The sequence below is a fragment of the Mesorhizobium sp. M0037 genome, assembly GCF_040323635.1.
GTDB lineage: Bacteria > Pseudomonadota > Alphaproteobacteria > Rhizobiales > Rhizobiaceae > Mesorhizobium.
Window position 1 is genome coordinate 1 of the sequence record NZ_JAMYVB010000024.1, and the last position, 54389, is coordinate 54389.

Here is a 54389-nt window from a genome sequence, read left to right on the forward strand (position 1 = left end):
CCTTCGCGGGAATCAGGTGACGTGAACAATCACCAGCCTGCCATGACCGCCCCCTCTCAGCGAATTTGCAGAACTCTCAGCACACTACCAAATGCGCAGACGGTCGGGGATCTGCGGCATGGCGAGGCTGTGGAACAGCGCGGTGGCGCCCTGCAGGGCGGCGCGCAGGTTCGGCGCGTCCAGCGATACCTTGTCGAGCGTGGCTTCGTCGACGTCGCGCGAGCGGCTCGACGAAGAACGTCAAGCAAGCCTCCGTTGCAGAGTTTTGCGCGAGATCGTCAGTCCGAGATCGTCAGTCCATTGCCGGCAGGTGCGCCAGGCGCGCCCTGCCTGGTCAGCCCTTCGACTTCGGCTTCAGGCTGCTCTCTGCCTGCTTGACCGAGGAACCGAACGGGGAGGCGGCCTTGGCCACCACCTTGTCTTTTTTGGGCTTGCGCGTTTCGCGATTGCTGCGCTGCTGACCCTTGGCCATCTGTCTGCTCCTTCGTACGTGCTGGGTGGGTGCGGTGTCAGACGGCCTGGTTGTCGGGGACAGCCGGGGCGTCCGCTACTTCGAGGTTGTCTTCCGTGGTGACCCGCTCATAGGTCTCCTCCTCGCTGCGGATGCGATATTGCGGCGAGCCATCCTTGACCGGCAATCTGCTCTTGATCTGAAACAGCTCGGCGGTCTGCTGGGCGAGCCCGCTGCGGCTCTTCATGCGCACGGTCTGGCCGATGGCGAAGAGGTGCGAGGGCGTATCGGTGCGCGGACGCGCATTCTGCTGGAAGCGGATCATGCTGCGTTCTCCTGGTCGCGCCTCAGCGCTGTTTCGAGTTCGAGGTAGTCGATGGCGACAAGCTGGCTGGTGGCCGGGTTCTTCACCGCCCTTGCCGGCAAATGGATGAAGGTGGCGACGCGACGCCAGGCAAGCCGCGACATGCCCTCGATCAGCTCTTCGTCGTGATCGATGTCATAGTCGCCGGCCGGCAGTTGCCCTTCCAGCCCGCTAAGCACGAAGGGTGCCGCGAAATGGGCGATGGAACGGGTGGTGCGATCCGGCATTGGCTTGGCTCTGGTTCGTCGATGCTTTCCGGCATCAACCGGGAACTCAACCATCGGCGATTGGAATGAGTTTGGCGGGTCGAGTATCTCCGACGCCGCTATATGCCAAGCTTGACCCAAAAAACGATCTCAGATCAATAATCCGAAATTGTTGGTTATTCAAGCTGATTTCCGCCGCGGCTCGACCGGTATAAAAAATTTCTCGTATAAACCCCTAATAAATCTGCTATTGTGGAACAATATCAGCCAATTCCTTATTTAGAGAGCATCGGAATAATTATTCCGGTGCCCCTAAGATTATTTTTTACGAAAGGCAAAAATATATGAGATTCATGAAAACGCCGGATCGTCCGACCGCAACAATCGAGCCAATCGTCCTCTTCCCCAAGGCAATATCAGTGCGCCTGACGATAAGAAGCGACGAAGCGGCACGGCGCAAGATTGCCGACACCGACGGCACGCTACGGCGGGAGCGCCGGCTCGCCGAGAGCCACCGGCTGATTTGAACGCTACATTTTCCTGGAATTCCTCTAGAGTTTCGAAGAGGTCCGCGCCCTTGGCGAGCCCACTCTTCCCTTGAACCTGCAGCGCCGATGGCCTAGATCGCGGCAAGCGGACAAAACACGGCAGGTTTCCCATCAACAGAGATCAGAGAAGAGCGGCGGGTGCTGGAGCTGGCGGACAGGCGCCGCTGGGCCTCGACCAATATGTGCAGCAGGCGCTGCAGCTGCATCAGGCCGGGCGCCGGCAGGAGGCCGAGACACTGTACCGGCAGGTGCTGGCGCGCAAGGCCAATCACCCGGCAGCGGCGCATTTCCTGGGCCTGTTGCTGCACCAGACCGGGCGCAGCCCCGAAGGGCTGGAGCTGATCGAGCAGTCTGTGCGTCTGCAGCCGAAGAATCCCGATTTCCTCAACAATCTCGGCACGGTGATGCGCGATCTCGGCCGCCTTGCCGCGTCCGCCGATTTCTTCCGCGGCGCGGTCGATCTCAAGCCCGACCAGCTCGCGGCACGCGACAATCTGGGTTCGGCGTTGAAACAGCTCGGCCAGTTCGAGGCTGCGGAGGACATCTATCGCGGCACAATCGGGCGCAATCCCTTCCATGTCCGCGCCCGCATCGGGCTTGCCGAAACGTTGCAGGAAGCCGGTCGTCTGGATGAGGCGCTGGCGACCTTTCGCGAGGCGCTGACGATCCGGCCCAAGGATGCCGACCTGTTGCATGGGCTCGGCGTCGGGCTGATGGAAAAAGGCAAGCTCGATGAAGCGGCAGACCTGTTTCGGCAGGCGTTGGCGATCACGCCAGGCATGGCAAAGGCCTGGCTGATGCTGACGCAGGTCAAGCGCCAGAAGGAGCGCGACGCCGAACTCGCCGGCATGGAGGCCCAGCATGCCAAGGCGCCGGCCGACAGCCTGGCACGCATGCAGCTGTCCTTCGGTCTCGGCAAGGCCAATGACGATTTGAAGGACTATAACAGGGCCTTCGACTATTTCGCTGAAGGCAATGCGATCCGCCGCAAGGGCATCGATTATGATCCGGTCAGGACGCGGGCCGAATTCGAGGCGATGAAGACGGTGTTCAACGCCGGCTTTTTCGAAAAGCACAAGCCAAGTGCAATCTCCGACGACACGCCGATTTTCGTCGTCGGCATGCCGCGCTCCGGCACCACGCTGGTCGAACAGATCATCGCCAGCCATCCACAAGTCTATGGCGCGGGCGAGCTCAGCATGTTGAAAACCGCGGTCGGCAAGCAATTTCCGCTGACCATGCCGGGAGGTTTCCCCTGGGGACTGGTCGATGTATCCGACGCGGAGTTTGCGGAGGCGGGCCAAGCCTATCTCGACATGCTGCATGAGCGCTATCCCAACTTCAGGCATGTCACCGACAAGATGCCCGGCAACTTCCTGCTCATCGGCTTCATCCATATGATGCTGCCGAAAGCCAAGATCATCCATTGCGCGCGCGATGCGGCGGCGACCTGCCTTTCGATCTACAAGGTGCATTTCCGCGGCGACAACCACCGCTACGGCTATGATCTGGGCGAGCTCGCCGATTTCCACAACATCTACACCGACATCATGGCGCATTGGCACGATGTTCTGCCGGGCGTCGTCCATGACGTGCGTTACGAGGATTTCGTGGCCGACCAGGAGGGACAGACGCGGGCGCTGATCGGGCATCTCGGCCTGTCCTGGGACGACAAGGCGCTGTCGTTCCACGAGACCGACCGCCCGGTGCGCACGGCCTCGGCCGCGCAGGTGCGCCAGCCGATGTATCAGGGCTCGGTCGATCTCTGGAAGCGCTATGGCGACAGGTTGAAGCCGCTGCTGGACAAGCTGGACTGAGCAGCGGCTAAAGCTCGATGAAGGGCTGGAAGCCGCCGAAGATCATGCGCTTCATATCGAAGGGCATGGGCCCCAAATCGGGTGTCAAACGGGGATCGGCCATCACCTTGGCCATTACCGCGTCGCGGCTTTGCCTGGACGAATAGACGGCCCAAGCAAAGACGACGATCTCGTCGTCTTTTGCCTGAACGGCACGCGGAAACGAGGTCAACTCACCATAGGGCACGTCGTCGGCGATACATTCGACATAGGCGAGCGCTCCGTGTTCCTTCCATATCGGGCCTGCGAGGTTGGCCAGCTTCTTGTAGTCATCGATATTTGCCTTCGGCACGGCGAGCACGAAACCATCGACATAGGACATCAGGTTCTCCTTGGAGTATCTCACAAAGCTCCTTACCGGCGTCAGCCGGTGAGGAGCTTTGTCAGCAGTGGTCAGTCTTTCTTCGCCGGCGCGTTCATCGCCCATTCGACCCCGAAGGGATCGCGCATGTTGCCCCACTGGTCGCCCCAGAACATCAGCTGCAGCGGCACTGCGACTTCGCAGCCGGCATCGACCGCGCGCTTCCACCAGTCATCGATCTCGTCGGCGCCGAGATGGAGCTGCATGGTATAGCCCTGCGGCGTGACGGCAGGCATGCCGTTTTCGGGGTAGAAATCGGAAATCATCAGCGTCGAGCCGTTGATGTGGAGATGAATGTGCATCGTGCGGCCCTGCTCATCGGGCGGATAGAAGAACACCTGTTCGGCGCCGAAAGCCTTCTTGTAGAATTCGGCGGCCTTGAAGGCGCCGTCCAGCTGCAGATAGGGGGTCAATCCACCGAGAACTTTCGCGGCCGGCTGAATGGGGGTCTGGTCGGTCATGTCTTGTTCCTCTTTGGGTTTGGTCTGGGCGCTTGGTTGGCCTTGCGAAGCCTAGGACGAACGAGGCGGCGGCGATCCTACATGTCTGATGCGATTTTCTGGGCCGATGCGATTTTCTGGCGAAACGAACTTGCGTCGGCGGCGCCCAATCAGAGCGCAATCCTCGCTGTCAGCAGGCTAGAACGGGGACCGCTTCTTCAACCCGCTGAGACGACAATGATCCTCTATTACCAGACCCATTCGCCCTTTGCGCGCAAGGCGCTCGTCTTCGCCCATGAGGTTGGGCTTGCCGACCGGCTCGAGGTCATTCATCACGAGACCAGCCCGACCTTGCGCAATGCCCGTGTCTACGCCGAAAACCCGCTCGGCAAGGTGCCGGTGCTGCTGCGGCCGGATGCGTCGCCGCTCTTCGATTCCGATGTCATCTGCGCCTATCTCGATACGCTGCATGACGGCCGCAAATTGCTGCCGCAGGACGGCGAAGCGCGCTGGCAGGCGTTGCGGCTGCAGGCCGTCGCCCAAGGCCTGGCGCAGACGGGCATAGGCCTGCGCTGGGAGACGGAAAGGCGGCCCGAACAGTTGCGCTATGCAGCGCTTGCCGAAGGCTACCGGGAAAAAATCGAGGCCAGCTATGACTGGATCGAAAGCGCGCTGGACGCCGAGACATCGCTCCATGTCGGCCATGTAGCGCTTGCCACCACGCTGTCCTGGATGGCGTTCCGCCAGCTGCCGTCGTTTCGCGCGCGGGCGCGGCTGACGCGCTGGTTCGAGGCGTTCGAAAAGCGTCGATCGATGCAGGCGACGCCGCTGTCTGGCGATACGCATGACTGAGCAACGGTCGCCCCGCGGCGGCCTGCATCGATCTTTCCCGACCGCATGGTCAGGGCGCCCTGCAGATCCGCGGGCCGTTTTGCGCGTCGATGAGGATTTCCGGCCAGCCGATATCCTTGCGCAGTTCGATCGGCAGGGCCAGAAGCTCGCGCTCGCTGCGATAGCGGGCGCGGTTCTGTGCGTAACGGGCGGCGACGCGGCCTATGGATGACAAAATGGACATGATGCGTTCTCCTCAGATGAAGCCGGCATCATCGTGTCGGCATCCCAAGGACGCAGCAGGTTCAGCCGATCCGACAGAACGCTGAAAATATTTGCGGGAGATGTGAAACCATGGGCCGCAACACAGTGCGGCCCATGGTGGTAGTTCCTCAGCCCGCCGTTTCAGCCACTGAGCGGAAGAAATCCTCGGGGTCTTCGACTTCGGTCAGCTTCCGCTTGTCGATCAGCCAGAAGCGGTTGCCGATGGCGCGGATGAAGGAACGGTCGTGCGAGGCGAGCACACAGCTCGCCTGGTGCTTGAGCAGTTCCTCCTCCAGCGCTTCCTGGCCGTCGATGTCGAGATGGTTGGTCGGCTCGTCGAGCAGGTAGAAGTTGGGGTTGGCGAGTCTCAGCGCCAGCATCATCAGCCGCGCCTTCTGGCCGCCGGACAGCACGCCGATCTTCTTCTCCTGCATCTCAATGACAACGCCGGCGCCGGCAAGCAGCGAACGGGCGCGTTGCTCGCCGACATCGTAGCGGTGCGAGACCAGGGCCAGCGGCGTGTCGTCGCCACTGATGCCGGCCAGCGCCTGGTCGCTGTAGCCAAGCACCGTCGACGGCGTCACCTTGACGTTCGGCACCGTGTCCGGCTCGGCGATGGCGTTGCGGATCAGATCGACGAAACGCGACTTGCCGACGCCGTTGCGGCCGAGCAGCACGATGCGGTCGCCCTGGCAGATGTGGCGCTTGCCGGTCTTGAACAGCAGCGTGCCGTCCGGCGTTTCCACTGCGGCGTCATCCAGCGTAATCAGCACCTTGGCATGGGTGCCGCGGTTGGCCAGCCGGATCGCGCCGGCCGATTTCTCGCGATGCGCCGATACCGCGGCGTCTTCCAGCTTCTCCGCCCGTTCCCTGAGTTGCTTGGTCTTCACCGTCAAAAGGTCGCTGCCGGAATTGATGCCGATGTTGTTGAGCTTGGCGGCCTGCTTGCGCAGTTGCTGCGCCACCTTCATGTCTCGCTCGAACCGGCGCGCCGTCGAGGCGTCCAATTCGTCCAGGGCCTGCCGCGCCCTGGAATAGGGCAGTGCAAACACCGGCGAGTCCTCCGGGCGCAAGAACAGCGTGCGGTTGGTGACGGCATCGAGAAAGGCGCGGTCGTGACTGGCGATGACCACCGGCACTTCGCGCGGCAGGGCGTTCAGCCAGCTTTCCAGCTGGCTGATCTTAGCGAGGTCGAGATGATTGGTCGGCTCGTCGAGCAAAAGCACATCCGGATCGGTGACCCAGACGCGGGCGATCAGCGCCAGCCGCTGCCATCCGCCGCTCAGCGCCTGCATCGGCCGTTCGCGCATCGGCTCGGGCACGTCGAGCGAATCCAGCACCACGTCGACGCGCCACATCTCGCTGTCGGCCTGCTCGGCCGGCAAGGCATCGGCCACCACCTGATGGAAGGTGCGGCTAAGAAGGGCAGGCGGAACCGACTGCCCGACATGGCCGACACGCAGGCCGCGCGTGCGAGAAATGTCGCCCGAGGTCGGCTCCAGCGCGCCGGTCAGGCATTTGAGCAAGGTCGACTTGCCGCGGCCATTGGCGGCAACGATGCCGAGCCGGTCGCCGGTGCCGATGGTGAGATCGAGGTTGGAAAACAGCGGCGCACTCATGGTGACACCGAGGGATTTGAGGCTGATCAGGGCCATTGTGATTTCTCTGGTCTCGCCGGAGACAACTCCGGATGCACTTTGACGGTGTGCTTGCCGGCCATCAGGCTCAGCTTTGCGCACCACGAAAGGCAGACCAAAAAATCGAAACGGGAAAAAACCCGTAATGTCCCTGGTCAACCCTGCAAGCGAACTCGCAGGGCAGAAATCGGGCCACGCTGATGATGGTGATCGATAGACACGCAGCCCTCCTTTCAAGACAAAACTTTGAGTGTGTGGAGCGATTACACCAAAGGCGGGGGTGGAGGCAAGTGGGCGACGGATGCGGCGGTGGTGGAGCGCTCTTTCCTTCTCCCACAAGTGGAGAAGGAAAGAGGTGCTATTTCCCCGGCCGTCCCGTCTTGCCCGGCCGGCGCTTTTCGCGGCGGGCGTCGCCTGGGTCTTCGTAGGAGCCGATGCCGGCGCGCTGGCGAACGAATGGCTTTGGGGAATCGTCGCGTTCCTTCGCGCCCCCCTCTGCCCTGCCGGGCATCTCCTCCACTCGGGGGGAGATTGGCTGGGGCTTGGCCGGCACTTTCCCTTCGACCGGCTTTTCCGTGCGCCGCACGGTCATCTCGTCGAGCGAATTCTTCTTGAACAGTGGCTTGGTGGCGCCGCCCGGAATGCCGAAGTCGGAGCCGTGCGCTTCCTGCGCCGACTGTTTCTTGAACAGCGAGCGCGACACCGCGCCTGACGGTGTCGGCATGTCGGTACCAGGCCCCATATCGTCGATCGACGGCTTGGCAAATAGCGGTTTCTTCACCGGCACGGCGCCGTCGGCGCCCATTTCGTCGAGCGCCGGCTTGCGGAAGAGGTTGGACCGGGCAGCCCTGGCCGCCTCTTCGGCGGCACGTGCCTCATCGAACTTGCGAAAACGCTCCTGTTCCTCAGCCGTACGGTGCTTGGCCACGCCCTTGTTGTGCTTGCCCTTCTCGCGGCCGGAGACCGGGCTTTCCATGTCGGCGTATTTGGCCAGAGGGTCTTCCGAGATGGACAGTTCCATCTCGCGCAGCCGCTTGATCTCGTCGCGGATGCGGGCGGCCTTCTCGAAGTCGAGATTGGCGGCGGCGTCGCGCATCTGCTTTTCCATGGCGTCGAGATGAGCCTTGAGATTGTTGCCCATCATCGCACCGGCGCCGTCGGTGAACTGCGAGATATCGGCGCGGACATGGTCCTTCTCGTAGACCGAGTCCAGAATGTCGGAGATGCGCGACTTCACCGATTCCGGGGTGATGCCGTTGGCCGCGTTCCATTCCATCTGCTTTTCGCGGCGGCGGTTGGTCTCGGCCATCGCCCGCTCCATCGAGCCGGTGACCTGGTCGGCATAGAGGATGACCTTGCCGTCGACGTTGCGGGCGGCGCGACCGATGGTCTGGATCAGCGACGTCTCGGAGCGCAGGAAGCCCTCCTTGTCGGCGTCGAGGATGGCGACGAAACCGCATTCGGGAATGTCGAGGCCTTCGCGCAGCAGGTTGATGCCGACCAGCACGTCGAAAGCGCCGAGGCGGAGATCGCGCAGAATCTCGATGCGCTCCAGCGTGTCGATGTCGGAGTGCATGTAGCGAACGCGCACGCCTTGCTCATGCAAATATTCGGTCAGGTCTTCGGCCATGCGCTTGGTCAAAACGGTGACCAGCGTGCGGTAGCCGGCGGCAGTGGTGTCGCGGATTTCGCCGACGACATCGTCGACCTGGCTTTTCGCCGGGCGGACTTCGACCGGCGGATCGATCAGGCCGGTCGGGCGGATGACCTGCTCGGCGAACACGCCGCCGGCCTGTTCCATCTCCCAGGCGCCGGGTGTCGCAGAAACCGCGACGGAGAGCGGACGCATCGCATCCCACTCCTCGAAGCGCAGCGGACGGTTATCCATGCAGGAGGGCAGGCGAAAACCATACTCCGCCAGCGTCGCCTTGCGGCGAAAGTCGCCACGATACATTCCGCCGATCTGCGGCACGGTCACGTGGCTTTCGTCGATGAAGACCAGCGCATTGTCAGGGATATATTCGAACAGGGTCGGCGGCGGATCGCCCGGCTGGCGTCCCGTGAGATAGCGCGAATAGTTCTCGATGCCGGCGCAGGAGCCGGTGGCTTCCAGCATCTCAAGATCGAAGCGGCAGCGCTGTTCGAGCCGCTGTGCCTCCAGCAGGCGGCCGGCGCGCTCGAGCTCGACCAGCCGGTGCTTGAGCTCCTCCTTGATCGACTTGATCGCCTGGTTGAGCGTTGGACGCGGCGTCACATAGTGCGAGTTGGCGTAGATCTTGACGCTCTTCAGCTCGCCGGTCTTCTGGCCGGTGAGCGGATCGAATTCGGTGATCGCCTCGATCTCGTCGCCGAACATCGAGATGCGCCAGGCGCGGTCCTCAAGGTGGGCCGGGAAGATTTCGATCGTGTCGCCGCGCACGCGGAACGAGCCGCGCACGAAATTGATGTCCTGGCGCTTGTACTGCTGGGCGACGAGGTCGGCGAGCAGCGCCCGCTGGTCGAGCCGATCGCCGATCTGCATCTGGAAGGTCATCGCCGTGTAGGTCTCGACCGAGCCGATACCGTAGATGCAGGACACCGAGGCGACGATGATGACGTCATCGCGCTCGAGCAGCGAACGCGTCGCCGAATGGCGCATGCGGTCGATCTGCTCGTTGATCGAGGATTCCTTCTCGATGAAAGTGTCGGTGCGCGGAACGTAGGCTTCCGGTTGGTAGTAGTCGTAATAGGAGACGAAATACTCCACCGCATTGTCTGGGAAGAATTTCTTGAACTCGGAATAGAGCTGCGCGGCCAGCGTTTTGTTGGGCGCCAGGATCAAGGCAGGGCGCTGCGTCTGCTCGATCACCTTGGCCATGGTGAAGGTTTTGCCGGAGCCGGTGACGCCGAGCAGTACCTGGGTGCGGTCATTGTTATCGACGCCCTCGACAAGATCCTTGATGGCGGTCGGCTGGTCGCCGGCCGGCTCGAAATCCGACACCATCTTGATAGCGATGCCGCCTTCGGATTTTTCCGGGCGGGCAGGGCGGTGCGGCGTCCACAGCACGCCGTCCTTGTGCAGCGGGTTGCCGGATTCGATCAGCGCCGACAGCGCCGCGACCGTCGCGGTGACGCTGCCCGAGGCCATCGTCTCGGCGTCTTCCAGCGAGATGTCGAGACCGGCGACCGGGTTGAGGCCGGCGGCGGTGCGCTCGCGCGCCGTTGCCGCGCCACCCATCGAGGTCCCGCGCGAACTGCGGCCGGGGGAGGTTGAGCGTTCCGGAATCTTCTTCGCCACCTTCGGCGGCTTGGCGCCGCCGGAACTACGCCCTTCCTTCTCGGCCTCCTGCTCGATCTGCTCTGCCCAGTCGGCAATCGAGCCGCTCAGCGGCGTGCCGGTGAAGTCAGCCTGCGGCGCCTCGGCGAAGCCACCCTTGTGCAAGGGCTCCGAAGCATCGAGGAAATCGGTCAACGGGCTGCGCCGCTTGGGCGGCGAAGCGCTGTTGTCACCCGCCGGAGACGGTGTCTTTTTCTCGGGAAGTTTGGCCATGCCCCAAATATGGGCAGAGTCCGCCAAAATGGAAAGAGTGCAGTGGCAAGGGACACTAAGCGGGTCGAAGCTCCTGACACAAGGGTGTCAGGAGCTGTGTCACGCAAAGCCGGGCCACCTGCTCAATTGAACCACAGCGCGAAGGTCAAAAACCCACCGCCACCGAACTGACGCTGGATCTGGTCGAACTCGCCGCTGGTCACGATCTCACCGCTCTCGAGGTAGGGCGCGATGGCCGGGCCGGTAATCGACAGAACTAGGTCGAAAGGCTTCGGTTCTTCGAAGAAACGCTTCATGTTGATGCCCTGGCCGGTGCTGGCCGTGATGCGGAAATGCGGCAGCAGCTTGCGGCCTTCCAAAAGGTCTTCGGCCATGGTCAGAGTGGCGAGCCAGGCCTCGACCTGCTCCTCGCCGACTTCGAGCCCGGTGAGCGGGTTCTCGCCCTTCTGCTGCGGTCCCGGTAGCCATTCGCGGTCATTGTCGGTCTCGGCGCGGATCGCCTTCCAGTCCTGGCGCGACAGCCGGATCATTTCGAGCAGATGGCGGCGCGCCGCTTGACGTCGCTCGGGCTCGACCACCGGCCAGTTGACGAGGTGAACCATGGAGATGAAATCCGCGATGCGCCATTCCGATGAGAAGATGCTGCTGCCCATGTCCCCGGCGGGAGGCACCAGAACGTCCTGCAGCGGCAGTTTGGCGTGCGGGAACAGCATGTGGAACGAGCCGTCGAACATGGTCCTGAAATCATGCGCCAGCCAGAAATCGGCCTGCGCCATCAGGAATTCGGCATAGCCCTGCAGCCAGAAACCGTCGGCCCGGTCGAAGCGGAATGTGAGCGAGGGAGCGGCGCCGTCCGACGAGATACCGCCGCGCGACAGCGAGGCCATGATCGCGGCCATGCTTTCATCCGGCGCGATGGCACCGTCTTCGTTGAGATCGATGCCGGCATGGGTGAGGTCGACGACCATGCCGATATCGGCATCGGCGGGTACCGAGCCCAGAGTGGCCGCGGATGTCTCCAGCCGGTCGCGAAAGGCGACCAGAATGGCGCGGAACTGCTCATAGGTCAGCGGTTCGGGATCGGGATTGTCCGGAATCGGCAGCCGCATCAGCGGCAGCATGAAGGATTGCGGGCTTTCGAACCCGTGGCGGTGCAGACCGCCGGCGAGGATTTCCAGCGCGGTGAAGAATTCGCCGGCGCCGGCGGCATAGGCTGACGCCGGATCGCCCTGGGCTGCAGCCTCGAGCGTGGTAAGCGCGGCGTTGCGCTCGGTCACCGTTTTGGCCTCGAACAAAGCGGTTGCCGCTTCGGGCGCGGCGGCGCGGGCCGAAGATAAAGGCAGCAACAGGAGGAGGGCGGACGCCAGCAGGCCTGCAAAACGTGTCATCTCATCCCTCCACTATGCGATGCGCAGACATTACACGCATTTGGCGCCGTGTCTGCCGGCGGCAGTGTTTCAAGGACTGACGGTCGACACTTCCCGGGCAGACCGTCTACACAAGCTAACCGATTGGGCAAACGATTGGGCGTCGCGTGTCGAATTATCCGCTTTCCTACAAACTGTCATGGCTGCCGCGCTTCCTGAAACCGTCTCTCGGCGGCGATGTCAGGGATTTTGCGCCGATCGCGGCAACGACACTCATCGATCCACCGCCAGGGCGCAAGGTGCGGCTGGCCTTTGTCGGCGATATTTCGGCGGTGGCCAACCATAGTGCGCCGGAGTGCGATCCGGAGATCGCAAAGCTCTTGGGCTCAGCCGATCTGGTGATCGGCAATTGCGAAAGTCCGGTCGTCGAGCGGCCGAGCGTGGCGTTTGGCACGCGGCTTGGCACTCACCATGCGATGAGCGAGCGGTTTCTTGCCGCGGCGCTTGCCGCCGTAGGCATCGCGCGCGAAAGGCTCGTGCTGTCGCTGGCCAACAACCATGTGCTCGACCAGGGCGTCGCCGGTTTCGACGAGACGGTTGCGGCGCTGAAGCGGCTTGGCATCCGCCCCATCGGCACCGCGAAAAAAGGGCCGGTCGAACAGGTCAAGGCCGGGCCGCTGACGATCGGCTTTGCCGCTTTCACACTGTGGCGCAATGCCGACGCCGCAGTTTTCAATGAGCGTGTGTCGATGCAAAGCGATCCGGCGGCATGGCCGAGCGGCGCGGCCGACAAGAACATCGACCTCACCTGTGCGGTGCCGCACTGGGACTGGGAGTTCCGGCATTTTCCGCAGCCGCAAACGCAAACGCTGGCGAGGTTGCTGGCCGGTCACGGCGTCGGACTGATTGCCGGGCACCACGCCCATGTCGTGCAGCCGGTGCAATGGGTCGGCAAGACGCTCGCGGCGTACGGGCTTGGCGACTTCCTCGGCACGGCGCTGGCGCGACAGCCCTGGCCCAGCCGCATCGGCGGCATTTTCGTCGTCGATGTCAGCGCCGATCTCGGCAAGCGCGGCGCGATCGCCGGCTACCGGATGCATCCCTTCATGCGGCTGCGCTCAGGCGGGCATGAGCGGTTGGTTCCGGTCGAGGCGCTGACTGGCCGGATGAAGGGCAAGGTCGAGGCCAGGCTGAAGGCGATCTTTGGCGACTGACGACTTTCCCGCTATCATAGGCATAATAGGACTTTGCGAGGGGGCGATGGAAGCAGCTGAGTTCATGCCTGATGAAGCGGTGGTCGCCGGCATCAGGAAGAATATCGAGATCTATGAGGCTGGACGGGCTTCGGCCTGCCGCCAGGTGCGCTGGCGGGTGCCGGTGTTTCTGGGGCTGCTGCTGGTTTTTGTCGTGCTGGTGGCCTGGCTGTTCAACAAGGTCGCCGACTTGAACGAGCAATGGTTCTCGACGCCGCATGTGTTCCTCTATGTCGGCGGTTTCTTCGCGGCGCTGCTGCTGTACTTCCTGGCGATCAGGCCGGCGACGCGGCTGCAGCAATCGTTCCGTGACACGCTGCTGCCGATCATCTTCGGCTTCATCAGGGATGTGCGCTATCAGCACAGCGTGACGCCGAATTCCTTCGACCGGCTGCCGCGCGCCGTGGTCGGCGCCTTCAACCGGCAGAGCTTTGACGACATCGTGTCAGGCCGCTACGAGGATTTTCCGTTCGAGCTCTACGAGGCGGAGTTGCGCCAAGGTTCGGGCAAAGGCTCGTCGACGGTCTTCAAGGGCGTCATCGTTGCGTTCGAAACGATCGCGCCGTTCCCCGGCATATTGGTCGCGACGCGCCGCAGCAACGCGGTGGTCGGTTTCTTCCGCGGCATCTTCGCCGGCAAGATGCAGGAACTGTCCAGCGGCGATCCGCTGCTCGACGGCGACTACGAATTTCGCACCGACAATGTCGCCGCCGCCCAGCCGTTGGTGAGCGGCCGGCTGGCGCAGGCGCTGAAATGGCTGCACGAGACATGGCGCGATGATCCGGCGCGGGTGGCGCTTAATGGCAGCGATGGTTTCCTGCTCTTGCCGCAGCCGAAGAATTTCTTCGAACTGGCCGCCATTTCCGTGCCACTCGATTACACCAAGCACATCGCGCCGATGATCGCCGATATGGGCGCGATCTTGGCGACGGCGGCGCTGGTGCGCAAGACCGGCGCGACGGATGGCGAGGCCTAAAGCGCCGCGCGTCGAAACGAATTCATGCGACGCGCTTCAGGTCTTGTTTTGATGCATATCGTTGCCCCAAAACGGAGGTCCTGTTTAGGCGCATGCATTAGCCAGGCTGCCGCGCGTCAGCAGGCGAAGCCGTAGTTCTGGCGGTAATATTCGACGTCTTCTTGCGCCATCGTCTTGAACATCACGCAGACGGTGAAGCTCCCGACCTGGCGACCGTTTCTGGTGTAGCCCCAGTCGGAAATATCGTCCCGCTTGAATTCGAGTTCCTGGCCGGCCACGACATTGTGCACCGCTTGCGGCTCATTGGCCAATGTTCCTGCAAATCCGGTCGCGGTCTTGTGGAAGGGGATGATCCAGAAATGCTCCGGGCGTCTCCGTCCCTGACCTCGACTTTCAACTTGTAGCTGGTTGTCCCGGCTGGCGGCGCATCCGACAAGGACAGGAATTCATCGAGGCTGGCGCGCGCCTGCGCAATGGCCGCCGCCATGTCCGGATCGTCCCTGGCGACGCCTACAACCTTGTCGCCGCCCTGGCCGGAATCCTGCGCACCGGCCGGAACCGGCGCCAACGCCAGCACCAGGGACAGCACGGTTCGAACTGCATGCTTCATGAAATGGCGCTCCTGCGTGTCGATGCCTGACACCATCATGCATCTATCTGGAGTTTTCAACGGCAGTGCGACAGCGTGGTATGGTCCGAACGGCAGGCCGCTCACAACCCGCTCGGCACCAGCCCTGCCAGCCAGTTCGCGGACCGCTTGGCAATGCCGACCGTTGCCGACGCGACGCGGCCGAGATCTGTCTTGACCACGGCGTAGCCGTTCCTGGTGCGGTAGAGCACGCCTGTTCCGCCATCGACCACTTGCTCGTAGGCGACGGGCCGTACCGCTGCTGCCTCCATGGCCGTCGTCGGGGAGCCGACGGGAACGCTCGGCCGATGGCTCAGTTCCGGCGGCAACGGGGTTTGGACATTCCGGCTGGCCGGCTTCAGTTCCGGGCGGGATGCGGCCGCCGCCAGTTGCGAAGAAGACGCCGACCCCTTGCTGCGGCAGATGCCAGAGACCAGCGGATAGTCGAAGTTCTTCTGGTGCAGCATCTGGCTTTTCATCGCCGCTTCGCAGTCGGCGATGGTCGCCCACTTCGCCGGCGTCTCGCCGATATATTCGCAAAGCTTGGCGTCGCAGTCGCAGCCGACAATGGTCATGGCGACAAGGGCGGTCTTGATCACGGTCTTGTCCTTCGGATTGCCCCCCGGCAGCCAGTCCTTCCATCGCGCGCGAACAAGGCGGGATTTTGGCCGCGATCACGCGATGAGCCGGGGGATGCGTTTTTCGGGTACGGCTCACTATAGGTGGATTTCGAGACACCCGGTAGCAGATAGGGCGGGAGCGTGATGCATTTGCAGAAGAAGCCTGAATATCTTGTCGGCTATGGCCGCGACAACTGTTTCTTGGCCCGGTTTTCTACTACGATACTCACGGGGCGATACAACAATATAGGAGGGGTTTGTCATGGGAAGAATTGTCCGGTCCGCTGAGCCTGTGCCGAAAAGGGATTCAACGCTCGAGGGCATTCCAGGCGATGCTCCGCTCGGCGTCGACGATGACAAGCAAGAAGATCAAGGATCGAAAGGCGGCGACGGCTATCTCGACCGGGTTGCGAAGTACGTGCCTGCCGAAGTCGTGGCATTTTTCATCTTCGTCAACTCCATCCTGGTCAATGCCACTGAGCAGCCGGTTGCCAAGGCGTTGACCGATGCGGTGGCGGAAGAGACCAAAGGCAATCCGGGGGACATTCCGGGTAAGGTGCAGGCAGCCATCTATAAGATTGAAATGGCCGGTATCAGCGTCTGGACCATTTCATGGATCATGTTGATCGTCGCGCTGGCGATGACGCCGGTGTATCTGAAATCGGTCAGCGATTCAGCCGACAATGCGGAGGCTCCGGGAGCCAACATCGTCATGTCGATGCTCGCCTTCCCATTCTGGGCCTATGCCGTCAACGCGCTGGCCCTCAGGCCATGGCATGACGGTGCGCTGGCCAGCATCATGCTCGCCACCTTCACGCTCATCAGCGGCGCCATACGGCCGGAATATATAAACGCTGGCCTCAATTTGATCCCGGGCATCGGCCCGAAGAAGTAGCTGGCCCGCCGGGCAGGCCGCGGTGCAGGGCGCGGCTTCAGTTGTAGACGCGCTCCAGCCTCGCGCCTGCTTCGAACAGCGCCGGCAGCACGATGTGCAGCTTGCGCACGGCGACGATCAGCCCGGTGCGACGGGTGGCCGGATCGATCGGAACGGTTGGCTGAACAGCGCCCGGGCGCCTTCGGGCGGAGCGAAGTCTGCCGCCGAAAGCACGGTGAGCATGATCGCGTCATTGCCACCGATCTCGACGAAGGACACGCCTCTGTCGATCAGGCGCGGGATCATGTCGGTGAATTGCTGATCGCGCCTGGTGATGAAGATGGTTCCGTCAGCGCCGAAATCGCGTTCCAGCAAAGTATCGGCTTCTTCACGCGTCGCTTCGCCGACCGGACCTTGGCCCAAAAGACAGTCGGCGCCGGGATTTCTCCCAGCGCCTCCCTGTCAGATCAGGACACGGTCGCGGCAGCAACTTCCGCAAAGTCGTCGCGCCATGCCGGCCTTGATTTTGACGGTCCTGCCAGTCACCGCCCGAGGGCAGTGCCCGTTCCAGACCACGCCGTTCTCCACCCTTGCGAGCTTCGTTCGGCGCGCCATCGAAGGTTTTCGCCGTCCTTCATGGCAGCATCGGTCCGCCGTTGGCGTTCGCACGCTTTCCGCGGCCCCGTAGGTCTCGGCATCCGTCCCTCGAACAAGCAAGCCTGCTCTCGCTTCGGGCCGTACGGGCCTCAGGAAATCCGCCTTTTCGCTTTGCCTTTCGGCGTGGCGATCGGTAGCCGCCTGAGATGGTTAAACTTACGCCGGGTAAGGGTTTTGGGGAATGGGCGTGAGCCTGTGGATAACGGGATTATCGGGGATCGTTTGCCACAAAGCTCGGAATTTCGACTCCAGCTGCATTAGACAGCCCGCCCGCTTTTTGGCGCCTGATCGGCTGTGCCCCTTGCTCCGCCGGCTGGCGCGGGCTTCAATGCCGGCAAGCATCGAGCCTATCGGCTCGGTGCGGGGAGGGTGCGCATTGAAAGTCGGGGTGGTGCTCAATCCGATTGCCGGCGGCGGCCGGCTGAAACGGCATTGGCCGGAGGTCGCCGCATCGCTGAAAAAGCATTTCGGCGAATTCGAGCTGCGCGAGACGCAGGCCGAGGGCGACGCCGAAAGGCTGGCGCTCGACCTCGCGGCAAGCGGCTTCGGGCTGGTGATCGCGGCCGGCGGCGACGGCACCGCCAGCGAGGTGGCCGACGGATTGCTGCAGGCATTCGATGAGAGCGGCCGGACAACCGAACTTGCCTTGCTGCCTTGCGGCACCGGCATCGATTTCGCGCGCGGACTTGGCCTGCCGAAAGAGGTGGATGCGGCGTTGAAGCGGATCGCCGAAGCCAAGGCGCGCAAGGTCGATGCCGGGCGCATCTGCTACATCGACGACCATGGCGCGCTGGCCAGCCGGCACTTCATCAATATCGCCAGCCTCGGCCTGTCCGGCGCCACGGACCGTGCGGTCAATGCCGACAAGCGCAAGGGCAGGATGTCGGCCAAGGCGCTGTTTTTCTGGCGCACCGTGGTCGAGTTCATCCGCTACCGCTTCCAGGACGTCAGGATCACCGTCGACGATGGCACCCCGGTCGAGGCGCGCATGGCGCTGGTGGCGGTCGCCAACGGAAAGTTCTTCGGCGGCGGCATGATGATCGCCCCGGACGCCGAACTCGCCGACGGCCAGTTCGACATCGTCATCCTGCGCGCGGCCGGCAAGCTGAAGCTGATCTGGGATATTCGGCTGCTCTATGGCGGCCGGCACCGCAACCATCCGGCCATCACCATATTGCGTGGCCGGAAAGTGGTGGTCGAACCTATCGGCGATGTCGAGAAGAACGGCGCGCTGGTCGACATAGATGGCGAGTCGCCGGGGCGTATACCCGCGACGTTTGAGATCCTGCCCGGAGCGCTGACGCTGAGATATTGAATCAAGGCGTTGAGGGATTGATTCAGGTGGTTTGAGCGGCGAACCGGCCAAGGGCCTGAATCGCAGGACATATCTACCCGGCTTAGCTTTCCAGCTTGGCTGGGAAACCGGGCGCGCGCAGATCCATGTCGACGGCATCCTCAAGCAGTTTGACGATCTGGGTCGACCAGGCGCCGCCGCCATATTCCTGTTTGCCCATCAGGAAAATCTCACTCACAAGCGGCGCCAATTGGAGTGGCAGTCTGAACTCCCTGCCCATCGCAAGCGCAAAGCCGAGGTCCTTCAGTGCCAGGTCCATGGTGAAGCCAATGTCGTAGGAGCCGTTGAGGATGAGCTGGCTTTCGGTCTCATGGGCGAAGCTGTTGCCGGAGGAGGCGACGATGGCGTGGTAGGATTGCGCGAGGTCGAGGCCGCCTTGCTTGGCCAACATCAGCGCCTCGCCGGCGGCGACGAGATGGATGAAGGCCAGCATGTTGGTGATCACCTTGATCACCGCCGCCGAGCCGACCGGACCCATCAGGAACGACTTTGCGCACATCGCTTCGATGGCCGGACGATGGCGCTCGTAAAGCGCAGCATCGCCGCCGACAAGCGCGGTGATCTTTCCGACCGCGGCCAGATGCACGCCGCCGGTGACCGGGCACTCAAGCGTTTCGACGCCCTTGGCCGAGGCGAGGGCGGCGAGGCGCAGAATCTCGTCGCGGCCATTCGTCGACATCTCGATCCATGTGCCGCCCTTGGGCAATCCTTCCAGCAGTCCACCGGGACCAGCCAGCACCGCTTCACTGACCTTGGGCGAGGGCAGGCATGTCATGGCGTTGCCGGCTAGCGCTGCCGCTTCAGCCGGGCTGGTCGCGGCCGTGGCGTCGAGCGCCACGAGGCGTTCGACGGCGGCGGGGTCGCGGTCGAAGACGATGACGACAAAACCGTTGCGCAACAGGCTGGCGGCAAGGTTGGCGCCGAGATGGCCAAGGCCGATGAAGGCGTAGCGTTCGCTCACGGCATCAGCGGCGTTTGCATCATCTGCAAATGCAGGTCCTTGCCGGTGTAGGGATGCGCGTCGCAGACCGCTTCGTCCAGCTCGACGCCGAGGCCCGGCTCCTTCGATGGAATGACATTGCCGTCCTGCCATTCGATCTTCTTCTTGAGCAGTGTCGCGTGGAAGCCGTCCCACTGCTTCAGCGATTCCAGGATGAGGAAATTGGGCAGCGTCACCGCCAGCTGGATGTTGGCGGCGCCAACGATCGGCCCACAATAGCAGTGCGGCGCGATCTGGATGTGGTAGGCCTCGGCCATGGCGGCGATCTTCTTGGTTTCGAGAATGCCGCCGGAACGGCCAAGGTCCGGTTGCAGGATGGTGGCGGCGCGGTTCTCGATGATTCGGGCGAATTCGAACTTGGTCGTCAACCGCTCGCCGGTGGCGATCGGGATCGACGTGCCTCGCGCCACCTGAGCCATCACTTCGGGCATGTCGGGCGGCACCGGCTCTTCGAACCACAAGGGATCGTAGGGCTCGATGGCACGTGCCATGCGCAGCGCACCCGACGCGGTGAACTGGCCATGCGTGCCGAACAGAATATCGGCGCGGGTGCCGACCGCTTCGCGGATCGCCTTGACCATGCGGGTGGAGACATCGATGTCGATCAGGCGCGGCTGGTGGCCGTCGAAGGCGGTGTAGGGGCCTGCCGGGTCGAGCTTGACGGCGTTGAACCCCTGCTCGACATATTCGAGCGCGCAGGCGGCCGCCAATTCGGGGTCATTGTAGACGTTCCGGCCGTCCGGCGCGTCCTCCGAATGGACGCTGCCGGTGTGCGGATAGAGATAGGTGTAGGAGCGCAGCGTCTCGTGCACCTGGCCGCCGAGCAGTTTGTAGACCGGCTTGTCGGCTTCCTTGCCGACAATGTCCCAGCAGGCCATTTCCAGCGCCGAGAAACAGCCCATGCCGGTAACGTCGGGGCGCTGGGTAAATCCTGAGGAATAGGCGCGGCGGAAGAAGGTCTCGATGTCATGCGGATCGTGGCCGATCAGGTAACGCTCGGCCATGTCCTCGACCAGCTTCGCTGTTATGTGAGCCGAGAAGGTGGCGTTGTAGGCCTCGCCGTAACCGACGACGCCGCCATCGGTGGTCAGCTTGACGAAGATGAAATACTTGCCGCCGATGCCGGGCGGCGGGTTGCCGACTACCCAGGTCTTGACGTCGGTGATCTTCATTTTTGGTCCTCCAGAACCAGTTCGGCGCCCTTCCATCCGGTCATGACCGAGGCGGCGTTGGTGTTGCCGGTGATGTTGGCGGGAAAGATCGAGGCGTCGATGACACGCAGACCTTCGAGCCCGTGCACTTTCAGGCGCGGGTCGACGACGGCGGCCCCGGCGTCCGGCCCCATGCGGCAGGTCGAGACCGGGTGATAGACGGTGCCTGAGCGCTTCCTGAAATCCTGGATCAGGTCGGCATCCGATTGGATCGATGGGCCCGGCAAAACCTCCTCAGTGATGATCTCGGCCATGGCGGGCATCGAGGCTATCTTGCGCACGAATTTCACCGCCGCCAGCATCTCGTCGACATCGGCGTTGGTGGAATAGGCGTTGGCGACGATCCTGGGATAGTCCAGCGGATTGCTGGAGCGGATCATGATCTCGCCGCGGCTGGACGGGCGGCAGTTGGAGAGGCCGATGGAAAAGCCCGGCCACGGATCCGGCGTCAGGATCGGCCGCTCGCCGCTCTTCGGAATGACGGTCGAGAAAGCCTGGAAATAAAGCTGCATGTTGGGGCGCGAAAACGCCGGGTCGGTTCGGAAGAAGCCGCCGCCATGGTTCATCGACAGCGACAGCGGGCCGGAGCGGGTGAGGATGTACTGCATGCCGACCAGCAGCTTGCCCCACCAGGGCCGCAGGATTTGGTTGAGCGTCGGCACGTTTCCCTTGAAGGTATAGTTGATGCCGACATGGTCCTGCAGATGCGCGCCGACATTTTCGTTGGCGTGGACGACCGGGATGCCAAGCCCCTTGAGCAGTGACGAGGGGCCGACGCCGGACAGTTGCAAGAGCTGCGGCGAGTTGATCGAGCCGGCGGACAGGATGACTTCGCGGCCGGCCCGCGCCGTCTTGGTCTCGCCGTTCTGCAGATATTCGATGCCGACGGCTCGCTTGCCCTCGAACAGGATCCTGCTCGCCAGCGCATTCGTCTCGACGCGGACGTTTTTGCGCTTCATCGCGGGGCGCAGGAAGGCGCGCACGGCCGACATGCGGCGGCCGTTTTTGGTGGAGATCTGGTAGGTGCCGACGCCTTCCTGGGCGGCACCGTTGAAGTCGGGGTTGAGCGGCAGCCCGGCTTGCTGGCCGGCGGCGAGGTAGCGCCTGGTCAGCGGATGGACGGCGTTCGTCGTGTCGGTGATATGCAGCGGCCCGCCGGTGCCGCGCCATCTATCGGCGCCGGCCTCATTGTCCTCAAGCGCCTTGAAGCCCGGCAACAGATCGTCATAACCCCAACCGGGATTGCCGGCATCGCGCCAGTCGTCAAAGTCCTCGCGCGCGCCACGGATCCAGACCATGGCGTTGATCGAGCTGGAGCCGCCAAGCAGCTTGCCGCGCGGCCAATGGTCGACATTGCCGGCAAGGCCGGGGTCCGGCTCGGGCTTGTAGTTCCAGTTGACCGCCGGATCGAAGAAGGTCTTGCCGTAGCCGAGCGGCATCTGGACATAAAAGCGGCGGTCGCTGCCGCCGGCCTCCAGCACCAGCACGGAGAAGCGGCCCGAAATCGACAGCCTGTCGGCCAGAACCGAGCCGGCCGAGCCGGAGCCGACGATGATGAAGTCATAAGTCTGCATGATTGGTGTTGGCGGCTCCGCAAAACTGAGCGCAGCCTATCCGCGACGGCTTGGCCGCGCCCCTGCGGCTTCCGGCATGGCTTGTGAAAAAAGCGACCGTGAGACGCCTGGTCGGAAAAGCCACCATGGAACCGACATTGCGCCGGGAGCCTCGCCCGTCGCGTTGACCTCTTGGGTCCATGACGCTACGGGATCAAGGGCTATCGCTTCAGGGGAATCTCGGATGGTGCATTACGCGGACGGACGGCCGATCGGTGATCTGACCTTGCGTACGCTCGCCATGCCGGCCGATGCAAATGCGGCCGGCGACATCTTTGGCGGTTGGGTGATGGCGCAGATGGATCTTGCCTGCGGCATCCGTGCGGCCGAGCGGGCCAAGGGTCGCGTGGTGACGGCGGCTGTCAAGGAAATGTCCTTCGCCAAGGCGATGAAGATCGGCGACACGCTGTGCATCTACACCCATGTCGAGCGCGTCGGCCGCACCTCCATGACGCTCAAGGTCGAGGCCTGGGCGCAACGCTACCTCTCCGACCTGATGGAGAAGGTCACCCACGCCGATTTCGTCATGGTGGCGCTGGATAGCGACGGCAAGCCGAAGCCGATTCCAACCGAAAGTTGACATCGTCGATTCTGCCAAGCTTGCGCTTATGTAACATCCCCCGCGCGGGCGATGCGCTGCGCGACATCCAATGGTTGCCTTCCACATCCGATTCTGCGGGCGGCGGAGGGAAGACAATGCGTCAACACATGCTGAACGGCTGGCTCGTGGCGGCCCTCGCGGTGATCTGCGTGCTTGGCACGACCGCTTATACCGAGATCAGGAAAGAGCTTCCAAGCGTCGCCTGCACGCACGACCGGACCGTTGGCAACGAGCGGACTGCCCAGCGGTCTGCAAGGGTAGAGACGTGCGGCGCAGTGTGTTGCAGCAACCCTGCGTCAAAGTGCCTGAGGGCCCGTCAGCGGAAGACCTCGTCAGCCTCAAAATGATGATGCGCCGGCGAACGAAACGCTGCAGCTATGTCGCGATGGCGTGACCAACGATGCACGGGCGGATCCAGTTAAACCCGGGTACGCGTCGTCGACGGCAAAATCCGTAAACTATTGCTGGGCAACGGTTTTCAGGCGTGCACGCCATCGAATCTTTCACGCGCCGCCTGGACCCGCGAGGTGTTCTTCCGCGCCCATTCGCCGAGCGCGCCGACCGGCACCAGCAGCTCATGGCCGAGCTCCGTCAGCTCATAGTCGACGCGTGGCGGGATGGTCGGGAACACGGTTCGGGTGACGAAGCCGTCGCGCTCAAGACCGCGCAAGGTGGTGGTCAGCATCTTCTGCGAAATGCCGCCGACAGCGGCGCGCAACTCATTGAAACGCAGCGGTCCGCCGCCCAGCTTGCCGACGACCAGAACGGTCCATTTGTCGCCGACGCGCTGCAGGATTTCCGAGACGGCGCGGCAGTCTTCGGTGTTGTGCGGGTGCCTCAGTAACATAACGGTGCCTCCTTGCGCTGCCATTTGTCAGTATCTCATATAGCGCCGGTATCCAAACGATACCAGCTTCTGCATATATGGAGAGCCCCATGTCCAAGCCCAAAATCGCCATCGTCGTCGGTTCGACACGCGCCGCGCGTTTCGCCGATGTGCCCGCCCAGTGGATCGCCAAGATCGCGAAATCTCATGCCGACATCGACGTCGAGACCGTCGACCTGCGCGACTGGCCGCTGCCCTTCTTCGACGAGGTCGCCTCGTCCGCCTGGGCGCCGTCGCAGAACGAAGTTGCCCAGCGCTGGCAAAAGAAGGTCGCCGAATTCGACGGCTTCATCTTCACCGCCGCCGAATACAATCATGGCCCGACGGCCGTGCTGAAGAACGCCATCGATTACGCCGCCAATGAATGGAACAAGAAGCCGGCCGGTTTCGTCGGCTATGGCAGCGTCGGCGGCTCGCGCGCTGTCGAACATTTGCGTCTTGCCGCGGTCGAATTGCAGATGGCGCCGGTCAAATCCGCCGTTCACATTGCCTGGAGCGATTTCCTGGCGGTGCGCCATGGCGAGAAGAAGCTCGAGGAGATCGAGCATCTGAACCAGGCTGCCACGGCGCTGGTCAACGACGTTGCCTGGTGGGCCCGCGTGCTCAAGGCAGCGCGTCAGGCCGACGCGATTGCCGGCGAAGCCCAGGCGGCCTGAGCCTTATCCTCCCAAGGATCGATGATTTTTCCAAAGGGCGGCGTTTGCGCCGCCCTTTTTCATTCACGTGAAGAGGCGCTCTCGGCTCCCTTGGCCGGATGGTGGAGTCGGACCGGCAAGGTCGCGCTGATGCCTTGACGATCCCGCGCGAAGGATCGCCGCCTGTCACAGCCAACCGCCGGAAAACCCGGCCCGGCGCAGTCCTGTGGTGATGGCCGGCACGCGGCGCATCAATCGCCACAGGAAGTCGGACCGGTAGTTCTCGATCATCAGGGCGATCGGCCCCTGGTTGATGCCGACATGGTCCGGCGATACCCAACCGCAGGCGCGGCCGTCGTCGGCAGCGATCGTCGGGTTGAAGCTCGCGGTGAAGCCGTAAGGGTTGCCGTCGCGCAGGTCCATCTCGTGGAAATGGCGCAGCGCCGGCAGCACGATTTCCGGCGCAAAAGGCAAGGAGGCGATTGCCGCCCATGGCGACAGCGTGCCGTCATCGGGGCCAAACGGTGCGCCGCGGGCGAGATAACCGAAGAAGCGGCGTCCATCGGCTCGCCGCGCGATCGGACCTGGGCCGTCGCTGGCGGTGACGCCCCAGCAATTCTCGCCATAGCCCGCGAACCCCCTCGGATTGCGGATTGCGTAATCGCGCTGCAGATACGTCGCCTGGCGGCTGTTTTCGAAATAGTCCCGGTCGTGATCGCGCATGAAGGCATCGCGGATGTCGCGAAAATCGATCCAGATATGCGAGAACTGGTGGATGAAAAGCGGGCCGGCATAGACCATCTCGCGGCCGTAGATGGTCTTCCATTTGTAAGTGGACAGCCAGGCCGCGTAGCTCTCGGGAGTTAGCGAGTGGGTCGGCGAACCGAGACCCAGGACGTACAGGATCAGCGCCTCGTCAAATCCTTCCCAGCGGTAGCGGAGAAAGCCTTTTCCAGGCCGCCAGCCATGGGTGACGGTGGCGCCGCCGTTCTGCGCCCAGCGCCAGTCGGCACGGCGGTAGAGCGCATCGGCAAGCTGGCGGATTTCCAGTTCGAGCTCATCGTCCTCGTCGAAATAAGCGCCGGCGGCCAGAACACCGGCAAGCAAAAGGGCGGTATCGATCGTGGACAGTTCGCAATTCCAGACGCGGCGGCCGGTCTTCATGTCGAGGAAATGATAGTAGAAACCCCTGTAGCCGGTGGCATCGGGCTCCGGCCCGTGCGGGGAGTTCCAGAAGAAGCGAAGCGTGGCGAGCGTCCGTTCGATTGCGGCATCGCGCGTCATGAAACCGCGATCGACACCGACGGGATAGGACGACAAAGCGAGCCCGACGGCGGCTATGCTGGCAGGCGACGCCTGCGTGTTGCGGTCGGCGACCAGGCCGTTGGCAGGGTTGGCCTCGTTGAGAAAATACTCGAAGGACAGGCGCTGGATATCTTGGAGAAGCTCGTCGTTTAGCGCGTGTTCGTTCGATGCATCCATGACAATCGATATAGAGGCTTTGGCTGCTTTTGCCATTCTTCCAGCGGATCAATCATGGGTGAGGGCAGGCTGGGGCCGATAGCGAAAGGCGCTGCCGACGCACCGAATTCAAATCGAGGGGCTGCGAAGATCGGTTGGACCGCCATATGCACGGCCCTGCCATCTGGCCCGGCCGTCCTCCCCTGATATATCCGGCTGCGATCCATCACATGAGCATGCCCCGTGAAGTCACCCAGCCTGTCAGGCGTCGTTTCCCCCATGACCCCGGTGCTGATCTGTGCACTTGCGATCTTCCTTCTGTCCGCCATGGATGCGGCGATGAAAATCCTGGTGATCGCCGTCGGTGTCTACAACACGGTGCTGTGGCGAAGCATGCTTGCGAGCGTGGTCGCGGGCACGGCCTGGGCGGCGGGGCCGCGTTCCCTTCCCACGCCTTCCGTGCTGCGGCTACACGCGCTGCGCGCCGTGGTCGTGGGCATCGTTCTGCTGTCGTTCTTCTGGGGCCTTGCCAGATTGCCGCTGGCGGATGGGATCGGGCTTAGTTTCGTCGCGCCGCTGTTCGCTCTCCTGCTGGCGGCGCTGCTTTTGGGCGAACGCATACAGCGCCAGGCGATCTGGGCGTCGCTGGCGGGCATCGCCGGCGTCGTCATCATCATGGCCGGACAGTTCGGGCAAGGGAATTATACCGGGGATGCCCTGCTTGGCACGGTGGCGGTGCTCGCATCGACGGTGTTCTACGCCTACAATCTGATCCTCTCGCGGCGGCAGGCGCTGGTGGCCAAGCCAGTCGAGATCATGCTGTTCCAGAACCTGTGCGTTGCCGCCGTCCTTCTCCCCGCCGCTCCCTGGCTCGCGGTTGCCCTGCCGGGCAATCTCTGGCTTCCGCTGGCCGGGGTGACGGCGCTGTCGCTCTCCGGGCAGTTCCTGATGAGCTGGTCCTACGCGCGGGCCGAAGCGCAATATCTGATCCCGACGGAGTATTCTGCCTTCATCTGGGCGATCGTGTTTGGCTGGCTGTTCTTCGACGAGGCGGCGACCTGGACCACGCTGGCTGGAGCGGCCCTGATCGTGGCCAGTTGCCTGATCGCCTCGCGCTCCAATCCGAAGCTTGCCGAACCGATCGAAGCCGCGGTCTGAGGGCGCTATTCGCTTTGACGGCAGAGTGTCAACGCACCACTTCGCGATGGCCGCTGGGCAGCCGGGTGGCGATCAGCTTGTCGATGCGGCGGCCGTCGAGGTCGACGACCTCGAAACGCCAGCCTTGCGCGTCGACGCATTCGCCGGTCGCCGGCAGATGGTGCATGTGCGACAGCACATAACCGGCGACGGTCTCGTAGTCGCGATTTTCCGGCAGGTCGATACCGAGAACGTCAGCCATCTCGTCGGCTTGCATGTATCCCGCGAGCAGCCATGAGCCGTCCTCGCGCTTGACGGCGTTTTCCTCGTCGCCGGCGTCGGTATCGGCCCGGAAGACGCCGGTGATGGCCTCGAGAATGTCGGCAGGTGTGACGATCCCTTCGAAATGGCCGTATTCGTCATGCACCAGCGCCATCGGCACGTCGGATTCCTTCAGCTTCTGCAGCACATCCAGCGCGTCGGCCTGGTCGTAGACGATGGGGGCGGCGCGCACATGCTTGCGCGGATCGAGTGCGCGGCCGGCGAGCAGGGCGGCCAGCACGTCGCGCGTCTGAACAACGCCAACCATGACGTCGACGCCGCCGTCGCCGGCCGGCAGGCGCGAATGCTGGGTCTCCATCAAGAGCTTGCGGATGGCACCCTCATCGGACTGCAAGTTGATCCAGTCGACCTCGGTGCGCGGCGTCATCACGGCGCGCACGGCGCGATCGCCGAGCCGCATGACGCCGGCGATCATGCGCCGCTCGTCAGATTCGATGGTGCCGTGGTGCTCGGCCTCGGCGACCAGCATCTTGATCTCTTCGTCGGTGACTTTTTCCTCGCTCTCGCCGCGCTGGCCGAGCAACCACAATATGGCGCGGCCGGAAATGTCGAGCAGGAACACCAGCGGCGCTGAGACGGTGGCGAGGATGGTCATCGCAGGCGCTGCGCGGGCCGCAACACGCTCGGGATCGCGCAGCGCGATCTGCTTGGGCACCAGTTCGCCGACGATCAGCGAGAAATAGGTGATGATCGCAACGACAATGCCGACGCCGAGCGGATCGGCGATGTTTTCGCGCATGCCGGTCGAGGCCAGGTACACCGACAGCCTGTCGCCCAGCGTGGCGCCGGAGAAGGCGCCCGACAGCACGCCGACCAGAGTGATGCCGATCTGCACTGACGACAGGAATTTGCCGGGATTGGAGCCGAGCGTCAGCGCACGCCCGGCGCCATTAACGCCGCGGTCGATCATCGCCTTGAGCCGCGCCGGGCGCGACGACACGATGGCGAGCTCGGACATCGACAGAAGGCCGTTCACACAGATGAGGACGACCACGGTGGCGATTTCGACGTATAGCATCAGGGCTCAATAGCATTGCGGCGGGCCGCAGGAAAATAGTCCGCGATGATTTTTGGAAAATGACAGTGGTTCAGGGGAATTGCCTGAGCACCCCGACAACAGCCTTGCCGTCGGTGAAATAGGGATCGCCGCCGCCGTTGCGTCCGGTCCTGGTGGCGCCGATGCCCGGGATGTCGCTCACCGAGATCACCATGCCGGCCGCCGACAGGTCGTGGATCACGAGATCGCGCTCGGCGTCGATGTCAGGGGCGATATGGTGGGTGATGGCGCCGGTATCGTGGCTGAGACCAACGCCGCGGTCGAAGCTGGCCGAGCCCATCCAGAGCGTTCGGCCGTCGTCGCCGGTCGCATCGCTGCGCCAGAAGCGGACATGATGGCGCCGGTCGGCGCTGCCGCCGACCGGCTTTTCGAAGGCGAGATCCTGGGCGCGGCCTTCGAACAGCAGCCGGCTGACCGGGGCGTCAGGATAGGGATGATCGAACAGCACGCTCTCACCGATTTCGATCGCGGTCTTTAGCGTCACGCCATCGGCCGTATCCCATCCGGCCATGGCGAAGGCATGGATCATCTCTTTTTCGGTACCGACAAGGCCGATATTGATCGGGTCGCCCGGAATGCCTTGCGGCGTGTGTGTCACCATCTCGAAAGTCTGCGTGCGAAAGCCGCGGTCGCGAACCGTCCAGAATTCCGGCGCAGCGACATAGGCGAGGGCCAGCCAGACCGCCAGAAGAGCGGCGAGCCAGGTCAATGCGCGTCGTTGCAGGCTTCGTCGGCTCATGAAAGCGGCTCGATCCGTGCGGTATCTGTGCCTGACGGACCCTGGAAATCAATGGCCAGCGGCGAGCAGCCGTTCTATCGTCGGCCATCGTTTTTGCGGGGGGTGAGCAGCAATGGATAAGAAGCCGGTGGGTCGCAGCTCGATGGCATTGACCGCGGACCTTGTCGCAAGGGTGGAGCGTGTCGAACCGGATCCGGGTCCCGAGCCCGGAACAACCGAGCATACAGACGCGGAGTTCGATAGTCTTGTCGAGCAACTTCTGTCGGAGCATCGGCCTGAAGCGCTATGGGTCTTTGCCTACGGGTCGCTGATCTGGAACCCCGAATTTGCCCATGTCGAGCAGCGCCCGGCCACGGCGCCAGGATGGCACCGCTCGTTCTGCCTGACGCTGACCCGTTGGCGCGGAACCCGTGATTTGCCGGCGCTGATGCTGGCGCTCGATCGAGGCGGCAGCTGCAACGGCATCGTCTATCGGCTGCCCGCGGAAGACCATGTCGGGCAACTTGGCCAGTTGATGCGCCGCGAGATCGATGCCAATCCGCCGACTAACGTGCCATGCTGGATCAAGGTCAAGACCAAGGATGGGCCGTTGCGGGCCTTGGCTTTCGTCGCCGCGCCAGACGGCAGGGCCTATGCCGGCCGGCTGCCATTGGAGCAGGTTGCCGACACGCTGGCGCGGGCTGCCGGGCATTGGGGCTCGTCGGCTCAATACCTGTTCCGAACCGTCAGCAAGTTGGAAGAGAGCGGTATCCGCGACAGGAACCTTTGGCGCATCCAGGATCTGGTGGCCGAGCAAATCATCGCTTCCACCGGGAACGCCAATCCCGACTGATTTCTGAACGGTGAAACGCCTTAGCGGCAGGCGCGGTAGCCGCTTTTGCGGTTCTTGATGTCGAAATGGAAATGGTTGCGGTGATCGTAATTGTAGCCGGGACCGAGCACGGTGGTGAAATACTGGCAGCCGTCGGCACGCACATTGTTGAGGAAGCCGCGGGTGCGGAAGGCAAACAGGCCGGGCTTGCGCACGTCGATGTCGTCGCCGTTGTTGAGCTCGATGCTCATGACGTCGAGGGCGTTGCCCTTGCCGTGCTCGGACAGGACACCTTCGCCGGCGATGTTGCGGCAGGAATAGCTCGAGCCCTGGTGGATGGTCTTGACGCCCGAGAAATAGCGCCAGCGGGCGGAAGGAACCAGTTCGTTGCTGGTCCAGGCGGCGAAACTTGCGGCCATGTCGCAGGTCAATGTCGCGGCGGGCTTCATCTGGATGCCGCCGATGGCGGAGACCTTGACCGGCCAGTCTATGCCGCACTGTCCCTCATGGATCGGCTGGACATCGGTGTAGACGACGCGAAGGCGCTTCAGCTCGCCACGGCAATCGGTTTCGCTGGCCGGCATCTGCTGCGGCTCCGACATCGGCTCGTCCATGCGCGGATAGGCGGCAGTCATATAGGGATTGGACGGGACGAGCTTCTGCATGCCTTCATATTGCGGCACGGCCGCGGTCTGCGAGCCGACATCGACGGCCGGCTGCAGCGACAGCACGCTGCCAGTGTTGCAAGCCGAAACGGCGGCCAGCGCAAGACCGGTGGCCAGTATCGCTGCGCTTTTTGCCTTCGCGGCGCGAAATATTGCGGCCATGGGCGGAATCCTGTCCTTGATCGGTGGGATTTTAACGATCAAGGGTAAAGGAAAACTCAGCGTTCCCGTTCATGCCTGCGGCCGAAATGCGGCAGCCAGACCATCACCGGCATGACGATCACTGGAGGGCCATTACTGGCAGAAAGTGCCACCATTCCGGCGCGGTTCGAGATCGAGATGGAAATGCAGGGAATGGTCCGGGTCCGCGCCCGGTCCAAGCACGGTGTTGAACGGTCCGCAGGCGGCCTTGCGCACCGCATTGAGGAATTTGCCGTCCTTCTCGGGCGGCGTTGGACCGACTTCGACCTTTCTGCCATCCGACAACGTGAAGCTGGCAATATCGAGCGCGTTGCCGAAGGCATGTTCCGACAGATGGCGCGTGCCGTTGCGCGGCCGGCAGACAAAGGCCGATGCCTGGTTAATCGATTTCAGGTCAGCTCCGAACTCGGCTTTCGCCGCCGGCTGTATGATTTCGGCGGCAAAGCGGGCTGCAGCCTCGGCCATTGGGCAGTTGAGTTCGGTCGCGGGGCCGATGGCGATGGATTTTCCGAGCGACTTCAGCACCAGGGGATAGGGGATCGAGCAGCCGATGTCGGGATTGCTTTCCGCCTTATGCTCCTCGAATTCGACACCAAGGGCCGTCAGCCGCTCGCGACAGGCGACTTCCGCCGCCGGCATTTTTGCATCGGGCACATCGGCCGAGCGCGCATCGGGCAGCATCTTCTTGTCGCCGGCATCGGGTTTTTCAGGTGGTTGCGGAGCAACGGCCAGCGGCTGAGCTTCAGGTTCCGAAGTGTCTGGCTTTTGTGTCGGAATCGGCACCGCGGCCGGCGGCTCGGGCTCGCTTTGCTTATCGGTCGACGGCTTCGGGGCTGACGGTCCGGGCCGCGCCTGCTTTTTCAAACGGGACTTTTCTTCGTTGAATCGATCGTCATTGGACCGGTTGGGCGCGCCAAGGGGGTTCGCACCTTCGGCCTTTGTCGGTGCCGCGCCGGTCTTCGGCGCCTCTGAAGGACGCGCCTCGGGCAGCGGGACAACGCGCGAGGGCTGCACCGGAACATCGGCGGGCGAGGGCTCTTTATCCGGGGTCTTTTGTTCCACCTGCTTTGGCGTGATGTGCCGCTGTGGCCTGGGCTTCTGGCGGTGTTTGCTGCGCGGCTTAGGATGCGAGTCGACCCGCGGTGAAAACAGCTGCTCCAACCGCTGTGACAGCGGCGTGTAATGCTTCTTGCGCTGTTTGGCGTCGGCTTGCGTCAGCAGGGGCGTCAGCAGCAGAGCCGTGACGACCATGACCAGTGCAACCCTGCATGTTCGGGAAAGTACAACAGACCCCATCGTCCTCAACGGCGCGAGCGCCCGGAGGTTGCCTGCGGCCCATCACGAACGGTAACGACGTCGTTACGCGCCAATCGCTTCCAGCCCTTCTTCCAGCCAGTCGGCCAAAAGCGGCATGCCGAGCAGGTATTTCGCCGTGCGCTTGTTGGCGCGGTCGCGCGCAGCGGCAACCGCATCGGACCATTCCGCTGCGTCATAGTCGCCGCGGCCGACCCAGGCCAGCGCGATCAACTCGGCCGCTTCGTCGACGTTGAGGTCGTTGATCAGCTCGCGCAGCTCTTCCTCGGTGAGGTCTTCCGCGCTTTCCTCCGCCAGACCGTCATGGTGGTGATTGGCATGTGATTCACCATCGAGCTCGACCTCATGCTCGGCATCGTCGGCATAGTCTTCGTTGACGGCAGCACTCAGTCCCTTTGCCTTGAGAATGAACAGGCGCACGGTGTCCGGGCCGATCGATAGCTCCCATTCCCGCTCACGGCGCTGTTGCACTCTCGGGCACCCCCGCTGATCATTTCCCGAATGATAGCGGATTTGCAGCGCGCGTCACGTCATGTTCTGATCCCTGGCTCCCGCCTTTGACCGAATTCAGGTTAGGCACGGCCGCACAAATAGTTTCGGCGGCTGCGGGTTTCCGGGATGAAAAGTCTGCATCCCGGCGTTAGCTTTTCATTATCGTCATTTTCCCTCAAGATCGTCATTATCCCTCAAGGAGGCTTCGATGCATAAAAGAGTGTTGATCCAGGCGGCTGCGGCGCTTGTGGCGCTGCAGTTCTTTGCGGTTCCGGTGTTTGCGGCCGGCGGCGGTGGCGGTGGTACCGAGACCACCACCCAGTGCAAGAAGGGGCAGGTCTGGGACAAGAAAAAGCAGAAATGCGTCGCGCCGAAGTACGGCATGCTGGACGACGACAACATCTACGATGCTGGTCACGACCTGGCCATGGCCGGGCGTTATGATGAGGCGATCGCCGTGCTCAGCCTTGCCGCCAACAAGCAGGATCCACGCATCCTCAACTATCTCGGCTATTCGCATCGCCATTCCGGCCGTGTCACCGTCGGCCTCGGCTATTACGAGGAAGCGCTCCGCATCAACCCGGATTACACGCTGGTGCGCGAATATCTCGGCGAGGCCCATCTGCAGATCGGCGATCTGGCCGGCGCCCAGGCGCAGCTGGCCGAGATCGAGAAGCGGACCGGCAAAGGTTCCCGCGAATACGGCATGCTGGCCGAACAGATCTACCATTTCATGAGAAGCTGACCCAACCCCAACGGCTTCTCTGGGCCGGCTGCGAGCAATCGCAGTCGGTTTTTTGGTTGTCGCAACTGCAACACGCTGCACGTGCCGTAACGACAATTGGACAATCGGCTCATGATTTTTCAAAAAGCCTGCTTTTTCAGCGTGAAAAACGCGCGAGGATCGCTATATTGGGGAAAACTGCGGTGAAACGGTTCCGTTAGCCCGAGGCTGCCGGACCCGTTTTCTTTTTATACCCATCGACAAGGCTTTCCCCGAAATGCGGGGGTGGCGGCAGGAAAGGTCAGGCATCATGAACAAGGTCCCGATGACAGGCGAGGGGTTCGCGTCATTGAAGGAAGAACTGCGCTGGCGCCAGCAGCAAGAGCGGCCGCGTATCATCGAGGCGATCTCCGAAGCGCGCTCGCATGGCGACCTGTCCGAAAATGCCGAATATCATGCCGCCAAAGAGGCGCAGAGCCTCAATGAGGGCCGTGTCAACGAACTGGAAGACTATATTGCTCGGGCCGAGGTGATCGACGTCACCAAGCTTAGCGGCGACAAGGTCAAGTTCGGCGCCACGGTGGTGCTGGTCGACGAGGACACCGAGGAAAAGAAGACCTACCAGATCGTCGGCGACCAGGAAGCGGATGTGAAGTCGGGCCGTATTTCGATCTCCTCGCCGATCGCGCGCGCGCTGATCGGCAAGGAAGTCGGCGACGCCATCGAGGTCAACGCCCCTGGCGGCGCCAGGGGTTACGAGATCGTCCAGGTGCAATTTATCTAGCACCTCAGAATTTCTGGAAGGTCCTATGCCGCAGCTTGGAGCTTAAGGGCTAATAGCTTTTCTGCTTCCGACACCACCTGTGCCGGCACGAGGCGCTCCCCCGATGTGGCCAGCAACGTTGAGGCATATTGCCCGCGCGGGCCGGTCAAACCCGGCTCGGTCGCCAGGAACACCGCGACCGTCGGCAGGCCGAAGGCGCTGGCGAGGTGGGTCAGACCGGTGTCGGCGCCGATAACCAGCGTCGAGCGGCCAAGGATCGCGGCAATGTCTGCCAGCGGCGATCTCGGCACCACGATCGTTGGCGGCACGGCTTTTGCGATCGCCTTGGCCACCGCCTTCTCACGCTCGTTCGACCAGGTGGTGACCGGCGTCATTCCGCTACCAACCAGCAGGCGAGCCGTTTCGATCCAGTCTTCGGCGGGCCATTTCTTGTCCTCGCGGCTGGTGCCGTGCAGCAGGAAGGCCGTCTTGCCGTCGATGCCGGCCAGGCCGCCGGGAGGCGGCACAATCCCGGATGCGAGCGCCGAAAGATCGGGCTCGTAGCCCAGCGCCAGCCCGAACAGCCGGCGCGTGCGTTCGATGGCGTGCAGGTTGCGCGGCACGGCGTATTTGCGCTGGTAAAACAACGTTGCCGAGGGCTCCCGCGCGCTTGCGCGGTCGAAACCGACAACCGGCGCGCCGGCCTGGGAGGCGACAAAGGCCGACTTTAATAACCCTTGCGCATCGATAACCAGATCGTACTGGCCCACGTGCATTTCCCGGCGCAGGCCGGCTATCTCGCGCCATGTACCGCTGTCGAAAAGTTGCTTGCGCCAGCGCCGGATCGCCACCTTTTGGATGGTTCGGATCGCCGGATGCAGCGCGACGATGCCGGCAAAGGCTTCTTCGACGCACCAGTCGAAGGCGATATCGGGGCGCTTGCGGCGTGCATCTTCGACGGCGGGGAAGGTGTGGGTGACGTCGCCCATCGAGGAGGTCTTGACGATCAAAACCTTCATGCGGCGGCCGGGAGTTCCAGCAACCTGTCCGCCGCCGCTGCCACTTGGGCAACGTCCAGCGTCTTCAGGCAGTTGAGGTGGCCGAGCGGGCAGATCTTCCGGTGGCAGGGCGAACAGGACAGATGCAACCAGATCAGTTCGCGCTGTTCAGCCAACGGCGGCGTGTTTTCCGGCGAGGTCGAACCGTAGACGGCAACGACCGGCGTGCCGACGGCGGCCGCGACATGCATCAGCCCGCTGTCGTTGGACACCGCCAGCCTGGCCGCGGCGATCAGGTCGATGGCGTCCTCCAGCCGCGTCTTTCCTGCCAGATCGACGACACCGGGCGCGAGTGCTGCGATCTCGGCGGTGACGTCGCGATCGTTCTTCGAGCCGAACAACGCGACCTCGAATCCTTTCGCCATCATCTCTCCGGCGAGGCGGGCATAGCTTTCGCTAGGCCAGCGTTTGGCCGGACCGAATTCGGCGCCGGGCATCATGGCGACGAATTTTCCCGGCTGCAGGTCGAAGCGAGCGAGCAACTCTTTCTGATTGCCGCCATCGACGGTCAGGTGCGGCGCCCGGAAATGGCCACCCTGGGCAAGACCGAAATAGGCCTGCGCGGTGCGCCGTTTGACGGCATCGGGCAGCGGCACGATGTCGGTCAGCAGGCCGTAGCGCATTTCCCGGAGATTGCCGAAACGGCGCGGAATGCGGGCAAAGAACGGGATCAGCGCCGATTTCCAACTGCCCGGCAGGACGTAGGCCATGTCGTAGCGGCCGCGCAGCAGGCGGCCGAAGCGGCGGCGAATGATGAATTCGAGCGCGCCGGGTTGCAGCGGGAAATCGATCTGCTGGCGAATCTCGGGCATGCGCTTGACCAGCGGGGCCGCCCAGGCCGGGGCAAGCACGTCGATGGCGGCGTTGGGATGGAGCTCCTTCAACGCCGAGAACAGGCACTGAGCCATGACCATATCGCCCACCCAGCGTGGGCCGATCACGAGGATCGTTGGGCTTTCAGCCATTCGACATAGTCTCTGACGCCGGTTTCCACGCTGCGGAATTGCCCATTATAGCCGGCTGCGCGCAAGCGGGACATATCAGCCTGGGTAAAACTCTGGTAGCTGCCCTTGAGGTGATCGGGGAATTCGATGAACTCGATCTCGCCCTTGCCCAGCGTATCGATCACGGTCTCGGCAATGGCGCGGAACGGCTGGGCGCGGCCGGTGCCGCAGTTGAAGATGCCGCTCGAGCCGCGCTTCCACAGCCACAGATTGACGTCGGCGACATCGCCGACATGAATGAAGTCGCGGCTCTGTTCGCCAGGCCCGAAGCCGTCATGGGCGCCGAACAGCTTTGGGTTTTCGCCGCGCCCGACCTGGTTGAACAGATGGAAGGCGACCGAGGCCATGGCGCCCTTGTGCGCCTCGCGCGGGCCATAGACGTTGAAGTAGCGCAGGCCGGCGACCTGCGAATGATCGGTGTCGAACACGGTGCGCCTGACATAGTCGTCGAATAGTTTCTTCGAATAGGCGTAGACGTTGAGCGGCCGCTCAAGTGCGGGGTCCTCGCGAAACTCCGAACCGCCGCCGTAGACGGAAGCCGAGGAGGCATAGAGGAAGGGCACGCGCAGCGACAGGCAGGCATGCAGCAGCCGTTTCGAATAGGCGTAGTTCACGTCCATCATGAACTTGCCGTTCCATTCCGTGGTGGTCGAGCAGGCGCCCTGGTGGAAGACGGCCTCGACGCGGCCTAGGTCGCCGGCTTCCAAGGTGGCCAAGAATTCGTCCTTGTCGAGATAGTCGGCTATCTGCAAATCGGCCAGGTTGGCGATCTTGTGGCCGTCGGTGAGGTCGTCGACGACGAGGATGTCATCATGGCCTTCGGCATTGAGTGCGGCGACGATGTTGGAGCCGATCATGCCGGCCCCGCCCGTGACGATGATCATGAATGCCTCTGGTTGCTTGCGATTCCGGTCCTTATAAGGGAGGCCAAGCGTACTGTCGATGAAGCACCACGACGCCACAGTGAGACCGCGAAGCGGCCCGCTTTATTCGAGGCCCGCAAGCTAGGGGACAAAAAATGCCGTCGACCGAACTGCTCATTGCGTTTTTCGCCACCACGGCGATCTTTGCCTATATTCCAGGACCGGCGATGCTCTATGCCGCCGCGCAGACCATGGCGCGCGGGCGCTGGTCGGGGCTGACGGCGGCACTTGGCATCCATCTTGGCGGTTATTTCCATGTCTTTGCGGCTGCCGCCGGGCTGTCGGTGCTCTTCCATGCGGTGCCGCCGCTCTACATGGCGGTCAAGCTCATCGGCGCGCTCTATCTGATCTGGCTTGGCGTGTCCTTGCTCCGCAAGCGCGGGGACGGTGACAGGGCGATGCCGGCGATCGAGCGCAAATCGGCGCGCCCCGCATTTTTCGAGAGCATCACCGTCGAAGTGCTCAATCCGAAGACGGCGATCTTCTTCATGGCGTTCCTGCCACAGTTCATCGATGCCTCGGCGGGGTTCCCGGTGTGGCTGCAATTCGTCGTGCTGGGCACCATCGTCAATTTAATGTTCTCTTCGGCAGATATTGTCTGCGTGTTGCTGGCAGGCATGGTGATCGCCCGGCTGAAGCGCTCCAGCCGTGCGCAGCGGATCATGCAGCGGGCGGGCGGGGCGGTGCTGGTCGGACTGGGCGTCCACGTCGCGCTGCAGAAGAGCTGACGGCCGCCCTGACGTTGCGCTGCGCGGATTTGCGGTATATCGGCTTCGCCATGAACGATCCGGCCCGTAAATTGACAATTTTCAGCGTGATTGAGGTCGGCCTTTCCCTCGCATTGCCAGTGACATGATCAAGCACAATCCGCCTTCGCCCGAACCTTTGCACCGCGCCATTGCCCGCTTTGGCGACGTTGCCGTGCTGGTGGTCGGCGACTTCATCCTCGACCGTTTCGTCAACGGCGTCATCGAGCGCATCTCGCCGGAAGCGCCGATCCCGGTGCTGCACGGGCGCGGCGAGACCTCGACGATGGGCGGCGCAGGCAACGTTGTCGCCAACATCGTCTCGCTGGGTGCCAGCGCTATTCCCATATCGGTGATCGGCACCGATGTGGCCGGCGACAATCTGGTGCGCATGCTGCGCGAACTCGGCGCCGATACGGCTGATATGGCGCAGGAGCGCGGTCGCATGACGTCGTCGAAGAGCCGCTTCAGCGCGCTCAATCAGCAGGTGCTGCGCTTCGATGAGGAAGAGATCAAGCCGCTCGACGACAAGGAACGGGCGGACCTGGTCCGGCATTTTCGCGCCGCACTCACGCGCGCCGACATCGTCATTCTGTCCGACTATGGCAAGGGCATCTTGCTCGACGGCGTCGCCGCCGACCTGATCGCCATCTGCCGCGAGGCGGGAAAACCGGTGCTGGTCGATCCCAAGGGCCGCGACTATGCGCGCTATGCCGGCGCGACCGCCATCACGCCCAACCGCAAGGAGCTTGGCGAAGCTGTCGGTCGCCCGGTTTTCGCCGACGACGAGATCGTCGCGGCGGCACGCCAGCTGATTTCGGCACATGGCTTCGACTTCGTCGTCGCCACCCGCAGCGAAAAGGGCATGAGCGTCGTCGGCGCGGATGAGGCGCGCCACATCGCCACCCAGGCGCGCGAAGTGTTCGACGTTTCGGGCGCCGGCGATACGGTCATCGCGAGCTTCGCGCTGGCTCTGGCCGCGGGCGCCGATCGCGTCATGGCCGCCTCCATCGCCAATGCCGCCGGCGGTGTGGTGGTGGGCAAACGCGGCACCGCGCGGCTGACCGTGGAGGAACTCACCGGCGCGCTGTTCCGCTCGCACGGCCCCACCGCCCACAAGGACGCCATCCTCGATGCCGCATCGGCCGCGCGCATGGTGGCGGCGTGGAAGGACGAGGGCCTGAGCGTCGGCTTCACCAATGGCTGCTTCGACATATTGCATGCCGGCCATGTCAGTCTTCTCCACGCGGCGCGCAGCCAGTGCGACCGGCTGGTGCTCGGCCTCAACAGCGATGCCTCGGTGCGTCGGCTGAAAGGCGCCGGGCGCCCGGTCAACGATCAGCATGATCGTGCCTGCGTGCTCGCCGCCCTGGCCTCGGTCGATGCGGTCGTGGTGTTCGAAGAGGATACGCCGCTGGCGCTGATCGAGGCGCTTCTGCCCGACATTCTGGTCAAGGGCGCCGACTACACGGTCGAAACCGTTGTCGGCGCCGATGTGGTGCAGAAGGCGGGCGGGCGCGTCGTCCTGGTCGACCTTGTCGCCGGCAAGAGCACCACCGGCACGATCGGCAAATTGCGCGCCGGCGGCGGTACCAACTGAGGGATTTCATGTCCGGACTGAATGACTATCTGGTCCGCTCGGCGGCCGCGATCACCGCGACAGTCGAGCGTGACCTGACCGCCGAGATGGAACGTGCTGTGAGTGCGGTCGTCGCCGCGCTTTCCTCGGGCAAGGCGCTGCTGGTCTGCGGCAATGGCGGCTCGGCCAGCGACGCCATCCACATTGCCACCGAACTGGTCGGCCGCTTCCTTAAGGAGCGCAAGGCCTACAATGTGATTGCGCTGCCGGCCAACGCGGGCATGCTGACCGCCTGGGGCAATGACTATGGCTTCGACACCGTGTTTTCGCGCCAGGTCGAGGCGCATGGCGCGCCCGGCGGCGTGCTGCTTGCCATCTCGACCAGCGGCAATTCGCCGAGCATTCTGGCTGCCGCCGAACAGGCTCGGATGATGGGCATGACGGTGGTCAGCCTCACCGGCGACAGCGGTGGCAAACTCAAGCCGCTCACCGACATACTGCTCAACGTGCCCTCGACCTCGACGCCGATCATCCAGCAGGGACATCTCTGCCTCTACCACTATCTCTGCGAGGTGGTGGAAGACCGTCTGTCGAATGGCTGACACCGGGGCCTACGGTCCATACCCGCTGGCTGAGCCCGGCCTGTGGGTTGAGCGGGTGGGTTCGCGGGTGTTTCCAGCCAGCGCGCCGGCGCTGTTCCTCGACCGCGACGGCACCATCAATGTCGACACCGGTTATCCCGACGATCCAGCCAAAATGGCGCTGCGCGACGGCATCGTGCCGGTCATCGCGGCGGCCAACCGGGGCAACATCCCGGTGGTCATCGTCACCAACCAGTCCGGCATCGCGCGCGGCTATTTCGGCTGGAAGGAATTTGCCGCGGTCAACGGCCGGGTTCTCAAGCTGCTTGCCGCCGGCGATGCCTTCGTCGACATGGTTCTGGCCTGCGCCTACCACGAGGCGGGCAGCGGGCCACTGGCGGTCGCCGACCATCCAATGCGCAAGCCCAATCCGGGCATGCTGCTACAGGCCCGGCAGCGTCTCGGCCTCGATCTCAAGCGCTCGCTGATAGTCGGCGACAAGGCCGCGGATATGCAGGCCGGACAACGTGCCGGCCTGCCGCGCGGCTGGCTGGTGGATGGCGAGGGAAGTAATGAGCCGGGCTTCGAGGTTCTGCCGCTGCGCAACCCCGATGATCTGGAACGGCTTTTGAGAGCTGTCGAGTCGCTCGGATCGAGACTGATTTAGCTTTCCGGATCTGTTGCGACGCAATCTCAATGGGTTAGCTTGAGCGTTTCACCGTTTCGCAGAAACGGCGAGCCGATCCATTTCTTTGCTTTGACGCTATTCCCCAGGAAAGCACCACGCTCTTTTGCGGAAAAACTGCAGAGATCAGACATCATTCAAGCAAGAAATTTGCAGATGTCATTCCATCGAAGAACGAGGGGAATTCATTGAAGAAAGCAATCTCTGTTGCCGTTGTCTTGTTGATATTGGCTGTGCTTTCAGCCGTGGGGTATGTCTGGCAAAAACACGGCGTGTATGGGCTCAATGCACTTCTTCGCCGCGGCGGAAGCTACTGGATCGCCGTTGCACCCGACGATGCGCGTCTCTCGCCTGCCATGCAGCTTGCGTTGAAATCGGAAATTCCTGATGTGACCGGTGGAGCCAGCTCATGGAATGAAACCGAGCCTGGATTCCAGGTCAGAGAAATCCCCGTCATGGCGGGCGACCGTGAAATTGACCGGCTCTATCTCAACCGTTTCGATCCAGCCAAATTCCGTTTCGTTGCCCGTAACGAGCCCAGTGGTGCCAAGGACATCGACCAGTGGGAAGCGGCACTCAATCCACAAGGCACAGGCGGCACCGTTCTGATCGTCAATGGCAGTTATTTCGGACTGAAGGGCGAAGCCGACACGCCCTTTGTCAGCATGGGTGCGAGGCTCGGGCCGGATGAATACGATGCGAAGGCCGGCGCCTGGTTCGTGAATGCCTCCGGCACGCATGTGGTCGATCTCAATTCACGTGACTGGCGCGCAGTCACGGAGAATGCCGAAAACGCTATGGTTTCCTATCCATTGCTTGTCGGTGAGGACGGCCGCAACAATGTACGCGCCAAGAGCAACTGGTTGGCCAACCGCACCTTTATCGCGGAAGATCGTCAGGGCTGGATCATCGTCGGTTCGACCAAGGACGCTTTCTTCTCGCTGGACCGGCTAGCAAACTTCCTGTTGCAGACCGACCTCGATCTCAAGACGGCGCTAAACCTCGATGGCGGGCCTGTTGCCTGCCTCAGCGTCCGCTCCGGGAACTACCGGTTGAAACACTATGCCAAGTGGGAAGCCCAGGTCGCGGATGGCGACGTCTCACTGCTTCAAGCACCGCTAGATGTGCCCTGGGGATTGCCTGTTGTTCTCACGGTGGAGCGCAGGTAGCAGATCCTGCCCTTGGCAGGGTGGGTCAAAGTACTCCCGATTCCGTAGCTGAAACCGGATGGCATATTCAACCTTGGCCGCTCATGTTCACGCAATCTGACCCGGAATACCCTACGATTTCGGCGCCAGAATTCGCTTTCTGGCTCATATTCGTCGTCAACATGATTGTGATCGGCGCGGCGTTCTCACGTCAAAAAACATTTTCCGTCTCAAATGGTTGCCGCATGTCATCACATTCGTCTGGCTTGCTTGCTCACCTATTTTGCTGGCCTTTTTAGCTTTGCCGGAGATGTCCCCTGGTGAGAGCCCCGGCCCTGGGGACGGCTTCATTCTTTTGCCAGTTGTCGGAGAGGTAGCAGTGTGTCTGTTGGGGTATGTCTTGGTCGGCGTCGCACATGCTTTTTCGAAGTTAATCTCGCTTATCAGGCGCTGAACGCCACCAGCCCTTCGTCCTTGACGCGGCGGATGGTCAGCGCGGTGCGCACCGTGTCGACATTCGGCGCCGAAGCCAGTTCTTCGATGACGAAGGTCTGGAAGGTGCCGAGATCACTCGCCACGCAATGCAGCAGGAAGTCGGATTCGCCCGAGACCATCCAGGCGTCGCGCACGATCGGCCAGCCGCGAGTGCGCTCGGCGAAGGTTTTGAGTTCCGCGTCGGCCTGGTGATGCAGGCCGATCAGGCAGAAGGCGACGACATCCATGCCGAGCGCCGGCGCGTTGAGCAAAGCGCGATAGCCTTTGATGATGCCGGTTTCCTCCAGCCGCCGGACACGGCGCAGGCAGGGCGGCGCGGAAATGCCGACGCGGCTCGACAGTTCGACATTGGTCATGCGCCCGTCGGCCTGAAGCTCGCGCAGAATCTTCCAGTCGATGGCGTCGAGGTCGGCTTTCAGGGGCATGGCGGTCTCTGCTTAGCGCAAGAATCTTTCGCGATCTCGTCATTAAACGACTTTTGTGGCGATGCCAGCCCTTGGTCGGGCGATTTTGCGACCGTAACGGAAGCGGCCATTGCGCGAATAAGCCTGTGGGCCGAAGCTTTCCGGGGACGACGGCCTGATCGTCTTGCTGGTGTGGTTGGCAACCCTTACATTACCAGCACCGTTTCACGTCTTTTTCCAAGGCACACTCGATTGTCCGCCCCGCAGAGGCTTTAGATGACCACCAAGCACGCGCCTGTCCTTATCATCGGTTCCGGCCCGGCCGGCTATACGGCGGCGGTCTACGCCGCGCGCGCCATGCTGAAGCCGATGCTCGTCGCCGGCCTGCAGCAGGGCGGCCAGCTGATGATCACCACCGATGTCGAAAACTATCCGGGCTTCGCCGATCCGATCCAGGGCCCGTGGCTGATGGAGCAGATGCTGAAGCAGGCCGAGCATGTCGGCACTGACATCGTCAACGACATCATCACCGAGGTCGACCTCAATGTGCGGCCGTTCCGCGCCACGGGCGATTCCGGCACCACCTACACGGCCGATGCGCTGATCATCGCCACCGGTGCGCAGGCGAAGTGGCTGGGCATCCCCACCGAACAAACCTTCATGGGCTTCGGCGTGTCGGCCTGCGCCACCTGCGATGGTTTTTTCTATCGCGGCAAGGATGTCGCTGTCATCGGCGGCGGCAATTCGGCGGTGGAGGAGGCGCTCTATCTCTCCAATCTGGCGAAGAGCGTGACCGTCATCCACCGGCGCAACGATTTCCGCGCCGAGCGCATCCTGCGTGAGCGGCTGTTGAAAAAGGACAATGTCCGAGTCATCTGGGACACGATCGTCGACGAGATCACCGGCCGGCCCGGCAAGACGCCGCTGCCGCCTTCGGTCGAAGGGCTGAAGCTCAGAAATGCGATGACCGGCGAGGTCAGCCATCTCCAGGTGGACGGCGTGTTCGTGGCGATCGGCCATGCGCCGGCGGTGGAATTGTTTGTCGGCAAGCTGAAGCAGAAGCCGAACGGCTATCTGTGGACGGCGCCGAATTCGACCCGCACCGATGTGCCCGGCGTGTTCGCCGCCGGTGACGTGACCGACGATATCTACCGTCAGGCGGTGACCGCCGCCGGGCTCGGCTGCATGGCCGCGCTCGAGGCGGAAAAATACCTGGCCGGCATCGAGGTGCACCGCGAAGCGGCGGAATAAAATCTATCAAGACGGCGTCGCAAGCCGTTCAAAAGCCTGATTTTTCATTCAGACGCCAAAAACAGAACGAGGGGAACTCAATGGCGTTGGACTGGGACAAGCTTCGCGTGTTTCACGCAGCGGCGGAGGCTGGGTCGTTTACCCATGCCGCCGAGACTTTGCACCTGTCGCAATCGGCGATTTCACGCCAGGTCAGCGCGCTCGAACATGATGTCGGGGTGCCGCTGTTCAATCGCCATGCCCGCGGCCTGGTGCTGACCGAGCAGGGCGAAATGCTGTTCCGCACGGCGCATGACGTGCTGATGAAGCTGGAGACCATCAAGTCGAAGCTGACCGAGGCCAAGGACCGTCCCTCAGGCGTGCTGAGGGTAACGACCACGGTCGGGCTCGGCGCCGGCTGGCTGACCGAGCGGGTGCAGGAATTCATCGAGCTCTATCCGGAAATCAGCCTGCAGCTGATCCTGGCCAATGAGGAACTCGACCTCACCATGCGCCAGGCCGACTGCGCGATACGGCTGCGCCAGCCGCAGCAGCCCGACCTTATCCAGCGCCGCCTGTTCACCGTGCATTTCCACCTCTATGCCTCGCCGTCCTATGTCGGCAAGCACGGCAAGCCGACCTCGGTCGCCGATCTGAAGAACCATCGCATCGTCACTTTCGGTGTGCCGGTGCCGTCGCATCTGTCGGAGCTGAACTGGCTGGAAACGATCGGCGATTTCGACGGTGGGCAAAGGGTGCCGACGCTGCAGATCAACGACATCTTGTCGATCAAGCGCGCCGTGCAGGGCGGCGCCGGCATCGCCATGCTGCCCGACTACGTGATCTCCAAGGAATCGGATCTGGTGCAGCTTTTGCCGGAGACCGAGGTGCCGTCCTTCGACACCTATTTCGCCTATCCCGATGCAATGAAGAACCAGGCCAAGCTGCACGTCTTCCGCGACTTCATCATCGCCAAAGCGCGCAGCTGGTCATTTTAAACATGCCCTTGGGAGGTGCTGGTCACCCCCGCCAAGGCGTCAGCCGTGGCAGCCAGCCGGGAACATTGCGGCGGTAGGTCTCGTATTCGCCACCGTAGCGGCGGGCGAGAGTCGGCTCCTCATAGAACCTGACGAAAGAGCCCATGACGATCGCGCCGATGGCGGCATAGGCAGCGACGCTCCAGCTTGAAAACAGCAACGCCTGGCCGAGGATGATCGACAGCACGGCGACGTACATCGGGTTGCGGACATGGCGGTAGACGCCGCCGATCACCAGTCTCTCGGTGGGTGCTACAGGCGCCGGCGTGCCCATGCCTTCGAGCGCGAAGCGGGCAAAGGAATGGACGAGCAGGGCGATGGCCGCGACGATCAGGATGGAGCCAGCCGGCACGAAGCCGGGCACCGTCGACAGCGGCAGACGGTAGCGGTCCGTCAGCAGCCAGGGCACCAGCCCGGCCACGACACAAGGTGCGGCGATGAAGAAGACCGCGCTGCCGGCGATCGCCTGGGGTGTCCGCATGTCAGGTCTCCCTTCTTCCGGCCGACCCTTCCCATCCCGCTGCCGCAAAAATAAACGCCTGCTGCCCGATTCAACGTCATTCGGCTTTTTGCCCGCGAGCGCGAGAATCAGCCCGACTTGCGGTTCTGCGAAGGCAACCGCACGGTCGCGCCATTCATTTGGCAACTTTTCGTGGTCCTATGGCCCCTAGACATGGGTTAGACCACAGCCTGTACCTTTTTGCATGCGTGTGTTGCAAAATAGATGCTTGTTTCTTGGGCATGAACAGCACATATATAGATCATCTCCTGGGCGCGTTCTCCTCCCATTAGCGCCCTCGAGTGTTCCCCTCTGGAGGTTAGCCTTAACAGGCACTTCCAATCAAACTCAGCCGGATCTTCATTGATCCGGCTTTTTTGTTTCCGGGCCTGCCGTAGCCAGCGAAAAATCGAGCAAAATCGCCGCGTAACAGTGACATGTAACCTCAGGTAACATGCCGCAGGCGCGATTCATCGTTTAAGCAGATCATAGGACGCGGTGTGGTTCGACCGGGAGATGGGGGCATCACTCGGAAGATCCGGGCTCAGGCGGCTACCGCGTCCGAACCTATTCGTCTGTCAGTGCCGCATGGCGCGGCGGATACGTGCGGCGGACCTGCCGTTTTCCTCCCAAGAAGACGGTCCGCAATAAGAGCGGCGTCCGGGTCATCCGGGCGCCGTTTTTTGTGCGGATCATCCTTCGGCCTGTCAGGCAGCCTTGCCGTTGGCGTTCATCGCCTCGTCGGCCAACCGACCGGTCAGCTCGGCCATGTGATCGAAGGCGCAACGATAGCTGGCGACGCCGGAGGTCGCCGAGCGCAGTTCGATGATCAGGTCGCCGATCTCGGCCTGCGGCATGGTCGCCTCCACGACATCCCATCCCGGCCAGTCAGGCCGCGCGTCGTAGCCAAGGATCTGGCCGCGCCGTTGCGGGATCAGCGCGATGATCTTCGAAGTGGCTTCGGACGGCGTGACGATCTCGACCTTCATGACCGGCTCGAGCAGCACCGGCGAGCAGGCCGCCATGCCTTCCTTCATGGCCAGCTTGGCCGCCATCTGGAAAGCCATGTCGGAGGAATCGACGGCGTGGTAGGAGCCGTCGGAGAGGTTGACGGCGACATCGACGACAGGGAAGCCGAGCGGGCCGGATTTCAGATAATCGCGCACGCCGGTTTCGACCGACTGGATGTAGGTCTTGGGCACGACGCCGCCGGTGATGGTGTCCGAGAACTGAAAGCCGGAGCCGCGCGGCAGCGGCTTGATCTCGATCACCACATCGCCGAACTGGCCATGGCCGCCGGACTGCTTCTTGTGGCGGCCGCGCTGCTGCACCGTCTTTCGGATCGTCTCGCGATAGGGGACGGCAGGCGCATGGCCTTCGACCGGAATCTGATTCTTGCCTTCCAGCCGCTCGCGCACGACCCGCAGATGCATCTCGCCATGGCCGGACAGCACGGTCTCGGCCGAGTCCTGGTTGTGGCGCAAGGTGAGCGAGGGATCTTCCTCGGCCAGGCGCTGGATGGCCGCCGACATTTTGACCTCGTCCTTGCGCTCCTTCGGCCGTAGCGCAAAGGCAAAGACCGGCTGCGGCGGCGTAAGCGTGACCAGCGGCTTGATACCGCCCTTCGTGGAACTCAACGTCTGGCCGGTCTTGACCTCGTCCAGCTTGCCCAACGCCACCGTGTCGCCGGCCTTGGCAGCGGTGAGCTTGGACTGGTCCTTGCCGAGCATCTTGTAGATGCCGGAGACCTTCGCCGTCTCGCCATTCGACAAATAGAGTTCGGCTGCATCGGCGATCTGGCCGGAGAGTACGCGCGACACGGACAGCTTGCCGCCATGCGCGGTGTGGATGGTCTTCATCACCTGGACCACGGTGTGATTGCCGTCGGGGACGCCGAGCCGTTTGCGCGTCGCCTCGACATCCGGTGCGTCATGGCGGATCGCCTTCAAAAGGCGCAGCACGCCGTTGCCTTTTTCGGCGGTGCCGATAAGCACCGGCGTTATGGCGCCGGCGCGCAGGTCGGCGGACAGATCGTCGAAGACCGCGTCTTTCGGCGGCTCGATCTCCTCCAGCAACTGCTCCATCAACTGGTCGTCATGGTCGGCAAGCGTCTCCAGCATGGAGAAGCGAGCCTCCAGTTCGCGCGCCTTGTCGTCAGTTGGAATTTCGGCAACCTGGCTTTCGGCATATTCGCGGTAGATGTAGGCGCGCTCCAGCGCCAGGTCGATGGAACCGATCACCACATTGTCCTTGCGCAGCGGAATCTGGCGCAGCAACAGCGGCGCCGCGCTCGTCGGCTGCAGCATCTTCAGCGTATCGCGTACGCCGGCGATTGCCTTGTCGACCTTGTTGAGGAACAGGATGCGCGGCACGCCGAGATCGTCGAGCTTGCGCATGATGAGCTGCAAGGCTGGGATCTTCTTCTCGTCGGCCTCGGCGACGACCACCGCGAGATCGCAGGCTGCCAGCACCGGCTCGGCCTCGAAGGAGAATTCGATCGATCCGGGACAGTCGACGAAGGTGATCTGCTCGCCCATGAATTCGGTGGTGGCAAAGGTCGCCTCGACGCTCATGGCGTGCGCCCGCGCCTCGGGCGAATGATCGGAAACGGTGCTTCCCGATGAAACGGGATTTTGGCGGGGGATGGCGCCCGTACGGGCGAGGATGGCTTCGAGAAGTGTCGTCTTACCGCTTGCAAAGGGACCGACTATGGCAATGCATTTCGGTCCCGTGCGTCGTCCTCCGGCGCGAGTACCCATGGCTGACCTCCACTCAGGCGTTGCCCTTGGAGTGCGATCAGCAAAAGTGGAAACGGTTTTGCGCCGATCGCACCCTGTCGTGAGCGGCGGCCGGCCTGTTCGACCGTCGCGGGCGGGGTTGTTTTCATTTAGCCACCTGCCCAACCCATCGTCCCACGGGTTAGCCGGGAGGGCAAGGAAAATAGAAATCGCGCCGCCGTCAGGCGGCCGAGGCAAGACCCGGGGATCAGAACCGTCGGGCGATTTCAGCTTGCCTGGGTGCGGCGCGTGGGCGTGGCGGCTGCACTCTGCTTCACCACCATCTCGGCGTAGCGCGACAGCAACGGGTTGAACAGGTCCGGACGTTCCCAGAAGGGCGCATGGCCGGCGCCTGGTATGACATGGCACTGTTCCCACAGCGAGCTGTAGGCGACGGTCTCGAAATAGCTTAGCCGCACCAGCGGATCATGCTCGCCATTGATCACCGCGACGGGGAACGGAGCGTGCTCGACCACCTGTTTCTGGTCGGCGCCCTTGCCCGCAAACATGGAGCGCGCCACGCCGGCGCGAAGCCGACCGTCGGTGCGCCTGATGGCTTCGCGGAAAGACGGACTGGCGGTGTCGCCGTAGCACAGAGCCTCAAAACGCTCGATGTCGCGTTCGGAGTAGACCTTCTTGGAGGCGAGCAGCATGTCCCAGTTGGCGTGAAAGCCGCGCAGCATGCCAAGCGGCCCTCGCGACACCGGCGGCGCTCCGGTCAGCACCAGGCCGCTGACCGCATGGTGAAAGCTGGCCAGTTCGACCGCCACATGGCCGCCGAGCGACCAGCCGAAGATGATGGCGTGGCCGATGCCCAAAGCGTCGAGAAGCCGGGCTGTGGACTGGGCAAGGCCGGTAATCGTATAGGCGGTCGCCGGGTCGCGGGCATCGGAGGACTCGCCGTGGCCGGGAAGGTCGAAGGCGATCAGCCGATGGCCGTCGGCAAGCGGGCTATCGAACTGACGGGCAAACACGGCGCGCGAACTGCCCGACCCATGGATCATGACGATGGGCATGCCGGACCCAGACGACTGGCTGAGGCGCAAGTCGGCCTGCGGCGTGCGGATGGTGCGGTGAGTGATGCTCATGCTGAATTAGACCTTGAGATTTGCCTGACCGCCAACATCGCATCGCTGGCTCTATATGTTCTTTAAACATGTGGTTAAGAAAGGATTTCTAAAGAGATAGCCGGCACGATCGCTGGCTCCATGGCAATCACGCGCGGAATCCCGACAATGGAACCAGTCCTCGATCTTCTTGTCTCGATCTGCAGCATCGCGATGCTTGGCCAATATGTCTGGTCGATGCGGGCGCATTTCCAATCGCAGGCGATGTCTCCAGGCGCCATGGTGATTTCGGCGGCGGTCATCGCCACGGCGCTGTTCTTTCTCGCCACCCTTTGGATCCAATCGCAGCCGGGTTCGGCAAAGCTCACCGGACTTGCCGTCGAACTGGCGAGCTCTGCCCTGTTCTGGTGGGCGATCGTCACGTCGCGCAAGGTGCGGCTGCGCTTCGTCTTCGCACCCGACGATCCGCACAGCCTGCTGACCCACGGCCCCTACGGCCATGTCCGCCACCCCTTCTATACGTCCTACATCGTCTTCTGGATCGGCTGGGGGATCGCGACCTGGTCGGTCTGGGCGTTGGTGCCGGTCGCCGGGATCGCTATCCTCTATGTGTTTGCGGCGCTGGACGAAGAGAAGAAATTTTCGCGCACGCCGCTGGCCGGAGCCTACGCGGACTATCGCGTACGTGCCGGCCTGTTCTGGCCTCGGCTGGGGTGGTAGCGAGCACCGGGGCAGGGTAGGTTCTACTGAACTCAGGGGTCACCAGAGATGAAGATCATTGCCTGCGGCAGCGTGCCGACCATCATCGCACCGGAGAAGTATTTCACCGGCCGCGTGCTGCAGACGCCCATCATCGAGAAGGAAGCGCCGGCGCGGCTGCGGGCCACGCTGGTCAGCTTCGAGCCTGGCGCGCGTACCCACTGGCACACGCATCCGCTCGGCCAAACGCTCTATGTCACGTCGGGCGCCGGCCTTGCGCAGACATGGGGCGGGCCGATCCAGGAGATCAAGGCGGGCGACGTGATCTCGTTCGAGCCGGGCGAGAAGCACTGGCACGGCGCGGGTCCAAAGACGACAATGACCCACGTCGCCATGCAGGAAGCGCTGGACGGCGTCCACGCAGATTGGATAGAAGCGGTCACCAGCGAGCAGTATGGCGGCTGAGGTCTGCTCCTGACAAAAACCCGGCTCGAAGCCGGGTTTCATGTCTCGGTGCCGCCAGTTCAGGTCAGCGATGCCGTGAACCGCTGGATGCGCGTGCAGGCTTCCTCCAGCAGCGTCTCCGACGTGGCGTAGGAGATGCGGAAGTTGGGGCCGAGGCCGAAGGCCGAGCCGAACACCACCGCGACACCCTCGCCTTCGAGCAATTCGGAGCAGAAAGTCTCGTCAGTGTCGATTATCTTGCCGGCCTTGGTCTTCTTGCCAATCAGCTGGGCGCAGGACGGGTAGACATAGAAGGCGCCTTCCGGCGACGGGCAGGTTATGCCGCGCGCCTGGTTGAGCATCGACACGACGAGGTCGCGACGGCCCTGAAAGATCGCCTTGTTCCTGGCGACGAAATCCTGCGGGCCGTTGAGCGCCTCGACCGAGGCCCATTGCGCGATGGTGCAGGCGCCCGAGGTCTGCTGGCCCTGGATCATGTCCATCGCCTTGATCAGCTGGACGGGACCCGCGGCATAGCCGATGCGCCAGCCGGTCATGGCGTAGGCTTTCGAGACGCCGTTCATGGTCAGCGTGCGCTCGTAGAGTTTCGGCTCGACCTCGGCGATCGTCCTGAAGACGAAGTCGCCATAGGTCAGGTGTTCGTACATGTCGTCGGTCAGTGTCCAGACATGCGGATGCTTCAAGAGCACGTCGGCCAGCGCGCGCAGCTCGGCTTCCGTGTATGCGGCGCCGGACGGGTTCGATGGCGAGTTCATCAACAGCCATTTGGTCTTCGGCGTGATCGCCTTTTCCAGCACGGCGGGAGTGAGCTTGAAACCATTGTCGATCGAGGTGTCGGCGAACACCGAGGTGCCGCCGCAGATCGCCACCATTTCGGGATAGCTGACCCAATAGGGGCGGGGGATGATGACCTCGTCGCCTGGGTTCAGCGTCGCCATGAAGGCGTTGAACAGGATCTGCTTGCCGCCGGTGCCGACAATGGTCTGCTCGGGCTTGTAGTCGAGATTGTTCTCGCGCTTGAATTTTTTTGCGATCGCCTCGCGCAGCGGCGCGATGCCCGAAACCGGCGGGTATTTGGTCTCGCCGCGGCGGATCGCCTCGATCGCCGCATTCTTGATGTTGTCGGGCGTGTCGAAATCCGGTTCGCCGGCGCCGAGGCCGATAATGTCGCGGCCGGCATTTTTCAGCTCGCGGGCTTTCTGCGTCACCGCGATGGTGGCGGAAGGCTTTACGCGGGCAAGGGCGTCGGCAAGAAAGGCCATGACCAGATATCTCCAGAGGGGTCGGCGCAACCGCAAACAGCTGCGGCGCTTCTCATGTCGCATCGACCCGGCAAGTGCAAGCATTGTCGGATGAGCCAGGGGTCAAGGACCCGTGGAGATCGGCTTTTTGGAGCGCGTGCATGACGGTTTCACTCTGCGTTGCGGGCTCTGCAATCGACGCCCATCCCCGGCAAGACTAAATTCATCAACGGCCGCTAAAACCTTTGACGGCAGGATCGCCAGCCATTTCGCCTGTCTCGCGGAGCGAGGGACCCTTGTCGCGCAGCACCGGGCTTGCCCACATCATCCGTCACGATGACGGCACCGCTTCAGGTGTCTGGGGTCCCTACACGCTGCAGAGCGCCTTTCAGCCGATCTTCGCCTTCAAGGACGGCAAGCTCTCGATCGCAGCGTTCGAGGGGCTGATCCGGCCGTTTCGTGACGGCGAGCCGCAATCGCCGATGAACTTCTTCCGCACCTGTCCGGCCGGCGACCGCCTGCATATCGAGGCGCTGACGCGCACGCTGCATTTGCTCAATGCCGGCGCCTGCCTGCCGCAAGAGGCTTCGATCTTCGTCAATTTCGATCCGTCGGTGTTTACCGAGCGCTCCATCGCCGACAACGCGTTGCGCGACATGCGGCTGGTGCTGCACGAAGCCGGGATCGATCCGCGCCGCATCGTGTGCGAGGTGACCGAGCAGAAGTCGGCGTCGCAGGAAACGCTCTACAGCTTTGTCGAGGCGCTGCGGGCCAATGGCTTTCGCATTGCCGTCGACGATTACGGCGCCGATGAATCCGACATCAACCGCATCAAGGAGCTCAAGCCCGACATCGTCAAATTCGATGCGCACTGGATCACGCAGCTCATGGAATCCGGCGCCGGCTTTGCCCTGCTGACTGCCATGGTGACGAACTTCGAACTACAGGGCATCCGCACGGTGTTCGAAGGCATCGAGGAAGGCTGGCAGCTTGAACTAGCCGAGAAATCCGGCGCATCGATGGTGCAGGGCTTTGTGCTGGCAAAGCCGGAACTGGCGCCGACCAGCTTTCGCGCTTTCGGCAAGGATACGCAGCCGTCTGTCGCGGCGGCCGAGCCTGGCAAGACGCCTGCCGGCCCGACTGCAGCGCCTCCGGCGCGGCCGGGCAGGGTGTTCGGGCGCAGGACCGGGCCATGACCGGGCAGCGCGAGAGGCGTCGCGATATCGGCGAAGCGATCTTTGCCGACGAGGTCGGCATCGAATACGGCGTCTACGGCGCGTTCCGGCTGAAGAGCGCCTACCAGCCGATCTTTGCGCCACGCGGCGGCGCGTTGGCCGCGGTTGCCGTCGAGGCGCTGATCGAACCGCAGCGCGCTTCCATGCCGGTTGCACCGGCCATGTTCTTCGACAGTGTTGCGCCGGGCGACCGCCTGTTTGTCGAGACGATGTGCCGGATGCTGCATCTGAAAAACTTCCGCAACATCGGCGTCGACGGGCTCGACCTGTTCTTCAATTACAACCCGATGATCAACGATCATCTCGGGCGGGCGCTGGCCGAGATCCGGCTGATGACGCGGCATCTCGGCGATCTCGACCTGCATGCCGCCATGCTGGTCTGCGAGATCACCGAACAGGCGGCCGACGATAATGTGCTGGCCCCGCTGGTGCGCGAGATGCGGCGCCACGGCATCCGCATCGCCATCGACGATTTCGGCACCGGCCACTCGACCGCGGAGCGGATGAGCCTGCTTCAACCGGATATTGTGAAGATCGACGGCGGCTGGTTCGCCGAATTCTGCCGCCACGCTGCCGCCGAGCGCTTCTTCCGGCCGCTCGTCTCGTCGCTGCACGATCGCGGCGCCAAGGTGCTGGTGGAAGGCATCGAGCAATCCGTGCATCTGCGCGTCGCGCTGGATGGCGGCGTCGACCTGCTACAGGGGTTCCATCTCGGCCGCCCGGCGCTGGCCGGCACGATCTTCAACCGGGAGCCGCTGTCGATCGAGGCGCTGCTTGGCGCCGACAACAAGGTGGTGCCGCTGCATCTGCGGCGCTGATTTGTGCTCGCGCTTGCCGCCGCTTCGCGGCTCGTTCCGGACGGGACGCCAACGGGCGCGATGCCCGGTTGGGCTTGCGGCCTTCGGCCGTAGCGCGCATTCAAAGAGGGCGAACTCGGCCCGCGTGAAGTTCAGCCAAAGCCTGCTCGGCAAACTTATCCAGTCGGCCAGCCTTGGCGTCCGCCTCGATCTGCATATCCCACACCTCTGCCTGATACGCTGCGAACCATTTGGTAAAGGCCTTTAGTTCTTTGGTGTTCAGGGCTGCGATGGATCTTTCAATCTGTTCGAGCTTGGTCATGGGGCGAAACTAGCATGGCCATCGTCCAATTCCAGACAAACAAAAAGGCGGGATAAATCCCGCCTTCCCATTTTCGGTAGCCTGATCGGAGCTTTGAGTCCGGGCCGGCAGCTATCTGCTGATCCAGCTTGTCGGGTCTTTCCGCTCCAGCGCGCTTCTCGCGCGACCGTCAGTACATCCGTGACTTGCCGCGCGCCCCGAACTCTCGTCCGGCGCGCGCTATCGCAAAATCAGGCTGCCTTGCTCAGAGAACCAGCGGACGACTTGCCTGTGCGGCGGTCCTGCTCGATCTCGAAGTTGATTTTCTGGCCTTCGACCAGGGTCGACAGTCCAGCGCGCTCGACAGCGGAGATGTGAACGAAAACGTCCGCACCGCCCGAATCAGGCTGAATGAAGCCGAAGCCCTTGGTGGCATTGAACCACTTGACCGTACCAGTTGCCATATGAATAGTCCTCGCATTTGCTTTGGTTTGACCGAACCGAGGTTCAGCCGGTTTGTATCGAGATTTTGGAGATAGACGTCAGCAAA

General features: G+C 62.9%; 56 protein-coding genes and 1 pseudogene. 25 read left to right on the top strand and 32 right to left on the bottom strand.

Translation table 11 applies throughout. From position 1 onward, the window contains the following. Positions 1–334 precede the first annotated feature (334 nt). Genes NKJ78_RS27245 through NKJ78_RS27255 form a run of 3 tightly spaced genes read right to left on the bottom strand, consistent with a single transcriptional unit; the run spans position 335 to position 1042 of the window. On the bottom strand, positions 335–472 hold the full coding sequence (locus tag NKJ78_RS27245) for a hypothetical protein (protein WP_023683725.1): 138 nt from the start codon (positions 470–472) through the stop codon (positions 335–337). Positions 473–509: 37 nt separating this feature from the next. Continuing rightward, positions 510–776 carry a hypothetical protein gene (locus NKJ78_RS27250; protein WP_352460604.1) on the bottom strand — a complete coding sequence of 89 codons (267 nt, stop codon included), beginning with the start codon at positions 774–776 and terminating at the stop codon, positions 510–512. Beyond that, positions 773–1042, bottom strand: a complete 270-nt coding sequence (locus NKJ78_RS27255) for a hypothetical protein (RefSeq protein ID WP_023701590.1) — start codon at positions 1040–1042, stop codon at positions 773–775. Before NKJ78_RS27255 ends, NKJ78_RS27250 begins: the two co-directional genes overlap by 4 nt. 323 nt (positions 1043–1365) lie before the next feature. On the opposite strand from NKJ78_RS27255, the gene NKJ78_RS27260 reads away from it, so the two are divergent. After that, on the top strand, positions 1366–1548 hold the full coding sequence (locus tag NKJ78_RS27260; protein WP_023728228.1) for a hypothetical protein: 183 nt from the start codon (positions 1366–1368) through the stop codon (positions 1546–1548). Positions 1549–1751: 203 nt separating this feature from the next. Then, complete coding sequence (locus NKJ78_RS27265) at positions 1752–3386, top strand: tetratricopeptide repeat-containing sulfotransferase family protein (RefSeq protein ID WP_352562741.1); 1635 nt, start codon at positions 1752–1754, stop codon at positions 3384–3386. Between the two features lie 7 nt (positions 3387–3393). Here the strand turns inward: NKJ78_RS27265 and NKJ78_RS27270 are convergent, their stop codons facing one another. Beyond that, entirely contained in the window at positions 3394–3747 is a 354-nt protein-coding gene (locus tag NKJ78_RS27270) for a DUF1428 domain-containing protein (protein WP_023683729.1), read from the bottom strand. Between NKJ78_RS27270 and NKJ78_RS27275 the strand changes: the two genes are divergently transcribed. Beyond that, a complete protein-coding gene (locus NKJ78_RS27275) occupies positions 3634–3999 on the top strand; it encodes a hypothetical protein (RefSeq protein ID WP_352460608.1) in 366 nt (121 codons plus the stop codon). The two genes, NKJ78_RS27270 and NKJ78_RS27275, sit on opposite strands and share 114 nt — an antisense overlap. Here NKJ78_RS27275 and NKJ78_RS27280 read toward each other — a convergent pair. Then, a pseudogene (locus NKJ78_RS27280) lies at positions 3906–4247 on the bottom strand (VOC family protein); the annotation flags it as partial. The gene NKJ78_RS27275 and the pseudogene NKJ78_RS27280 overlap by 94 nt on opposite strands. A gap of 216 nt (positions 4248–4463) precedes the next feature. Between NKJ78_RS27280 and NKJ78_RS27285 the strand changes: the two are divergent. After that, positions 4464–5078: a glutathione S-transferase family protein gene (locus tag NKJ78_RS27285; protein WP_352460603.1), complete on the top strand. Its 615-nt coding sequence runs from the start codon at positions 4464–4466 to the stop codon at positions 5076–5078. A 49-nt stretch (positions 5079–5127) separates the two neighbouring features. Here NKJ78_RS27285 and NKJ78_RS27290 read toward each other — a convergent pair whose 3' ends face one another. The 4 genes from NKJ78_RS27290 to NKJ78_RS27305 all read right to left on the bottom strand — a co-directional run bounded on the left by NKJ78_RS27290 (position 5128) and on the right by NKJ78_RS27305 (position 11875). After that, positions 5128–5301 (bottom strand): hypothetical protein, encoded by a 174-nt coding sequence (locus NKJ78_RS27290; protein ID WP_023672009.1) that lies wholly within the window; start codon positions 5299–5301, stop codon positions 5128–5130. A gap of 148 nt (positions 5302–5449) precedes the next feature. Further along, positions 5450–6976, bottom strand: coding sequence for an ABC-F family ATP-binding cassette domain-containing protein (locus NKJ78_RS27295; protein ID WP_352460602.1), 1527 nt, complete (start codon positions 6974–6976; stop codon positions 5450–5452). Positions 6977–7316: 340 nt separating this feature from the next. Next, positions 7317–10487: an excinuclease ABC subunit UvrB gene (uvrB, locus tag NKJ78_RS27300; RefSeq protein ID WP_352460601.1), complete on the bottom strand. Its 3171-nt coding sequence runs from the start codon at positions 10485–10487 to the stop codon at positions 7317–7319. A gap of 122 nt (positions 10488–10609) precedes the next feature. Then, positions 10610–11875, bottom strand: a complete 1266-nt coding sequence (locus NKJ78_RS27305; protein ID WP_352460600.1) for a hypothetical protein — start codon at positions 11873–11875, stop codon at positions 10610–10612. 146 nt (positions 11876–12021) lie between these two features. On the opposite strand from NKJ78_RS27305, the gene NKJ78_RS27310 reads away from it, so the two are divergent. Next, positions 12022–13068, top strand: coding sequence for a CapA family protein (locus tag NKJ78_RS27310; RefSeq protein WP_352460599.1), 1047 nt, complete (start codon positions 12022–12024; stop codon positions 13066–13068). 46 nt (positions 13069–13114) lie between these two features. Then, the gene (locus tag NKJ78_RS27315) at positions 13115–14083 is read left to right on the top strand and encodes a hypothetical protein (RefSeq protein ID WP_352460598.1); all 969 of its coding nucleotides are present in this window, start codon (positions 13115–13117) and stop codon (positions 14081–14083) included. A gap of 116 nt (positions 14084–14199) precedes the next feature. Here the strand turns inward: NKJ78_RS27315 and NKJ78_RS27320 are convergent, their stop codons facing one another. Continuing rightward, positions 14200–14529 carry a DUF2314 domain-containing protein gene (locus NKJ78_RS27320; RefSeq protein ID WP_352562744.1) on the bottom strand — a complete coding sequence of 110 codons (330 nt, stop codon included), beginning with the start codon at positions 14527–14529 and terminating at the stop codon, positions 14200–14202. Positions 14530–14794: 265 nt separating this feature from the next. Then, positions 14795–15310 carry a hypothetical protein gene (locus tag NKJ78_RS27325; RefSeq protein WP_023672002.1) on the bottom strand — a complete coding sequence of 172 codons (516 nt, stop codon included), beginning with the start codon at positions 15308–15310 and terminating at the stop codon, positions 14795–14797. A 283-nt stretch (positions 15311–15593) separates the two neighbouring features. Here NKJ78_RS27325 and NKJ78_RS27330 point away from each other — a divergent pair, with 283 nt between their 5' ends. Then, entirely contained in the window at positions 15594–16226 is a 633-nt protein-coding gene (locus NKJ78_RS27330) for a hypothetical protein (RefSeq protein ID WP_155923215.1), read from the top strand. Positions 16227–16343: 117 nt separating this feature from the next. On the opposite strand, the gene NKJ78_RS27335 is transcribed toward NKJ78_RS27330, so the two are convergent. Further along, positions 16344–16580, bottom strand: a complete 237-nt coding sequence (locus NKJ78_RS27335; RefSeq protein ID WP_023733333.1) for a hypothetical protein — start codon at positions 16578–16580, stop codon at positions 16344–16346. Positions 16581–17238: 658 nt separating this feature from the next. Here NKJ78_RS27335 and NKJ78_RS27340 point away from each other — a divergent pair. Further along, positions 17239–18177, top strand: a complete 939-nt coding sequence (locus NKJ78_RS27340; RefSeq protein WP_023733332.1) for a diacylglycerol/lipid kinase family protein — start codon at positions 17239–17241, stop codon at positions 18175–18177. A gap of 82 nt (positions 18178–18259) precedes the next feature. Here the strand turns inward: NKJ78_RS27340 and NKJ78_RS27345 are convergent, their stop codons facing one another. Genes NKJ78_RS27345 through NKJ78_RS27355 form a run of 3 tightly spaced genes read right to left on the bottom strand, consistent with a single transcriptional unit; the run spans position 18260 to position 22001 of the window. Then, on the bottom strand, positions 18260–19177 hold the full coding sequence (locus NKJ78_RS27345; RefSeq protein WP_023737832.1) for an NAD(P)-dependent oxidoreductase: 918 nt from the start codon (positions 19175–19177) through the stop codon (positions 18260–18262). Continuing rightward, positions 19174–20388, bottom strand: a complete 1215-nt coding sequence (locus NKJ78_RS27350) for a mandelate racemase/muconate lactonizing enzyme family protein (RefSeq protein ID WP_023671997.1) — start codon at positions 20386–20388, stop codon at positions 19174–19176. Before NKJ78_RS27350 ends, NKJ78_RS27345 begins: the two co-directional genes overlap by 4 nt. Further along, positions 20385–22001 carry a GMC family oxidoreductase gene (locus tag NKJ78_RS27355; RefSeq protein ID WP_023737833.1) on the bottom strand — a complete coding sequence of 539 codons (1617 nt, stop codon included), beginning with the start codon at positions 21999–22001 and terminating at the stop codon, positions 20385–20387. The genes NKJ78_RS27350 and NKJ78_RS27355 overlap by 4 nt, the downstream gene beginning before the upstream one ends. A gap of 223 nt (positions 22002–22224) precedes the next feature. On the opposite strand from NKJ78_RS27355, the gene NKJ78_RS27360 reads away from it, so the two are divergent. Next, on the top strand, positions 22225–22620 hold the full coding sequence (locus NKJ78_RS27360) for an acyl-CoA thioesterase (RefSeq protein WP_023671995.1): 396 nt from the start codon (positions 22225–22227) through the stop codon (positions 22618–22620). A gap of 499 nt (positions 22621–23119) precedes the next feature. Here the strand turns inward: NKJ78_RS27360 and NKJ78_RS27365 are convergent, their stop codons facing one another. Beyond that, positions 23120–23488 carry a winged helix-turn-helix transcriptional regulator gene (locus tag NKJ78_RS27365; protein ID WP_023683744.1) on the bottom strand — a complete coding sequence of 123 codons (369 nt, stop codon included), beginning with the start codon at positions 23486–23488 and terminating at the stop codon, positions 23120–23122. Between the two features lie 89 nt (positions 23489–23577). Between NKJ78_RS27365 and NKJ78_RS27370 the strand changes: the two genes are divergently transcribed. Continuing rightward, positions 23578–24183, top strand: a complete 606-nt coding sequence (locus NKJ78_RS27370) for an NADPH-dependent FMN reductase (protein ID WP_023737834.1) — start codon at positions 23578–23580, stop codon at positions 24181–24183. A gap of 165 nt (positions 24184–24348) precedes the next feature. Here NKJ78_RS27370 and NKJ78_RS27375 read toward each other — a convergent pair whose 3' ends face one another. Further along, entirely contained in the window at positions 24349–25644 is a 1296-nt protein-coding gene (locus NKJ78_RS27375; protein ID WP_023737835.1) for a glucoamylase family protein, read from the bottom strand. A gap of 258 nt (positions 25645–25902) precedes the next feature. Between NKJ78_RS27375 and NKJ78_RS27380 the strand changes: the two genes are divergently transcribed. Then, the gene (locus tag NKJ78_RS27380) at positions 25903–26781 is read left to right on the top strand and encodes a DMT family transporter (RefSeq protein ID WP_050593096.1); all 879 of its coding nucleotides are present in this window, start codon (positions 25903–25905) and stop codon (positions 26779–26781) included. Positions 26782–26809: 28 nt separating this feature from the next. On the opposite strand, the gene NKJ78_RS27385 is transcribed toward NKJ78_RS27380, so the two are convergent. Beyond that, the gene (locus tag NKJ78_RS27385; protein ID WP_023683747.1) at positions 26810–28120 is read right to left on the bottom strand and encodes a hemolysin family protein; all 1311 of its coding nucleotides are present in this window, start codon (positions 28118–28120) and stop codon (positions 26810–26812) included. Positions 28121–28190: 70 nt separating this feature from the next. Continuing rightward, entirely contained in the window at positions 28191–28898 is a 708-nt protein-coding gene (locus NKJ78_RS27390) for an LssY C-terminal domain-containing protein (protein ID WP_023724930.1), read from the bottom strand. Between the two features lie 112 nt (positions 28899–29010). On the opposite strand from NKJ78_RS27390, the gene NKJ78_RS27395 reads away from it, so the two are divergent. Next, positions 29011–29730 carry a gamma-glutamylcyclotransferase gene (locus NKJ78_RS27395; RefSeq protein WP_023737837.1) on the top strand — a complete coding sequence of 240 codons (720 nt, stop codon included), beginning with the start codon at positions 29011–29013 and terminating at the stop codon, positions 29728–29730. A gap of 20 nt (positions 29731–29750) precedes the next feature. On the opposite strand, the gene NKJ78_RS27400 is transcribed toward NKJ78_RS27395, so the two are convergent. The 3 genes from NKJ78_RS27400 to NKJ78_RS27410 all read right to left on the bottom strand — a co-directional run bounded on the left by NKJ78_RS27400 (position 29751) and on the right by NKJ78_RS27410 (position 32360). After that, positions 29751–30536 carry an extensin-like domain-containing protein gene (locus tag NKJ78_RS27400; protein ID WP_023737838.1) on the bottom strand — a complete coding sequence of 262 codons (786 nt, stop codon included), beginning with the start codon at positions 30534–30536 and terminating at the stop codon, positions 29751–29753. A 132-nt stretch (positions 30537–30668) separates the two neighbouring features. Further along, the gene (locus tag NKJ78_RS27405; RefSeq protein ID WP_352460606.1) at positions 30669–31736 is read right to left on the bottom strand and encodes an extensin family protein; all 1068 of its coding nucleotides are present in this window, start codon (positions 31734–31736) and stop codon (positions 30669–30671) included. Between the two features lie 198 nt (positions 31737–31934). Continuing rightward, positions 31935–32360, bottom strand: a complete 426-nt coding sequence (locus NKJ78_RS27410; RefSeq protein ID WP_352460596.1) for a DUF3775 domain-containing protein — start codon at positions 32358–32360, stop codon at positions 31935–31937. A gap of 229 nt (positions 32361–32589) precedes the next feature. Between NKJ78_RS27410 and NKJ78_RS27415 the strand changes: the two genes are divergently transcribed. Continuing rightward, complete coding sequence (locus NKJ78_RS27415) at positions 32590–33126, top strand: tetratricopeptide repeat protein (RefSeq protein ID WP_023741092.1); 537 nt, start codon at positions 32590–32592, stop codon at positions 33124–33126. Between the two features lie 289 nt (positions 33127–33415). After that, complete coding sequence (gene greA / locus NKJ78_RS27420; RefSeq protein ID WP_023683753.1) at positions 33416–33889, top strand: transcription elongation factor GreA; 474 nt, start codon at positions 33416–33418, stop codon at positions 33887–33889. A gap of 23 nt (positions 33890–33912) precedes the next feature. Here greA and waaC read toward each other — a convergent pair whose 3' ends face one another. The 3 genes from waaC to rfaD are packed head-to-tail and all read right to left on the bottom strand — an operon-like array spanning position 33913 to position 36814. After that, a complete protein-coding gene (gene waaC / locus NKJ78_RS27425) occupies positions 33913–34887 on the bottom strand; it encodes a lipopolysaccharide heptosyltransferase I (protein WP_352460595.1) in 975 nt (324 codons plus the stop codon). Then, on the bottom strand, positions 34884–35891 hold the full coding sequence (gene waaF, locus NKJ78_RS27430) for a lipopolysaccharide heptosyltransferase II (protein ID WP_352460594.1): 1008 nt from the start codon (positions 35889–35891) through the stop codon (positions 34884–34886). The genes waaC and waaF overlap by 4 nt, the downstream gene beginning before the upstream one ends. Further along, a complete protein-coding gene (gene rfaD / locus NKJ78_RS27435; RefSeq protein ID WP_352460593.1) occupies positions 35864–36814 on the bottom strand; it encodes an ADP-glyceromanno-heptose 6-epimerase in 951 nt (316 codons plus the stop codon). Before rfaD ends, waaF begins: the two co-directional genes overlap by 28 nt. A 134-nt stretch (positions 36815–36948) precedes the next feature. Here rfaD and NKJ78_RS27440 point away from each other — a divergent pair, with 134 nt between their 5' ends. The 5 genes from NKJ78_RS27440 (at position 36949) to NKJ78_RS27460 (ending at position 41613) form a co-directional block, all read left to right on the top strand. Further along, entirely contained in the window at positions 36949–37581 is a 633-nt protein-coding gene (locus NKJ78_RS27440) for a LysE family translocator (RefSeq protein ID WP_023821581.1), read from the top strand. A 124-nt stretch (positions 37582–37705) separates the two neighbouring features. Further along, positions 37706–39199, top strand: a complete 1494-nt coding sequence (gene rfaE1 / locus NKJ78_RS27445; RefSeq protein ID WP_023671976.1) for a D-glycero-beta-D-manno-heptose-7-phosphate kinase — start codon at positions 37706–37708, stop codon at positions 39197–39199. Between the two features lie 8 nt (positions 39200–39207). Further along, positions 39208–39780 (top strand): D-sedoheptulose-7-phosphate isomerase, encoded by a 573-nt coding sequence (locus NKJ78_RS27450; RefSeq protein ID WP_023671975.1) that lies wholly within the window; start codon positions 39208–39210, stop codon positions 39778–39780. Next, positions 39773–40426, top strand: a complete 654-nt coding sequence (locus tag NKJ78_RS27455; protein ID WP_023724926.1) for a D-glycero-alpha-D-manno-heptose-1,7-bisphosphate 7-phosphatase — start codon at positions 39773–39775, stop codon at positions 40424–40426. The genes NKJ78_RS27450 and NKJ78_RS27455 overlap by 8 nt, the downstream gene beginning before the upstream one ends. A gap of 206 nt (positions 40427–40632) precedes the next feature. Next, entirely contained in the window at positions 40633–41613 is a 981-nt protein-coding gene (locus NKJ78_RS27460; RefSeq protein WP_245263849.1) for a phosphodiester glycosidase family protein, read from the top strand. A 422-nt stretch (positions 41614–42035) separates the two neighbouring features. On the opposite strand, the gene NKJ78_RS27465 is transcribed toward NKJ78_RS27460, so the two are convergent. Continuing rightward, entirely contained in the window at positions 42036–42512 is a 477-nt protein-coding gene (locus NKJ78_RS27465) for an Lrp/AsnC family transcriptional regulator (protein ID WP_023671972.1), read from the bottom strand. A gap of 255 nt (positions 42513–42767) precedes the next feature. Between NKJ78_RS27465 and trxB the strand changes: the two genes are divergently transcribed. Together trxB and NKJ78_RS27475 are read left to right on the top strand one after the other, a co-directional pair. Further along, positions 42768–43742 carry a thioredoxin-disulfide reductase gene (trxB, locus tag NKJ78_RS27470; protein ID WP_023671971.1) on the top strand — a complete coding sequence of 325 codons (975 nt, stop codon included), beginning with the start codon at positions 42768–42770 and terminating at the stop codon, positions 43740–43742. 80 nt (positions 43743–43822) lie between these two features. Beyond that, positions 43823–44719 (top strand): LysR family transcriptional regulator, encoded by an 897-nt coding sequence (locus NKJ78_RS27475; protein ID WP_023671970.1) that lies wholly within the window; start codon positions 43823–43825, stop codon positions 44717–44719. 22 nt (positions 44720–44741) lie between these two features. On the opposite strand, the gene NKJ78_RS27480 is transcribed toward NKJ78_RS27475, so the two are convergent. The 3 genes from NKJ78_RS27480 to NKJ78_RS27490 all read right to left on the bottom strand — a co-directional run bounded on the left by NKJ78_RS27480 (position 44742) and on the right by NKJ78_RS27490 (position 49122). Next, positions 44742–45239 (bottom strand): methyltransferase family protein, encoded by a 498-nt coding sequence (locus NKJ78_RS27480; RefSeq protein WP_023671969.1) that lies wholly within the window; start codon positions 45237–45239, stop codon positions 44742–44744. Between the two features lie 725 nt (positions 45240–45964). Beyond that, a complete protein-coding gene (locus NKJ78_RS27485; RefSeq protein ID WP_023683761.1) occupies positions 45965–48016 on the bottom strand; it encodes an elongation factor G in 2052 nt (683 codons plus the stop codon). 245 nt (positions 48017–48261) lie between these two features. Beyond that, positions 48262–49122, bottom strand: a complete 861-nt coding sequence (locus tag NKJ78_RS27490) for an alpha/beta fold hydrolase (RefSeq protein WP_023683762.1) — start codon at positions 49120–49122, stop codon at positions 48262–48264. A 147-nt stretch (positions 49123–49269) separates the two neighbouring features. Between NKJ78_RS27490 and NKJ78_RS27495 the strand changes: the two genes are divergently transcribed. Continuing rightward, a complete protein-coding gene (locus NKJ78_RS27495) occupies positions 49270–49821 on the top strand; it encodes a methyltransferase family protein (protein WP_023683763.1) in 552 nt (183 codons plus the stop codon). A 48-nt stretch (positions 49822–49869) separates the two neighbouring features. Next, positions 49870–50265, top strand: coding sequence for a (R)-mandelonitrile lyase (locus NKJ78_RS27500; RefSeq protein WP_352460592.1), 396 nt, complete (start codon positions 49870–49872; stop codon positions 50263–50265). Positions 50266–50324: 59 nt separating this feature from the next. Here the strand turns inward: NKJ78_RS27500 and NKJ78_RS27505 are convergent, their stop codons facing one another. After that, positions 50325–51527 (bottom strand): pyridoxal phosphate-dependent aminotransferase, encoded by a 1203-nt coding sequence (locus NKJ78_RS27505; protein ID WP_023683765.1) that lies wholly within the window; start codon positions 51525–51527, stop codon positions 50325–50327. A gap of 275 nt (positions 51528–51802) precedes the next feature. Between NKJ78_RS27505 and NKJ78_RS27510 the strand changes: the two genes are divergently transcribed. Next, a complete protein-coding gene (locus NKJ78_RS27510; RefSeq protein ID WP_023683766.1) occupies positions 51803–52702 on the top strand; it encodes an EAL domain-containing protein in 900 nt (299 codons plus the stop codon). Further along, the gene (locus NKJ78_RS27515) at positions 52699–53559 is read left to right on the top strand and encodes an EAL domain-containing protein (RefSeq protein WP_023689726.1); all 861 of its coding nucleotides are present in this window, start codon (positions 52699–52701) and stop codon (positions 53557–53559) included. Before NKJ78_RS27510 ends, NKJ78_RS27515 begins: the two co-directional genes overlap by 4 nt. A 100-nt stretch (positions 53560–53659) precedes the next feature. On the opposite strand, the gene NKJ78_RS27520 is transcribed toward NKJ78_RS27515, so the two are convergent. Both NKJ78_RS27520 and NKJ78_RS27525 read right to left on the bottom strand, forming a co-directional pair. Further along, complete coding sequence (locus NKJ78_RS27520) at positions 53660–53860, bottom strand: hypothetical protein (protein ID WP_023671961.1); 201 nt, start codon at positions 53858–53860, stop codon at positions 53660–53662. 230 nt (positions 53861–54090) lie between these two features. Next, positions 54091–54303, bottom strand: a complete 213-nt coding sequence (locus NKJ78_RS27525) for a cold-shock protein (protein ID WP_015316174.1) — start codon at positions 54301–54303, stop codon at positions 54091–54093. Positions 54304–54389: the final 86 nt, after the last annotated feature.

Excerpts from the sequence above, each read along its gene's own strand:
- NKJ78_RS27520 (WP_023671961.1), bottom strand. The coding sequence starts at position 53,860 with ATGACCAAGCTCGAACAGATTGAAAGATCCATCGCAGCCCTGAACACC.
- trxB (WP_023671971.1), top strand. The coding sequence starts at position 42,768 with ATGACCACCAAGCACGCGCCTGTCCTTATCATCGGTTCCGGCCCGGCC.
- NKJ78_RS27500 (WP_352460592.1), top strand. The coding sequence starts at position 49,870 with ATGAAGATCATTGCCTGCGGCAGCGTGCCGACCATCATCGCACCGGAG.
- NKJ78_RS27525 (WP_015316174.1), bottom strand. The coding sequence starts at position 54,303 with ATGGCAACTGGTACGGTCAAGTGGTTCAATGCCACCAAGGGCTTCGGC.
- NKJ78_RS27285 (WP_352460603.1), top strand. The coding sequence starts at position 4,464 with ATGATCCTCTATTACCAGACCCATTCGCCCTTTGCGCGCAAGGCGCTC.
- NKJ78_RS27255 (WP_023701590.1), bottom strand. The coding sequence starts at position 1,042 with ATGCCGGATCGCACCACCCGTTCCATCGCCCATTTCGCGGCACCCTTC.
- NKJ78_RS27315 (WP_352460598.1), top strand. The coding sequence starts at position 13,115 with ATGGAAGCAGCTGAGTTCATGCCTGATGAAGCGGTGGTCGCCGGCATC.
- NKJ78_RS27360 (WP_023671995.1), top strand. The coding sequence starts at position 22,225 with ATGGTGCATTACGCGGACGGACGGCCGATCGGTGATCTGACCTTGCGT.
- NKJ78_RS27505 (WP_023683765.1), bottom strand. The coding sequence starts at position 51,527 with ATGGCCTTTCTTGCCGACGCCCTTGCCCGCGTAAAGCCTTCCGCCACC.
- NKJ78_RS27260 (WP_023728228.1), top strand. The coding sequence starts at position 1,366 with ATGAGATTCATGAAAACGCCGGATCGTCCGACCGCAACAATCGAGCCA.
- NKJ78_RS27370 (WP_023737834.1), top strand. The coding sequence starts at position 23,578 with ATGTCCAAGCCCAAAATCGCCATCGTCGTCGGTTCGACACGCGCCGCG.
- NKJ78_RS27270 (WP_023683729.1), bottom strand. The coding sequence starts at position 3,747 with ATGTCCTATGTCGATGGTTTCGTGCTCGCCGTGCCGAAGGCAAATATC.
- rfaE1 (WP_023671976.1), top strand. The coding sequence starts at position 37,706 with ATGATCAAGCACAATCCGCCTTCGCCCGAACCTTTGCACCGCGCCATT.
- NKJ78_RS27400 (WP_023737838.1), bottom strand. The coding sequence starts at position 30,536 with ATGGCCGCAATATTTCGCGCCGCGAAGGCAAAAAGCGCAGCGATACTG.
- NKJ78_RS27330 (WP_155923215.1), top strand. The coding sequence starts at position 15,594 with ATGGGAAGAATTGTCCGGTCCGCTGAGCCTGTGCCGAAAAGGGATTCA.
- NKJ78_RS27365 (WP_023683744.1), bottom strand. The coding sequence starts at position 23,488 with ATGTTACTGAGGCACCCGCACAACACCGAAGACTGCCGCGCCGTCTCG.
- NKJ78_RS27495 (WP_023683763.1), top strand. The coding sequence starts at position 49,270 with ATGGAACCAGTCCTCGATCTTCTTGTCTCGATCTGCAGCATCGCGATG.
- uvrB (WP_352460601.1), bottom strand. The coding sequence starts at position 10,487 with ATGGCCAAACTTCCCGAGAAAAAGACACCGTCTCCGGCGGGTGACAAC.
- waaC (WP_352460595.1), bottom strand. The coding sequence starts at position 34,887 with ATGAAGGTTTTGATCGTCAAGACCTCCTCGATGGGCGACGTCACCCAC.
- NKJ78_RS27485 (WP_023683761.1), bottom strand. The coding sequence starts at position 48,016 with ATGGGTACTCGCGCCGGAGGACGACGCACGGGACCGAAATGCATTGCC.
- NKJ78_RS27480 (WP_023671969.1), bottom strand. The coding sequence starts at position 45,239 with ATGCGGACACCCCAGGCGATCGCCGGCAGCGCGGTCTTCTTCATCGCC.
- waaF (WP_352460594.1), bottom strand. The coding sequence starts at position 35,891 with ATGGCTGAAAGCCCAACGATCCTCGTGATCGGCCCACGCTGGGTGGGC.
- NKJ78_RS27395 (WP_023737837.1), top strand. The coding sequence starts at position 29,011 with ATGGATAAGAAGCCGGTGGGTCGCAGCTCGATGGCATTGACCGCGGAC.
- NKJ78_RS27245 (WP_023683725.1), bottom strand. The coding sequence starts at position 472 with ATGGCCAAGGGTCAGCAGCGCAGCAATCGCGAAACGCGCAAGCCCAAA.
- NKJ78_RS27515 (WP_023689726.1), top strand. The coding sequence starts at position 52,699 with ATGACCGGGCAGCGCGAGAGGCGTCGCGATATCGGCGAAGCGATCTTT.
- NKJ78_RS27385 (WP_023683747.1), bottom strand. The coding sequence starts at position 28,120 with ATGCTATACGTCGAAATCGCCACCGTGGTCGTCCTCATCTGTGTGAAC.
- NKJ78_RS27450 (WP_023671975.1), top strand. The coding sequence starts at position 39,208 with ATGTCCGGACTGAATGACTATCTGGTCCGCTCGGCGGCCGCGATCACC.
- NKJ78_RS27415 (WP_023741092.1), top strand. The coding sequence starts at position 32,590 with ATGCATAAAAGAGTGTTGATCCAGGCGGCTGCGGCGCTTGTGGCGCTG.
- NKJ78_RS27475 (WP_023671970.1), top strand. The coding sequence starts at position 43,823 with ATGGCGTTGGACTGGGACAAGCTTCGCGTGTTTCACGCAGCGGCGGAG.
- rfaD (WP_352460593.1), bottom strand. The coding sequence starts at position 36,814 with ATGATCATCGTCACGGGCGGGGCCGGCATGATCGGCTCCAACATCGTC.
- NKJ78_RS27375 (WP_023737835.1), bottom strand. The coding sequence starts at position 25,644 with ATGGATGCATCGAACGAACACGCGCTAAACGACGAGCTTCTCCAAGAT.
- NKJ78_RS27250 (WP_352460604.1), bottom strand. The coding sequence starts at position 776 with ATGATCCGCTTCCAGCAGAATGCGCGTCCGCGCACCGATACGCCCTCG.
- greA (WP_023683753.1), top strand. The coding sequence starts at position 33,416 with ATGAACAAGGTCCCGATGACAGGCGAGGGGTTCGCGTCATTGAAGGAA.
- NKJ78_RS27390 (WP_023724930.1), bottom strand. The coding sequence starts at position 28,898 with ATGAGCCGACGAAGCCTGCAACGACGCGCATTGACCTGGCTCGCCGCT.
- NKJ78_RS27455 (WP_023724926.1), top strand. The coding sequence starts at position 39,773 with ATGGCTGACACCGGGGCCTACGGTCCATACCCGCTGGCTGAGCCCGGC.
- NKJ78_RS27490 (WP_023683762.1), bottom strand. The coding sequence starts at position 49,122 with ATGAGCATCACTCACCGCACCATCCGCACGCCGCAGGCCGACTTGCGC.
- NKJ78_RS27290 (WP_023672009.1), bottom strand. The coding sequence starts at position 5,301 with ATGTCCATTTTGTCATCCATAGGCCGCGTCGCCGCCCGTTACGCACAG.
- NKJ78_RS27350 (WP_023671997.1), bottom strand. The coding sequence starts at position 20,388 with ATGAAGATCACCGACGTCAAGACCTGGGTAGTCGGCAACCCGCCGCCC.
- NKJ78_RS27355 (WP_023737833.1), bottom strand. The coding sequence starts at position 22,001 with ATGCAGACTTATGACTTCATCATCGTCGGCTCCGGCTCGGCCGGCTCG.
- NKJ78_RS27295 (WP_352460602.1), bottom strand. The coding sequence starts at position 6,976 with ATGGCCCTGATCAGCCTCAAATCCCTCGGTGTCACCATGAGTGCGCCG.
- NKJ78_RS27465 (WP_023671972.1), bottom strand. The coding sequence starts at position 42,512 with ATGCCCCTGAAAGCCGACCTCGACGCCATCGACTGGAAGATTCTGCGC.
- NKJ78_RS27305 (WP_352460600.1), bottom strand. The coding sequence starts at position 11,875 with ATGACACGTTTTGCAGGCCTGCTGGCGTCCGCCCTCCTCCTGTTGCTG.
- NKJ78_RS27440 (WP_023821581.1), top strand. The coding sequence starts at position 36,949 with ATGCCGTCGACCGAACTGCTCATTGCGTTTTTCGCCACCACGGCGATC.
- NKJ78_RS27380 (WP_050593096.1), top strand. The coding sequence starts at position 25,903 with ATGACCCCGGTGCTGATCTGTGCACTTGCGATCTTCCTTCTGTCCGCC.